The sequence below is a fragment of the Brinjal little leaf phytoplasma genome (assembly GCF_978563805.1).
The window spans coordinates 1-57,671 of record NZ_CEAFKD010000004.1; the positions used below are offsets into that span (position 1 = coordinate 1).

Consider the following 57,671-nt stretch of genomic DNA (forward strand, 5'->3'; position numbering starts at 1 on the left):
CAAAATGTAATTATTTAACACTTATATTTTTAATGGAACTCAACCCTTTGAAGATACAATAAAAAAAGAAGAGCACAAAAAACAATTAGAAGAAGAAAATAAAAACGATCAAGATTTTAATAAGATAATGAACGAAATTAATGAACTTAAATCCATCTTCTCACATTGAAGAGATAAACGGCGTTAAACATCATCATTATATTGTTCCAGATAGTGAATTTGATAATAATGTAGGAAGAATTAAACATTCATCTCAAAAAGTTTTTGAAGGAAATTATCGAAATCATACTTTAATACATTCATTTATTAAAAAATTAAATCCTGATTATGATGGTTGGATTGGTCAGTTTCCTTCATTTAATGAATGCAAAAATAATCCTAAAATAAAAACAAAAATCAAATATCCTCCTTTTGATTTAGTGGGAATTTATTTTGATAAGGGCACTAGATTTGGAGGAAATGATGATAATGATAAAGATTGGAACAAATATACTTTTGATGAAGTAATTGAAGCGACTAACGGAGCAGAAAATGTTTATTACTTTTGGAGAACTCCAAATATGTTCGACACATTTTACACTTGTTTTCAATACACAAATAATAATAAAATAGACCCAAACAATACACAATCAAAAGAGCTCCATTGCCCTCCATTTGCCAAAGTATTAACACAAGAAGATATAGATAATTTATGACAACTCAAACAAACAAAACAATAATAAACATGCCCTAGCTGCTATATGGGTGTGTCTTTATTAAGTTTGTTATTTCATTTAGGTTCCTTAGTAATCCAAATATTAGCGGCTTTACTCAGTATTATATTGCCAATAATAATATTTGGTGGTATTTGGTTGTTTATGCAAGTTTTAAATTTAGCAAAGAAACCCTTTAACGAACCGCAATCTCATAATCCAATAACTACTGAAATAAGAGTTTCTGAAAAAGAAAGTCAACATAATTTAACAAAAAAAAGCAAGCGGTTTATAACAACAATTTTGCTATAGATACAATCGTAATATTACAACAAAAAGCTTTGTTCAAATAAAACAAACAATAACTATATGATTTTACAAAAAAAATAAAAGACCTAACTTTAAAAAGTTAGGTCTTTCGAATATTTTTATTAACAATTGTTAATCTATCTAACAAAAAATTTATTTTTTCTCTAAAATAATTTTATTTAACATTTGAATAAATTCTTCATTGCAAAGGGTCTCTTGTTTAGTGCTTTGATATTTTCTAAAAGTTAAAGTCTCATTATTCATTTCTTTATCACCTATAACTATTTGATAAGGGATTTTATTTTTTTGCGCTTGTCTTATTTTATAACCTAAACTAAAATCTTTATCATTTAATTCTACTCTGAAATTATTTTTAACTAATAAATCTTTTATTTTTGTAGCATATGATAAATGAATTTGATTATGAACAGGAATCAAAATAACTTGTACTGGGACAATCCATAAAGGCAAAACACCTTTATTTTGTTCTATTAAATAAGAAATAAATCTTTCTAAAGTAGAAATAATAGCCCTATGAATAACGATAGGAGTATATTCTTTATTATCTGAACCTATATATTTCAAATTAAATTTTTGTGGCAACAAAAAATCTAATTGAATTGTTGATAAAGTTTCTTCATTTTGCAAAGCAGTTAAAACTTGAATATCTAACTTGGGACCATAAAAAGCGGCATCACCTGGAACTTCTTTATAAGAAATATTATTTTCTTTTAAGATTTCTCGTAAAAAAGTTTCTGATTTATCCCAAATAAGATCATTATCAAAATATTTATCTTTATTTAAGATATCTCTAGTGCTTAAATTAAAATTATATTTTGTGATATCAAAATCTTTATAAACTTCTAAAACAAATTGAATGATTTGAGTAATTTGTTCTTTAATTTGCTCTTCATTAATAAAAATATGAGCATCGTTCAAAGTCATTTCTCTTGTTCTTTGCAAACCAGATACAGCACCTGAATGTTCATAACGATGCATCATACCTAATTCTGCAATTTTAATAGGTAAATCTTTATAACTACGTAATTGTTTTTTAAAAATCATCATATGATGTGGACAATTCATAGGTCTTAAAACTAATTTTTCTTCATTAGGTAAGTCCATTATAGGAAACATATTTTCTTTATAAAGTTCTAAATGTCCTGAGGTTTGATACAATTTAGTATTAGCTAAAATAGGAGTATAAACATGTTGATAATCGTAACTCAATTCTTTGTCAATAATATATCTTTCTATAATACGTCTAATAGTAGCCCCTTTTGGTAACCAAAAAGGTAATCCTAAACCCACTTCTGAAGATAACATAAATAAATTTTGTTCTTTGTTAATATTTTTATGATCTCTTTGTTCTCTATCTTTTAACAAATCTAAATATTGTTTCAAATCTTTCTTATTAAAAAAAGATACTCCATAAATTCTTGTTAAAACAGAATTTTTTATATTTCCTTCAAAATAAGAACCAGATATTTTTAACAACTTAAAATGTTTCATAATATTAGTATTAGTCAAAAGAACGTTATCAAAATGTAAATCTTCGAAATTTCGACAAGAACAAATATTAATAAATTCCTTATCTTTCATTTTTTGAAGCATTTTTAATTTATATTTATTAAAAGCAAATTTTTCATATGCTCTTTTATAAATTATATTTGTCGAAATAATATCTAGTTTTTCTTCAACAATTTGATACATTGCTTTTTCTATATTGGGTAAATCATTATGAGAAAAATTAATATTTTGAAAATCTACTTCATAATAAAAACCCTCTTTATGACATAAACCTATTGCCAAAAGAGCATCAGGATAAATTTTTTGAATAGCTTGAGCCATTAATAAAGCTGTATTATAATTTAAAATCTTCAAACTTTCTGGTCTATCTGATGTAAGAACTTCTAAAAACCCATCTTTTTCTAATTTTGTTTTTAAACCAATTAATTTATTATTAAAATAAGCTGCTATGGGTTTTTGTAAAAATGTCATTTTATTTTGTTGTATAATTTCTAAAACATTAATTCCTTTAGAAAACTTTTGTATAAAATCTTTCTTAAATTGAATATTAATCATTACTTAATGTCTGATTCCTTTGTAACTTATGTTAAAAAAATGAGTTTTTTTATTTTCCTAAACAAAAATTAGAAAATAATTCATTCAGCAAACAATCTGGAATATTTTTACCTAAAATATTATCCAAAGCATTATAAGCTTCCTTTAAATTAATTGTATGTATATCAATGGGCATTTTTTGATCAATATCTGAAACAACATTTTTTAAAGCTTTAAGAGCGATTTCTATTTGTTTAATATGTCTCGCGTTAGAAAAATAATTAAAGTCTTTATCTTGAATATTATCTAATTGAAATTTTTTTAAAATAGTATTTTTTAATTCTTCAATGCCTTCTTGGGTATAATTAGAAACTGGAATAATTTGATCTTTTATGAAAGGTAATTCCATTTGAGCAGGTAAATCAGACTTATTACCAATTATAATCCTAGAATATGTTTTAGTCATCTCAAGTAATATTTCATCATCCTCATTTAAAGGATTGCTTTGATCTAATAATAATATTACTAATTCTGATTCTTTTAAAAGTTTCTTAGCTTTCTGGACTCCTATTTTTTCCAAAGGATCATCAGTTTGGCGAATACCAGCTGTATCAATCAAAAATAAAGAAACACCTTTAATATTAACATATCCCTCTACATAATCTCTTGTAGTTCCCGCGATATCAGAGACAATAGCTCTTTCTTCTTTTAAAAGATTATTTAATAAACTAGATTTACCAACATTAGGACGACCAATAATTAAAGTTTTAATACCATTTTTTAAAAAACGATTTTTAGTATAAGAACTTAAAATTTCTTGCATTTGATAAATCAATTTTGTAATTTGAGGTAGAATAATATCATTAGTCATTTGTTCAATATCTATATATTCAGGGTAATCGATATTAACTTCTATTTGACCTATTATTTTAAGAATTTTATCTGATAATTCTTGAACTAATTTAGAATTTTTTTTTTGCAAACCCAAATGAGATAATTTAACAGCATTTTCATTTTGAGCAAAAATTAAATCCATAATGGATTCTGCTTGAACTAAATCTATTTTGCCATTTAAAAAAGATCTTTTAGTAAATTCGCCTGGTTGAGCCAATCTAATATCTAAAGATAAAATTCTCTCTAATAATAATTGAGTTATTAAAATACCTCCATGCCCTTGGACTTCAACAACATTTTCACCAGTAAAAGAATGAGGCATTTTAAAAATAGAAATTAAAACTTCATCCAAAACATCTTCATTTTTATCCAAAATAAAACCATGATGAATAGTATGAGAAGGTACATTTAATAAATCAATTGTTTTTTTAGAACTCTTAAAAATTTTATTAATATTTTGAATAGCTTCAGGACCGCTAACCCTTATAATACTAATACTTCCGACTCCTAAAGGAGTCGCAATAGCAGCAATGTTATCGTGAAAAAACATATATTTGTTATTGTCCTATCTTCATATGGCTAAAAATCAATATTTTTTTATTTTTTGTTTGAATGAAATTTTTTAATAGATTCTTTTATCAATTGAATAACTTGATCAGCTTTATCTTTTGTGTCTACAACAACACCACAAGCTTTTGGGTGACCGCCACCACCAAATTTATTAACTATAAAATTAATTTCTGGACCTCGTGAACGAAGACTAAATTTCCAATTATTATTTTTAAATTGAACAATGAAAGCCCATACAAGGCATTGTTCAATATCGCTTAAAATATTTATAATTGAGAAAGCTGATTCCACAGTTAAATTAAATTTTTCCAAAATGTCTTCAGAAAATTTAAAATAAAGAAAACCTTCATCCAAAGTAAAATTATTACAAACATAACCTTGAAATTTCAAAAAATCTAAATTTTTCATATTTATTTTTTGAATAACTTCAGTAGGGGTAAAACCATATTTTAATAAATCAGAAGCAAATCTTAAAGTCTCTGAGTTGACTCTGCTGAAACAAAAATTACCCGTATCAGTCACAATACCTGTATAAATTGGTAAAGCGCCTTTTTTAGTTAATTTAAAATTATGAAATTCCTTAAAAAAATAAATCATTTCCGAACAAGAAGCGAAATTACTATCTATCCATTCGTAATCTCCAATTTTTTTTATAAATAAATGATGATCGATTCTAATAACCATTTTTCCTAATTTATATCTAAGATCACTAATAACAGAAGCTTGGCCGCAATCCAAAATAAAAACTAAAGCCTCTTCATAAATATCATCTGTGATTTTATCCATTTGGCCTAAAAAAGATATTTTTGGTTCTTCTTCGCCAACAACATAAACTTTTTTATTAGAAAAATTTGTCAAAATAATATCTTTTAAACCTAATTGAGAACCATAACAATCTCCATCAGGTCTTATATGACCATGAATAATAATTGTATCAAATTTTTCGATTTGTTCTTTAATAAATTTCATTTTATATAAACTTTTTGCCTTTCTTTTATTTATTTCTCAAATCATTGAATAAAAAATTATATCTCGCTTTAATATTAAATAATTTTTTTTAATTTATTTCGTTTAATTTGTTTGTATCCTTTGAATAGTCTGGTTCAATAATTTTTGGATCAATTCTCTTTTATTATTATCATTCGGTGAGATCTGTAAAACATCTATAAACAAATCAGTAATAATATTTCTAAAAAAATCGGAATTCTCAAAAGTAGAAGTAATAAAAAACTCATTTTCTTTTGTGGGATTTTTTAAAATAAAATTTTTAAAAAATTCTATTCTAATTTGTTGAACATCTTTGGAATAATCAGGGTTAGCCATTATTTTGTCTTCTATTTTTTTTTCTATGTTATTCTTTTGATCCAAATAGTTCTTACGAGTGATATTGAAAAATTTATTATTTAATAAGAATTTTTCATTTATTTGCGGCAATGCTAAATATTTAGCAAAAAACCAAGAAGCAAATATTTCTTCTTCTTTAGAAGAAAATAAATTAATATTAGAACCTTGTAAAATATTCTTACTGAGACCAAATGTAGGTATAGAATGAAAATGAGGAGTAAAACCTTCCATGCTAGACAAAGTATTTAAATTTCTAGTTGATGTAATATAAAAAACAAAACTTTTATTATTAATTAATGTTTTAATATTTTCTTCACCAGTTAATTTACTTAAAGTTAAATATTTTTTATCATAAAGTTTCTTAAAATCTCCTAGTATATCTTTAATTTCAGGTTTATTTAAAAAATCATCTATATCATTTTTACTTATTGGATAGTTTATATTTTTTTGTTTAGTAGAGATTATAAATAAATTAGATTCACTATCTACTATTATTGGAATAAAATCTTGAGTTTGTTTTTGTTTTAAAATTTTACATATATCTTTCATATCTGACCATTTAAGTGATTTTGAATCTTTATCAAATGATAAAAAACCTGTTTCTTTAATTAATTCTTTAAATCTTATAAAGTCGGGTGATTCTGGTGATTTCATCAACTCTTCATATGTTTTTTTTAATAAATAACTATCATAAAACATAATTTCAGTAGTTTTTAAAAAGGGCAGATAATAACGATTATCTTTATCTACTGCAATACCTTCTTCATCTTTATTATCTTCTATTTGAATTGGTTCAAAATAACCTTTTAAAAAAGGAAAATCTTCTAATTTTTTAGCAAAATCTGTATCTACTTCTCTAAACTTATTTAGAGGAATAACTTTACCAGACTTAAAATAAAATCTTGTATGATCAGGATAAGAAACAACTAAATTAGGTTGTTTATCAACAGTTAAAGCATTAGTAACATGTTTAAAAATTTGTCCCCAATTACCTTTATTACTAGCTAAAACTTTAATCCCGGGATATTCTTTTTCAAAATCTGATATAATTTCTTTTAAAATTTGATCTTCTTCGGGATATAAATTATGCCAAAAAGTAATTTTCACCTTTTCATTTTCGTTTTTGGATTCTTTAAATTTATTCTCATAATTTTTAAAATTTGCCTCGTTAATAGCTGAAACAAAATTTCCTATATTATTATTTTTAGCTTTAACACGAATTATTTCATTAATTATCAAAAGTATAAGAAACAAAAATAAAAAATATCCTACAAGATATAAATAATTTTGCGTTTTACCCTTTAATACCACTTTTATTTTCTCCTGAAATAATATATTTTCTAAAAAAAATAAAAATCAAAATCAAAGGTATATTAATCAATACAGTAACTGCCATTTGAATATTCATCGTATCTATGCCTACTTCAGTATCAAAAGTTTTTCTTGCTGTATTAGTTAATAACTTAGCTCCCATCAATTCTGGCCAAGCATAAGCATTCCAAACAACTACTATTCTGAAAATCATAATAACAATAATAGTAGGTTTAGCGATCGGAACTAATATTTTCCAAAGAAATTTCCAATCACTAGTTCCATCTATTTTAGCAGTATAATATAATTCTTCAGGAACATTTTTAAAAGTTCTTAACAACAATAAAACATGTACTATATTAATTAGATAAGGGAAAGCACAAGCATAATCAGTTCCAAAAGGAACATCAGAACCTTTACCATAATCTACCCAACCTAAATTAGAAACAATCCTATAATTAATTATTGTCAAGGTTTCACTAGTTGTCATTAGACCCAAATATAATAATAACATTATAACAATTTTCATTTTAAAATGAAAAATATTACTTAGGGCATAAGCAGTTAAAATACAACAGAAAGTTCCTAATAAAGTAGAAAAAAAAGTAACTCTCAAAGTATTCCAAAAATAAGGCATAAAGTGAAATCGATCCTTAAAAGCTGCTTTATAATTTTTTATAAATTCCAAAGTTTTAGGAAAAGATAAACCATTATCTTGGATAATGTCTGACGTACTTTTAACAGATGTAACGAACATTAAATAAAAGGGTAAAATAAATAAAAAAATAATTAAAAATAAAAATAAAGATCTTAAAAAAGATAAAAAATTAATTTTTTTTATTTTGGCAACTACTATATCATATCTAAAATTAAGGAAAAAATTTTTTATTTTATTAATTAAATTCATTAAAATCTTATAACCTTTTATTAATCTATTTTTTTTCTAGAAATAAGATAACTTATTGTTGTAAATAAAATTGAAATAACAAATAATATCATAGCTGCTGCTGTACCTTTAGAATAAGAATTATGAGTAGTACTAGATAATTGGTTATAAATATAACCTACTATCGTTCTTATTTTAAAATTATGATTATCTCCGAATAAACCTACAACAGATTCATATTCTTTGAAAACAGCTAACATTTCTATAATAAATTGATAAAAAATAATAGGAGCGATTAAAGGTAAAGTAATTTTAGTAAAAATACGCCACTTAGAAGTTCCATCAATTTTAGCTGCCTGATAATATGATTTATTAATATCTTGTAAAGCCAAAATAAAAACAAAAATTTTAAATGATGCTCTATTCCAAATATTATATAAAACTAAAACAAACATTTTATTAGCATAAGGAGCGGTTGAATTTACCCATTGACAAGGTTCAAAACCAAAAAAACTTATAAAACTATTAAACAAACCACTAGGTTTATTAGAGGAAATACCAAAATTATAATAAAAAAAAATGCTAAAAATCATTCCCATAATAACATTATTAGAGATTAAAGGTAGGAAAAAAAAGATTTTACAAGTGTTTTTGAAAAAATAATTTTTAACATTATTTAAAGCTAAAGCTATAACTAAAGAGATAATAATTGATAATGGCACCACTATAAAAACTAACAACAAAGTATTTGTTAAAGCCCATCGGAATTCCATATCTCGAAAGACTGTTCCATAATTATTTATCATTTCAAGTTGAAAAACATCTTTAAATTTATCATACTTAGTAAAAGACATAACAAAAACTTTAGTCAAAGGATAAAAAGTAAAAATAGTTAAAAAAAACAAAGCTGGAGTTAAATAATACCAATATTTAGTTTTTTTATGATCTACAATATCAAACATTTTAATAAATCCTATTACCATTTGTTTTATCGAAAATAAAAAATCTATTTTCTACAATATTAAAACGAAATTGTTTTTTATAAACGTTAGATAAATCCAATAATTTTTGTTTATAAGTTGGAATAATAATTTGAAAAGTTTTATAAACAGATTCCGGATGTTTAGCTAGTAAAAATAATTCTCTACCAATGTTTTCTAAAGTAATTCCTTCTATTTGCAAAACACCATTGTTCTCAACAACATAACCTTCCGGTCTTATCCCAATATGAACCTCTTTTTGTTTCATATTTTTAAATCGGACGTTAGTTGAAATAACTGCATCACCTATCATTAATTTATCATCCACAATATGTCCATTAAAAAGAGAAATATGAGGGACGCCTAAAAAAGATGCCACAAACAAATTCACTGGGTTTTCATAAATTTGTTTAGGGACGTCTTTTTGTTGAATAATACCTTTATTCATTACATAAATTTTATCACTAATAGACATTGCTTCTTCTTGATCGTGAGTAACAAAAATAGCTGTAATTTTAGTTTTTTTTTGAATTCTTCTAATTTCTTCTCTCATTTTTAAGCGAAGTCTTGTATCTAAATTAGACAAAGGCTCATCTAATAATAAAATTTTAGGATTTTTAATTAAAGCTCTAGCTAAAGATACTCTTTGTTGTTGACCTCCAGATAATTCAGAAGGTTTTTTATCTAAATAATCTTCGATCGAAGATAAAACAGAAATTCTCTCGACTTCTTGTTGGATTTGTTCATCCGAAAATTTTAAATTTTGTAGAGGAAAAATAATATTTTGACGAACTGTCATATGAGGATACAAAGCATAATTTTGAAAAACTAAACCAATACCTCTTTTTTCTGGTGGTAAATTAGTAACATCTTGGCCATCAAATAAAATCTTTCCTTCAGTTACTCTTGATAAACCTGCAATCATATAAAGAATAGTAGATTTGCCGCATCCTGAAGGGCCTAAAAGACTAACTAATTCTCCAGTAGAAATACTCAAATTAATATTTTGAACTGCATAATATTTATTTTTTTTATTTATAAAAACTTTAGAAACGTTATTTAATATTATTCCCATAAATGAAAAATCCTTTGATTATTTTTTTAATTTCTAAATTTAATTTTTCAAAAAGAAGCTTTTTTAGGGATTCTTGGAAACGCTATAACATCTCTAACATTATCTAAACCAGTTAAATAAACTAATAACCTCTCAAAACCCATACCAAAACCTGAATGTATACATCCGCCAAAACGACGTAAATCCAAATACCAATTTAATTCTTCTTGAGAAATATTAAATTTTATCATCTTTTCTTTTAAAATATTGAAATTTTCCTCTCTTTGAGAGCCTCCTAATAATTCACCTATTTTCGGAACTAATAAATCCATAGCCGCTACAGTTTCATTATCAGGGTTATTTTTCATATAAAAAGCTTTTATATCAACAGGCCAATCAGTAATAAAAATAGGTGCTCCGAAAAAATTAGTTAAAAATCTTTCATGTTCTGTTGATAAATCTGATCCATATACAGGTTTATTTTCAAATGATTTTTCGCTTTCTAATAAAAACTCAATTGCTTCTTTATATTTAATACGTTTAAATTCTTTCAAATAAGCTACTTTTTCTAATCTTTGAATTAAATTAGGTTCTACATTTTGTTCTAAAAATAAAAAATCTTCTTTATTATTTTTCAAACAAAATTTAATAATATATTGAAGCATTTTTTGAGCTATTTTTATATTTTCTGTTAAATCACAAAAAGCTATTTCTGGTTCAATCATCCAAAATTCCGAAATATGCCTAGAAGTATTAGAATTCTCAGCTCTAAAAGTAGGACCAAAAGTATAAATTTTTTTAAAAGCTAAAGCCATAGCTTCGCCTTCTAATTGACCTGTCACAGTTAAAAAAGTAGGTTGTCCGAAAAAATCTTGTTTATAATTTACTTTTTGATTTTTATCTAAAGGTAATTTATTTAAATCTAAAGTAGTGACTTGAAATAATTCACCAGCGCCTTCGCCATCGCTTGTAGTTATAATAGGTGTATGCGCTAACATAAATCCTTCTTTTTGAAAAAAATCATGAATAGCCATACTAGCCATATTTCTAATTCTAAAAACAGAACCGAAAAGTTTTGTTCTTAATCTTAAATGTGCTACTTGACGTAAAAAAACTTTAGAATGTTTTTTAGATTGAATCGGATAAGACTCATGATTTAAACCTAAAATAATTATTTTATCAGCTGATAATTCAATAGGTTGAGAAGCTTTAGGATTAATAACTAAATTACCTTCTAAATACAAAGAAACTCCTACTTGCAAATTCTCTTTTATTTCATTAAAATATTTGTCTTGAACGTTCTTATAAACTACTTGTAAGTTTTCTATAAAAGAACCATCATTTAAATCACAAAAAAATAAATTTTTTTGAAAACGACAATTTCTAACCCAACCATTAATAGAAATTTTTCTATTTATGTATAAATTATAATTCTTATAAAGATCCTTAATAGAATACATGTTTTCCCTCTTTATAATCTATTAATCTATTACTATTAATGTTTTTAAATAATTTTAAACTTTTGTCAGCTTTAAATTATTCATTTTATATCGATAATATTTTAAAATAAAAAATAATAATAAATTCATGTCAAAGTATATTTATAAAATTTTCTCAAATTCTAATTTTGAGTACAAATTAATATTTTTTTATTTATATCAATACTATTATAACAATATTTATTTATAATATCTTAAATAAGTTTTTTCATTTTTAACTATCCAATATTATAAATAAATGTTCATTTTATTTTCTGCCAAAATAAAAAAATAACTTTATTTTTATTCTTAAAAACAAACATATAAAACAATTATCGAATAAAAAATAAAATTAATTTTTGATTATTTTCATTTTATATTTATAAATTTATTTTGTTATAATGTTTAGGAAATAAAAAAATAATATTTAAAATATAAAAGGCATATTTCCGAATTTTTTTTAAAAAAATATTATCACTGTAAATTTAATTTTTTTAGAATATTTTGAAATTATATCGTAATTTATAGTCTTCTGACTAAAATATTAAAGACAAAATCCAAAACTATTTATACTTTTATTAAAAGTACTATTAATAATTTATTTTATGAATAAAAAAACAAATATAAATTATAAAATTTACTAATATAATTTAATATGTTAAATGAGTTATATTATAAATTTTATAATTTAAGAAAGTATGCATGCGAAAAAGATTCAAAAAATGAAACAATCTTCATTAAAAAAAATAATTTTTATTTCTTTCCTTTTGTCTATTTCTTTTATTATAGAATTCGTTTTAACCAAAGTGATTTTCGGCCACAATTGCCAAAACTCTTTAATAAAATTAGAATTATTACCTCTTGTTTTAATAGGTTTTTTTTTTGGTTTTAAATACAGTTTTTATGCTGATTTATTATATATTTGTATACATATTATTTTAGAAAGCAATAATAGTATTCATCAGCATAGTTTATTACAAAAAGGTTGTAAAAACAACGAAACATTATTAATAATAGGAGTTTTATTATTTTTATTTATAATTCCTTATTTAGCTTGTTCTTTAATAGGTATTTTTCGTTCTAAAAATTCTAATAATTTTTTTAAAACAAAAAATATTTGGATAAGTTTATTCTTAATGACAATTATTCAAAATATTTCTTATATTTTATTTGTTTGTTTATTTTATAAAAATAAAAATGTTTCGCATCATATTTTTGATCATATGATTTCTTATAAAGATTCTGCACAAAATTCTTTAAATATAAATCCTGGTTTGTTAATGTTTTTGTATTTCTTTTTCTCAGTTATAATAACTAATATAATTATTGGTATTTGTTTACATTTTATAAAAAGAATTTTTCAAGAGAATATAGTTTCTTTTTTATAAATATTTATCTACTATTTTTAGATAATTTAATCTCGGAACATAAACTAAATCAATATGATGTAAATTTTCTTCAAATATTTTGTAATTAATACTTTTTTTTGAACAATTTTTAATATAATTATTCAAAAATTCTATCGGAAGATAAAAATATTTATTATGAAATTTGAAATGAATAATAAAAAAGGAAATACCATTAAATTGTTTTACATGATTTAAACTATCAATTTGATGTTGAGGTATATTAGATAAAGGAAAACTCGTTTTATTATTAGTTTCTTTCACATCAAAACATAAATATCTACCTCGATAAAGACCTTGATAATCAGGTAAAGAATTTAAACAATAATAAGCTTCAACTATTTTAGCTCTTTTTCTTGAAGAATAATCAACCTTAACAACTTTAATTGGAACTTCATTTTTAAAAATTAAAGCAATTTTATTATCTCGATAAAAATCATTAGTCAAATTAATATCTCTTTCTAAATTGCTGCCTAAATTACTTTTATTATTATTTTTAGTTGTGTTTTTGAAAACAAATTTTTTAAACATATCTTATTTATAACTTTCTTTTTGTTCCAACAATATATTAATATTCGAATTAATATAAAAAAGTTTTAATATGAATATATTATAAAAATTTTTATTCATATTTATCAATATTTATTTTTTCTAAAAATTTTATATGGGGAGTTTTTTCATTACATATGCAAGAAATTGAATTTTCAGTCTTAGGCGGAATAGGCGAAAATGGTAAAAATTTATATTTATTAAAAATAAAATCTTCTTATTTTATTTTAGACATGGGTTTAAAATATCCTAACATGTCTATGCATGGAATAGACTCAATAATTCCTGAGTATACTTCTTTAGAAAATGTAAAAAATAAAATTAAAGGTATTTTTATCACTTCTGCTTTTGAAACTCATTGTGGTTCTTTACCTTACTTAATTAAATATTTTAAAGCGCCTGTTTATGCTTCGGAATTTGTTATAGATATCTTAAAATCTAATTTAGAAAATAATAACGATAAAAATAAAAATAATGTAAACATTTCTCAAGTAGAATTTAAATCAATAGATGAAAATTCTCAAATTGATTTCGGAGATACAAAAACTGTTTTTTTTAGAGTAGCTCATTTTTTGCCTGAAACTTTAGGTGTAGCTTTTGAAACCTCACAAGGTTATTTAGTTTATATTAGTGAAATACATTTTTTACAATCTAAAAATAAAAATTTTCAAACTAATTTTTTAGCTTTATCCAAATTAAATTCAAAAAAAACTCTAGCTTTAATGGTAGCCTCTCAAGGAGCTTTCCACATTACTGAACAAAAAAAAGAAGAAGCTTTAGGATACTCCATCAGTAGCTATTTTGCAAGTATAAAAAACAACATTATTATTTCTTTTTTAATTCCTGATTTATTAAAAATTCAATTAATTATTGATATTGCAGTAGAATTTAATTTAAAAATAGCTTTGTTAGGAAGAAAAAATGAAAAAATTGTAGATATAGCTATTCAAAAAGGTTATTTAAAAATTCCTAATGGATTTTTAGTCAATTTAAAAGGAATGAAAGATTATTTAAAATATAAAAATTTAGTAGTCATAATAGTAGGTAAACGATTTGAACCTTTATATCGCTTACAAAGAATGTGCAAACAAACAGATCGTTTAATGAAATTGCATCCCCAAGATAAAATTTTATTATTATCTATCGAAGTAACAGGTATCGATAAAATTCAAAATAAAACTATAGATTATTTAGCCCGTAATGGTTTTGTTGTTGACTTCTTGATAAAAGATTTGTTAACAGTTTCTTATAATTATGAAGAAAATTTTAAATTAATTTTACATTTATTAAACCCTAAATATCTATTGCCAATCATAGGTGAATATCGTCATCAATATCAAATGAAAAAAATTGCCCAAAATTTTAATTTTCATACAAATAAAATTTTTATGCTAGAAAATGGAGATAGTTGGAATTATGATTTAAAAAATAATCCTTCTATTAATAAAAAATCTTTTAAAAACTTAGGAGAATTTTTAATTGATGGTACTCCAGTTTTAGAGGGAAACGAATATATTATAAAAGATCGTGAATTACTAGCAAATGATGGTGTTTTGATAATAGCTTGCAACCTAAACTTAAAATTAAAAAAAATTATAGGAAATATAGAATTAATAAGTAAAGGTTTCTTGGATAAAACTAAAATTGTATCTTTTTTATCAGAAATAAAAATACTTTTCGCTAATTTAATTCAAGAATTTTTGACAAATAATAAACAAAATCAATGGAGTGATTTTAAAAATTATTTAAGAGAAGAATTATCGAAATTTATTTTTAAAAAAACACAAAAAAAACCAATCATCATACCCGCTTTAATAACTATTGATAATAAATACAATAAATAAAATTTAAATAGGAAAGACAAATATAATGAATTTATTAAATAAAAATCACGAATTAAAAAAATCTGATATATTTTTTTATGCTTTAGGAGGTTTAGGTGAAGTAGGAAAAAATATGTATATTTTTGAAATCGAACAAAAAATATTTATCGTGGATTCAGGTATTTCTTTTTTCGGCGATTCTTTTTTAGGAATCAATTATGTTATTCCAAATTATGAATATCTATTGCAAAACGAAAATAGAATTGAAGGTCTTTTTATTACGCATGGTCATGAAGATCATATTGGAGGAATTCCTTTTTTATTAAAAAAAATCAAAATCAATAAAATATTTGTTTCTGGTATAGCTTTCAATTTAATAGAATCAAAGTTAATTGAACATAAATTAAATAAATACACAAAACTTATAACTAAATATAATAATGATTCAGAATTTCAATTCGGTAATACTAAAATTTCTTTTATAAGAATGAATCATTCTATCCCTGACGCGTTCGGTATAGTCTTTAATAATAAAGATAGAATTATTTTTTATACAGGAGATTTTAAAATTGATAATACACCTATAGGTCCTTTAACAGAATATGACAAACTAACGGAATTAAAGAAAAAAAATATTTTATGTCTTTTATCTGATTCTACTAATGCACAAAATAAAGAAATTATTCAATCAGAAAATGAAATTAGCAAAAATATTAACAAATTATTTTACAAAATAAAAGGAAGAATTATAATAGTTACTTTTGCCTCTAATTTTTATCGTATCAAACAAATTATTGAAGCTAGCCTTTTAACTAATAGAAAAATTGCTATTTTCGGACGTAGTATGGAAAAAGCTATCGATACCGGAATAAAAAACGGTTATTTACATATTCCTAAAGATAAAATAATCAACAATAATAATCTAGATAAAAACCCTAATGTTACTCTAATTTGTACCGGATCACAAGGAGAACCTTTAGCAGCTCTTAGCAGAATGGCAAATGGTATTCATAGACAAATAAAATTATTAAAAACAGATACTGTTATTTTTTCTTCTTCTCCAATTCCTGGTAATCAAGATAGTATAAATAAAGTTTTAGATTTACTTTTTAAAATGAATATTGAAGTTATCATTCACGGAGATGTTGTGAATACTCATGCTTCAGGACATGCTGGCCAAAATGATTTAAAATTATTATTAAACTTAGTAAAACCTAAATTTTTTATTCCTGTCCATGGTACACACATTATGTTAGTAGCTCATAAACAATTAGCTATGGAATGCGGTGTTAAAGAAGAAAATATTTATATTTTAGATAATGGTGATATCGCCAAAATAAATAACGATTATATAGAAAAAACCCCTAACAAAATTCCAGTTAATAATATTTATATTGATGATTCAGGTACAGAAGATCTTAGTAATTGCATTTTAAAAGAAAGAAAAATTTTGAGTGAAGAAGGTTTATTTTCTATAATTGTAAGTATTAATTTAAAAAATAAAACACTTTTAAATAATCCTATGATTTTTTCACGTGGTTTTATTTATATGAAAAGTAATAAAGAATTAATAAAAAAAACCTCTTGGGAAATCAAAAAAATGATTGAAGAATATTTATATAAATTTGAAAAAATCAATAAAAATCATTTAAAAAAAATAATTATCGATTTTATCGCTCCTAAAATTTATGAATTAATTTTAAGAAAACCAATTATTATCCCTATTATTTTAACAACATAATAAAAACTTCTTATTTAAAAAAACATTGAAGTTTTTATTATGAATAACTTATATATTTTTTATATAATATTATTATATTAAATTATTTTTTTAGAAAAATAAAATAGGGAAAGAGCTAATATTTTATCATGAATTTTACAAAAACAACTCATCAAATGAAAGAACCGATTTTATTAAATAATTTTAGTATTGAAGTTCAAAATAGATATATACTGAAACAAAATCAAAAAAAAAGAGAATGGTTTACTAAAGATATTAAATTTATTTTAAATAATGACAATTTTTATTTTCCAGAATTAATAATTAAATTTGATCATATTGATGAAGATAATCCTGAATTTTTTTTACAACCAGGTCAAATAATTAAAATCATCAAGGGTAAAATAGAATTAAAACAATCTTCTCCAAATATTTATATCTTAACAATTTATAAATTTCAACAAGATGTTGAAAAATAAAAAATTAATTTTTTTTATAAGTTTTTTTAATTTAATATAAACTATCTTATTTATAGATGGTTTTTATTTTTTTATTATCATACATACAAACAAAAAAAATAAGGAAAATTTTCCAAAATCATTAAAGGTGAATTAAAAAAAATGCCCGAATTACCAGAAGTAGAAGTTACCATTAATTATTTAAAACAAAAAATAATTAATACAAAATTAGAAAAAATACAAATTTTTCATCCACCTTCATTACAAAGCATTCATAATTTAGACAACATAAAAGGTAAACATTTTTTAGATATCCAAAGGAAAGGTAAATTTTTATTATTTTTTTTAGAACAAAATTGGGTATTAATAGGTCATTTGAGAATGGAAGGAAAAATATATATTCATTCTTTAAAAGAATGTGATGCAATTCATAAATATGAAAATTTTCGTATTTTTTTAAATAATAATAAAGTTTTTCGATATTATGATTTTAGGAAATTTGGTCGTTTTCATTTATACAAAAAAGACAAATATTTAGAAGAAAGCGGATTAAATAAATTAGCTTTAGATCCTTTTTTAATAAAAGATATAGATTTTTTTCAAAAAATTAAAAACAAAAAAATAGCAATTAAAAAAATTTTATTAGATCAAAAAATAATTTCAGGAATCGGAAATATTTATGCTAGTGAAACGTTATTTTTAGCAAAAATTCATCCCGAAATATTAGCTAATTCTTTAAACCTAAAACAAATAAAAATTTTATTGGCTAAAGCTAAAGAAATCTTGAACAAAGCCATTTATTATGGAGGCACTTCTATTAGTAGTTTTGAAGCTTTAGGTATAAAAGGTTCTTATCAAAAAAAACTTTTAGTATACAAAAGAGATAAAGAAAATTGTCATTTTTGTAAAGAAAAAATCGAAAAAAAGAAAATAGGTAACAGAAGTTCTTATTTTTGCGTTCAATGTCAACAGATATAATTAAAAATTTAAAAATTATAAAAAAGTCAAAAGAGGATTATATTTTTTGTGCAATCATTACAAAAATTTAACATTAAAAATAATTCTATTCTAACAAATGAAGAGCAAAAAACTTTACATTTGCTGTATCAACCTTTAATAGGGTTAGGAGCTTTAAGTCTTTATAATACTTTTTATTTTCTAAATCAAAATTTTATTTTAACATTAAATTATAATCATCAATTTTTATTTGATTTATTAAATATAGATGAATCTCTTTTTATCCAATACAAAGAAAAACTTGAAGCAGTAAATATATTACAAACTTTTCGAAATTCCAAACAAGAAAAAATTTATTTTTTGCAGCCCCCTTTAAATTATGTAGATTTTTTTAAAGATCCTATATTTAGTCAATATTTATTTAGTGAAATAGGCGAAAACCTTTATTTTCAATTAAGAAATTTATTTAATAATGATAAAAATAAAATATCACTAGACAATTACGAAAATATAAGTAAAAATTTTTCAGATATTTATCGTTTTCAAGAAATAAACCTGCCCAAAACTATCAATAATAACTTAAAACATTTTAAAAATAATAAATCTTTTGTTTCGTTGCAAAAACATTTTGATTATAAATTATTTATAGACAAATTACCACAACGTTTCAAACAACCTTTTTTGTTAGAATGTAAAAGCATTGAATACATTACTAAATTAAGTTTTGTTTATGATATTAATCCTGAAAAAATGGCTACTTTATATCAAGATATTTTTCGCAATAATTATGATGAAAATATAGATTTAAATAATTTAAAAATTATGTTAAACAGAAAATATTTCAAAAAAAATATAATTTTAAAAAACGTGAAAAATATTAATAACGAAGAAAATGAAATGATACTTTATTTAAAAAATACTAATCCAAATAGAATAATACAAAATTTCACTACAAACCATAATATTTATGCTGATTTATGTGATATAACTTTTAAACTTATGGTGCAAACTGAAACTGATATCGGAGTGATTAATGCTTTACTTATGTATGTCTTAAAAATAAAAAAAAATACAAATAAAAGTTTTGTTCCTAATTTTAATTACTTCAAAACTATTTTAAATTCATGGACCAAAAAAGGTATTATTTCGGCAGAAACAGCTTTTGATTTTTTAATAGAAGAAAAAGAATTCCAAAATGATAAACCTTGCAAAAAAAATCGTCCTAAATGGTTAGATGAAGTAAAAGAAGAATTAGGTTTTAATAATTAAAAAAAGGTATCGGAAATATAATGTGTTTGTCAAAAGAATTAGATTTTAATAAAATTAAACATTATGTTCAGCAACATGAGGAAACTAAAAATTTAAAAATAAAAGACGAAGATATCATTACAGTTTATAATTATCTAAAAAATAAAAATAAAAAAAATTCTTTCGGATATCAAATGGTTTTAAAAACAAAACCTTATGTATCAGTTATATACAAAGAAACTACTGAATCTAAAAAAATTAATTTAGAAAATAATTTATATCAAAAAAATATTTTATTTAATCAAAATTTAAATTTTAATAATATTGAATTAAAAAATTTTCAAACAAACAATTCTATTTCTAAAAAAGAAGTTTTAAAAAAAATTCAAAATATAATTAAAGATTTTTCTCAAATGAACAAAAGCTTATATTTATATGGTAAATTCGGCACAGGAAAAACTTTTATTCTCAAAAGTTTAGCTAAAAGTTTAATTCAAAAAAATATTCCTGTTTTATTTATTTTTATGCCAGATTTAACAAGACAATTCAAAAATACTTGGAATAATAATGATATTTTAGAAAATAAGTTAAATTATTTGAAAAATAGTCCTTGTTTAATTTTAGATGATCTAGGTTCTGAAAATATGAATATTTTTTTTAGAGATGATATTTTCTTACCTCTTTTATATTATCGTTACGAACATAAATTACCTATTTTTTTTAGTAGTAATTTCAATGAAAAACAACTTTTAGAATATTTTGATTCTTATAAAGATTTAAATCATGATATAAAAGCTTTTAAAATAATTAGAATCATTAAACAATTAGCAGATTTCTATAATTTTGATATTTAATAAAATAACTTATAAAATAACAAAAACTTTATTTGAATTATATAATTCAAATAAAGTTTTTGTTATTTTATAAGTATGTTATTTATGTGCAAAAAAAATTTATATTATAATCTATATTGAATAAAATGTAAAAATAAATAAATAATTATTTTATATTATATTAACTTTTTACTTACCTTCAAAACCCCTAATGAAAAACGTCAAATAATTTAGAGTTTTATAAAGGGGTGTTTTTTTCATCTTTGATATAATTAAATATTTTATAAATGAACTTTATAAAAAATAAAAAATAACTTTTTTATGTTATAAACAAAAAAAATTATTTTATTCAATAAAAATTTATAAAATATGATAAAAAAATATATATAATTTTATATTTTGTCGAATAAAACAGGGTTTAAATTAATATGAGGATAATTATTAAATATTCTTGAAACTGGACATTTTTTATGAGTTAAATCCATAATTTTTTTAATTTCAACAAGAGATAAATCTTTAATACTAAAGAACAAATCAATTTGAAAATAAAAACCTTGTTGATCTTTTAAAGTATTGCATAAAATTTTTATTTTAATATTGTGGGACATATCTTTTTGAGTTATATCTAAAAGTTTTTTAGCTGTTTTATAAAAACAACAAACCAAAGATAAACTTAAAAGTTCATAAGGAGAACTATAATTTTCCTCATTATTCATTAATGCAGAAACTAATTTAGTCTTTAAACCATTTTTTATAATCCCTAAATCTTGAAATTTTGTTTCATAGTAAGCAATAAGTTGAAATTCATTCATTTTAATATCTCCCCTACGATCCTTTTCTCATTTTCAATTCTTTTAAATTAAAAAATCATTCTTTTGATAAATAAATTTTTTTTAAATACGAATCATTAAAAATTAATTTCAAAACATCTAAATTTAAACGACAAATAATTTGTTTATTATTATTTTCATTAGTTTTTACTTGAAAGACAATTCTTAAATCTAAAAGTTTTTCAGTAATTTTATGTCCTTTAGTTAGAGCAAAATCTTTCTTTTTATTTTCTGTAAAAACAGATTGTAAAATTTTTTTTTCTAAATCTCCACATTTTAATAAATATTTTTTTAATTTTTTTTTCTCATTCAAATTATAAAAAATATTCATAATATAAAAAATACAAGGAGTTAAAAAAACAAACAAATAAATAATATTCATATTTTATTCACCTATTTTATTTATTTTTAATATTATTCATTATTTGTTTCATTTGTTTTTGACTAGGGCTTCTGCCCATCTGTTTAAATATTTCTTTAATTTGTTTTTCTGTAATAGGAGGATTTTTTTCTAAATATCGTTTAAACCAAAAAAACATTAATACAGCGCCTAATACAAGGCCTAAAACTAATCCTATTAAAGCGCTTACCGTTGAGCTCATAATATAAATAACCTGTCCCTTTATTTTTATAAATAAAATTATTCAAAAAAATAAAAAATAATCTACTAATTATTATATAAAATTTATAATAAATAAAATAATATAATAATATCAAATAATTATTATGAGTTGGATAAAATTTTGCGATAATAATTTATCTTTTTATCGCCATATTTTTTTTCTTTAAATAAAAGAAAATTATCTATTTGTAAAGGCAATAAAGTTTTAGAATGAATTTCTAAAATAATCCAACTTTTATCATTAGTGATTTTATGTAAATTTTGAAATAAAACAAAATAAAAATCTGAAAAATAAGGAGGGTCTAAAATAATTAGATCAAAAATTATTTTTTTTTTGACAAACAACCTCAACATTTTAAAAGCATCATTAAAAAAAACTTTAACTTGTTCTTTATTTAAGTTTAATTTTTTTATATTTTTTTTAATCGTTCGAATAGCTAAAAAAAAATTATCCACTAAATAAACTTGTTTAGCTTTTCTACTTAAAGCTTCAAAACCATAAGCTCCTGAACCAGAAAATAAATCTAAAACAATATTGTCATGAATAACATTTCCGATTACATCAAATAAAGATTTTCTTAACAAATGAGCAGTACTTCTTGTTTTAATAGAAGGAACAGAACTTAATTTCTGACCTTTATATTTTCCTGAAATAATATACAACATATTTTTAATTTAGTTTCTTCTTAAAAAATTCTAAAATTTTTAACTGTTCAGGAAAAATTTTAGAATTTTTACTTTTATAATATAACAAATTAAATTTTAAAAAAAAATAAATAGTCTTATCTAGATCAACTAAAGATAATTGACGTAAATAATCAATATTAGGATAATTTCTATTATGTTCTATTTTATCACTAATAAAAACTATTTTATCTAATTTAGTCATTTGAAGGCTGCCCCAAACATGTTTTTGTATAGCTTGTATAATTTGTTTATTTTTTATATTAAATTCTTTTTGAATAATAATAGATGCACTTAAAGCATGATAAAAAAAAGGAGCTTCTTTATATCTATTAATTTGAGTCTTATTTAACAAAGATAAATGAAACTCTAATGATTCGTTTTTAGTATAATCATGTAACAAAGCAGCAATTTGTATTTTTTCAATATCTACTTTATATAAACGTGCTAATTGAATAGCTTTTCTATGGACACCTAAAATATGATTGAATCTATTGATATCATTATTAAATTTTTCTTTTACTTTTTGTAAAATTTGTTCTATCAACATATTCGTAATATTTCTTTTTGTTATTATTTGATAAAATTTTGAAATTTTTTTTTATATTCTTCTAAATTATTTTTTTTAATTTTTTGAATAAAAGGCTTTTCTACCCAATAACGAGATAATTTAGTTAAAAAAGATTCATTTTTTCTATCTAAAGGCTTAACTAAAACAGAAATAATATTCATTTTATTAGCGCTCGCAATATCAGTTCTCAATTGATCGCCTATCATCATAATTTGATTAGGACTACATTTAACTAATTCCAAAAGTTTTTTAAAACCCCATATAGAAGGTTTTTTATGATACAAATTTAAATATATAAAACTTAAATTATGGCATTGCACAATATTTTGTATTTTTTTTAAAGAAGTGTTCGAAATAATGAATATTTGAAAATCCTCACTCAATTTTTTTAATAAATTTAAAACATTCGGATTTAATTTGTTTTCTTTAGAACTCAACAAAGTATTATCTAAATCAAAACATAATACTTTAATATTTTTCTTTAAAAAAAAATTATAAGAAATATTAAAAACAGAATCATAATAAAAAAAAGGTAAATATTTATTTTTATTTATCATTTATTTTAATTTACTTTTAAAATTTTAACTTTAAAAGTTTTGCCTGTATCTGATTTAATTACAACTTGATCTCCTTCTTTATAACCTTTTAGACTTTGCCCTATGGGAGATTCAATAGAAATTTTATTCATAAAAGGATTTACTTCAAAAATACCTACTAAATAAATAGTTTGTTGTCTCATATCATCTAAAAATTGTAGTGTAACTGTTTTACCAATATTAATTTCTTTATTTTGATCAGAAGTATAAATAATTTGAACATTTTTTAAAATATTTTGAATTTCTAAAATACGAGAGTCTATAAAAGATTTTTCCTCACAAGCCGCTCTATAATCAGCATTTTCGCTTAAATCCCCTTGTTCTCTAGCCTCTCTCAATGCTTCTAAATTTTTATTTCTTTTAACATTTTTAAGATATTCTAATTCCTCTTTTAATTTAACTACTCCTGATTTTGTTAATTCATACTTTTTTGTCTTCATTTTATTTATTCCTTATTTTGATTTTTATAATTTTTTTTGAGAAATACTTAAACCATCCCCAATATTTATAAAAAAAGTTTCAAAACTATCATTATTTTGCAAAAACAATTTAAAATCATTAATTTTTTGAATTAAACGTTTAGTACTGCGCGAAATTTTTTGATCATTAATATCTAAATTATGAAAATTTAAATTATCACATATAATAAATTTATTTTTATTTAAAAACATATTATATTTTTGAAATAATTTATGATATTGAACTTTAGCAGCATCAATAAAAATTAAATCATATTTTTTTTTAGGTTGATAAAAAAATGCTTCTGACCAAATAAATTCAATATCAAAGACAGTTTTATGAAAAAAATTTAAAGCTAATTTATATTTATTAAAATCTCTTTCTATAGTTTGAATATTATTATTTTCATTACTCATAACAAGAGAGCTATAACCAACACCTGAACCTATTTCCAAAATATTAACTAAATTATGCTCTTTGATTAATTTTTGTAAAAAAACACAAGTATCATCATGTATAATAGGTATTTTATGCTCAAGAGCATATTTTTTAATTTTTTTTAAATATTTTTCTTTTTCGCTTAAGAACATATATACTCAAAATCATTTTTCTATTGACTGTTCATTATTTTTATTATTATAATAATTTAAAAAATTTTGCAAAATAACACTTGCAGCTATTTGATCTTTTATTTTTTTCATTTTTTTATTTTTATTTTTTTTTATATTACATAACTGATATGCTTGTTTAGTAGACAAACGTTCATCCCATAAAATAACTTCTACAAAAGGGATTTTACTTTGTAATATCTTCGAAAAATCAATACTAATTTGAGCTTTAACACCTATATCATTATTCATATGTTTAGGATAACCCAAAACTATTGTTGTTACTTGAAAATTATCAATAATTATTTTTAAAGGATGAATTAATTCTTGATATTGATTAGTGTTAAAAAAAATTGTTTTTAAATTATTTACAATAACACCAGATTCAGAAATAGCAATACCTAATGTTTTTTCGCCTAAATCCAAACCTAAAAAAACTTTTTTTGTCATAACAAAGATTTCCAATTATTTTGCAATTCATCAAATTTGTCAATATGATCACTATATAATTGTCCAAAATTGTTACTTCCTCCACCTTTACCATTAAGTATCTTATTAACTTTTTTAATAAAATTACCTACATGAATTAATTTACTTTTGCATAAAATAAGAAGGCTATTTTTATGTTTATAACATAAACATAAAAATTCTGTTTTTAATTTATTAAATAAATAATCTAATAAAATTTTCAACATATTAGAAGTCATTTCATGATTTTCAATTACAATCATTAAATTACTTTCAATTTTTTTAGGAATGAATTTTTCAGAATATTTTATAACCTGTTCATTTGTTTTTTGTAAAATTTGTTTTTTAAATTCATTTAATGTTTGTCTTAAAAACTGTAAATAATTTTTATAATCTTGAATATATTCATAACTATCTTTGTATTTTATTTTAGATAAACTGATTTTTCTTTTAAATAAAAAATCTTGAAAATTAAAATTTGTTGTGTTAAGTTCTTTTATTTTATCATAAATTTGTTTTTCTTCTTGCAAAAAAGGATTAACTTTTTCTTCTAAAACGTCAGAAATATTATAACCAGATACTGCTTCTATTCTATAAATTCCAGAACCAATATTTTTACAATCTAAAATAACAAAGTTTTTTAAATTAATTGTATTGTTAACATGTGTTCCGCCGCATAATTGAATAGAAATATCACCGATTTTAACTACTCTCACTTTATCTTGATAAATTTTGTTTTCTATAAAATGAGCTTTTTTTTCTTTAGCTTCCGACAAAAATATTTGTTCAATAATTACTGGATATTGTCGATTAATCCATTTATTAACTTGATGTTCTATTTTCATTAGATCATTAAAAGATAAATTTTGAAAATGATTAAAATCTAATCTTAAATATTTAGAATTTAAATAAGAACCTCTTTGTTTAACGTGGTCTCCTAAAATTAATTTTAAAGCATCATATAATAAATGAGTCGCTGTATGATTACAAGAAATTTTTTGTCTATTAGAAACATCAATAAAAGCTATTACCTCTTGTCCTTCGTAAAACAAATCTTGTAAAGGAGCAACAAGAGAATTCAATTGATGCAAAATTTGATTATTAGGCAATTTTAAAACTTTCGAAACGTTCCAATTATTAATTTTACCTGTATCAAATATTTGACCGCCCATTTCAGGATAAAAAGGAGTTTTTTCTAAAACAATGCCTTCAGCAAAAACTTTTAAAACTTTAGTTTTAACATTGAATTCATTATAACCAACAAAATAACTTTTTTCTTTGAAATTCAAAAAAAACTCATTTTGTTTATTCATATTATGTTTAATATTTTGAGTGCCACGTGATAATTTTTTTTGTTTTTCTAAATAAGCTTGAAATTCTAACTCATCAACATGAATATTATTTTGATTTGCATACTCTAAAATCATATCTTTAGGTAAGCCATAAGTATCATAAAGTTTAAAAAAATTTTCACCTGAAAGAAAATTATTATCAATAAATTTGAAAAATAATTTTTGACTTTTTATTAAACTAAATAAAAATTTTTCTTCTTCTACTTGAATAATATTTTCAATAATCTGTCTTTTAGTTCCTAAATAAGGATAAAATTCTTTCATAATATCGATAACAACAGAAACTAATTTAAATAAAAAAGGTTTTTTAAAACCTAAAGTTTGACCTTTTATAAAAGATCTTCTTAAAATTTTTTTTAAAATATATCCTCTGCCTTCATTAGCTAAAACTACTCCATCAGCAATTCCAAAAACTAAAGTTCTAATATGATCAGCAATAATTCTAAAAATTTCTTTTTTTTCAAAATATTCTATTTTACTTAAATGACTAATTTTTTGAATAATAGGTAGAAAAAGATCGGTTTCGAAATTAGTTTTTGTATTTTGAAAAATACAAGCTAAACGTTCTAAACCTGAACCAGTATCAATATTTTTATTTGGTAATTCAATATAATTTTCTCTATCTTTATCTAATTCACTATTATATTGAGAAAAAACAACATTCCAAATTTCAATAAAACGATCATTTGAAATATCTTCTTTAATTAATTTTAAACCTCTATCATCATATTCAATACCGCGATCAAAAAAAATTTCTGTACAAGGACCGCAAGGTCCTTCGCCAATTTCCCAAAAATTAGTGTTCAAAGAAATTAAATGTTCAGGGTGAATTCCTTTTTTTAACCAAAAATTATATGTTGCTTGATCTTTATAAAAATAAGTAATATACAAACGATCTTGAGGCAAATTAAACCATTTTTCAGATATCAACAATTCATAAACTAAATCTATAGTTTCTTTTTTAAAGTAATCACCTATTGAAAAATTACCTAACATTTCGAAAAAAGTATGATGAATAGCAGTTTTGCCTACATTATCAATATCATTAGTCCTTAAACATTTTTGAATACTTACTATTTTGGAAAAACACACTTTTTCAGAACCATCAAAATACTTTTTCAAAGGTACTACCCCAGCATTAACCCATAACAAGCTAGAATCAGAAGAATCAGGAATTAAGGAAAATGAATCTTTTAGTTTATGACCTTTAGTAATAAAAAAATCTAACCACATTTTACGAATCTGATTAGCAGTCATTTTTTTCATTGAATAGTTTTTCCTTTTGGATATTTTAAAATATTTTTATCATAATAAAAAATTATAATTTGTTTTAATCTTTTGCTCTTTTTGTTTTATTTTTCTTCATTAAAATTAATTGCCCTTTATAATAAGGACTATTAGAAGTTATACGATGTGATAAAGTGAAATTATTAGTTTCAGGACAAACAACTAAATTAGGTTTATTTAATTTTTGATGAGTACGTCTTTTTCTTTTTGCAGTTTTACTAGTTCGTCTAAAAGGAACAGCCATATTTTATATTTCCTCTTCTTTTTTTGTTATCAAATAAAAATTTAAACCAAACTTTTATTTGATAACAAAATATTTTTTTCTTAAATAAAATAAATATTTATATCAAAATTGAAATAAATGGCGTTTGAGAAGGGATTCGAACCCCTGACCGACGGCTTAGAAGGCCGTTGCTCTATCCTGCTGAGCTACTCAAACTTTTTTCTAAATCAATTTATATTATACTTGAAATATTCTTTTTTTTCAACTCATTATAACATTTTTTATTTTTTGATTCCATTTGACGATATACTTTTAAAAATATATAATGAAATTTATCATAAAAATTATAATAATCTAAAATAACAAAATTATTTTTATTCAACCAATCAATTAAATAATGTATTTTGCCTTGGCACCCTAACAAAAAATGTTTATTAATATAAGCAGTTTTGTCCAAAATATTGATGATAGTATGAGGACCCATGCCACAAATCAAAGCCAAATCAAAATAATCATTTATATTGTCAAAACCATCACTTAAATAAAAATGAACAGGATAATTTTTTAAATTTTGACGAGCTCTTTCTAAAGGTTGACTTTTATTATCACAAGCAATGCCTTTTTTAATATACTTCAAATCTAATGCTTTTTTTAAAACTAAACCATGATCTGCACCAATATCAGCTACTATATCATAACCCTTTAATAAAGAAGCGATAAAACCAATTCTTTTCATTTTTATTTTTTAGTAATATTATTATATAATAACTTTAATTTATTTTGTTTAGAAGGGCTTCTTAAACGTCTCAAAGCTTTAGCTTCTATTTGACGAATTCTTTCACGAGTGACTCCAAATTTAGCACCTAATTCTTCTAAAGTATAAACATGTCCATCTTCTGCAAGACCATAACGCATTTTGATAACTTGTTCTTCTTTATCTGTTAAAGTTTCTTCTAAAGATTCGAATAAAGTTTTTTTTAACATCTCTTGTAACATATAGTCATGAGGAGAAATAACATTAGGATCATTAACAAAATCTCCTAAAGAAGAATCATCTTCTTCTCGAGCTGAAGTCTCTAAAGAAATAGTTTCTTTTTCTATCATTTGAATATCAATAATGTCTTTTTTTTCGATATTCATTTCCATAGCTAATTCTTGATTATCTACTTTACGTAAAAGAACTTGCGTCAATTCTCCTACACAACGAGAAATTTTATTCATTGTTTCGATAATATGAACTGGGATTCTAATTGTTCTAGCTTGATCAGCTACAGCTCTTGTAATAGCTTGTCTAATCCACCAAGTAGCATAAGTAGAAAATTTAAAACCTTTAGTATAATCAAACTTATTAACTGCTCTCATCAAACCCATATTACCTTCTTGAATTAAATCTAAAAATAAAATTTTTCTACCTATATAACGCTTAGCTATCGACACTACCAAACGATAATTAGCTTCTATCAATTTATTCTTTGATTCTTCTGCTTTTTCTATTGTTTCATTTATTTCTTGGATTTCTTCATCAGTTAATTGTATTTCCTTATTATAATGTTTTTCTAATTTTTTTTTGGCTATTAAACTTTCATAAACTGTTTTAGATATAGATTTTTCTTCTTCTAAAGTTAATAAAGGAATTTGACCAATTTCTTTTAAATACATTTTAACAGGATCATTTACTTTAATAGAATTAGAGATTTTTTCTAATTTTAAATTTTTTTCTATATTCGCTTGATTTTTTAAATTATTATTTATTAAATATAAATTATCAAAAGAATTATTTTTTAATGATTTATTTTTTTTAGAATTCGTTTTTAATTTTTTCTCATAAATCATTAAAAATTTAAATATTTTTATATTAAAAAAATTTTCATCTTTATAAAATTGTTCTAACCATTTAACTTTTTGTTTAAAAGGGGTTATTGTAAATTGATTATGTGTTTGTTCCAATCGAACATGATGATTTTTATAAATTTTCTTAAAAATTTTTCTTAAATTCATATATTTTTCCTTTTTAATAAATTACAAAAATTATTTTTTTATATTCGATAAAAAAAATAAAAAAAAGTAATTCTATTTTTTAAAGAATTCTATTTAATTTTTTAAAACTGAATTTTTTCAATATTTATTAATTTTTCTTTACATTTCTTTAATTCATCAAAGAATTGATTAATTTTAACAAGATCTTCTTCTTTAAGAATTTTTTCTTGAAGAATTTGAATTTCTTTTTTTATTTCTTGTTGATTTATAAAATATTCTTCTATTTCAAAAGGATAAAAAAGTATTTTTAAATATTCTGGATTATCTATTTTCTTTTTTTGTTGAAAAACAGGATTATTTTCGACTTGAAACAATAAATTATATATTTTAGTTGAATCCTTTATATTATCTAAAAAAGATTTATAAACATTTTTAAAATTCGAAATATTTATACCGTATTGCAATTTTTCTTCATCCGTTGCATATTTGATATAATATTCTTTGATTTTACGAATTAATTCTATAATAGCATAATTAATAGTGCTATATTTATAACTTTCTTCTAAAACAAAATCAATATATTTTGAATTTAAAAATAATTCAGTTAAAATATTTCTTTCTTTGTCATTATTTTGAATAATGCCTTTTAAAGAAATTTTATCTTGTTTTTGTTTCAATAATTGATGGTTTGTTTCTTTTATAGAAATAAAAGATAATAAATTCATTTGAATTTGATACTTTTCATTTATTTTATTTTGAAAATATTGAATAGTATCTTTATTATGATATTTTAATAATGATTCAATATTTAATTTAATTTGATCTTTAGTCCAACCTTCTTGCATTAAACGATCTATTTGAATAAAAATATAATTTTTCATTCTTTCTTCTAATTTTTGTGTCAAAAAATCAATGTTATCTTGTTTCGATGTAGTAATATATTGATCTGGATCAAAACCTGAAGGTAAATTTAAAATATTAATCATAAATTTATTCTTATTTAATTCTAAAGCCATTTTGTCAGTGGCTATTTTACCTGCATAATCTTCATCTAAAGCAATGATAATTTTTGAAGCTATCGATTTTAATGATATCGTTTGGTTTCGATTCAAATGAGTGCCTAAAACAGCAATAGCATTTTTCATACCTATTTTATAAAAAGAAATAACATCAAAAAAACCTTCACATAAAATAACTTCTTTTTTCTCATGAATATCTTGTTTATGTTCGAAAAAACGATATAATAAATTTTCTTTTTTACATCGATCACTACTATTAAATAAATATTTTGGTTCTTTTTTTTCTTGAGAATCTTCAGGAAAAGAACGTCCACAAAAACCAACTATTTTACCTTCTATATTAGTCAAAGGAAACATTAAACGATTACGAAAAAAATCCAAATATTTATTTTGATCATTCATTTGTAGTTGTTTTTGTTGATTATAAGAAATTAAACCTAATTTAAGTAAATCTTCATATTTATAATTCATTTTGTCAACTAAATATTTTATCAAAGCATTATTGCTTTTATGTGAATAACCTAAACCAAATTCTTTAATTAATTCTTTATTTAGTTTTCTTTCTTTTAATAAATAATTTATTAAAGGGTGATCTTCATATTCTTTTTTTTCTAATAAAAATAATAAAGAATCTTGATAAAATTTATAAACTGATTTTAAAATCGAATCTAAAGGATTTTCAAAGGAAATTTTTTTTTCAGGTAAAACTAAATTAAATAACTCAGCTAACTGTTTAATCGCCTCTAATTCAGAAATATTTTTAAACTGGCTATAAAACTTAATGGGAGAACCACCTTTATGACAAGCCATACATAAAGCGATATTTTTTTCAACAGAAACAGAAAAAGAAGGAGTTTTTTCCTTATGAAAAGGACATAAGCCAAAAAAATTTTTCCCACTTTTTTTTAAAACAACACCAGCTTTATTTACTAATCCATAAATAGAAATTTCTTTATTTAATCTTTTAATTAAATCTTTATTTATATCAATCATAAAATTCAATTTCTATATTGAAAAAACAACCCTCTTTTTTTATTTTATAAATAATTAAAAAAATATTTTTTTTTGAACATATTCTGTAATTTCTTCGATTTTAAATCTTTTTTGTGATAAACTATCTCTTTCTCTTATAGTTACTGTATCATTTATTAAACTTTGTCCATCTATAGTACAACAAAAAGGAGTCCCTATCATATCTTGTCTTCTATATCTTTTGCCTATACTTTGATTTTCATCATAACAGACTTCAAAAAAAGAAGATAATTTTTTATATAATTCTTTAGCTTTCGAACTATGTTTACTTTTAATTAAAGGTAAAACAGCTAATTTATAAGGAGATAAAAAAGGATGTAGTTTTAAAATCAATCTTGTAGTACTATTTTCTAATTTTTCATTCGACAAACAATTAATTATAAGAGCCAAAAAAATTCTTTCAACACCTAAAGAAGGTTCAATAACAAAAGGCCAATATTTTTCTTTAGTCGCGGCATCAAAATATTGTAAATCTTTTTTAGAATATTGTTGATGTTGTTTCAAATCAAAATCAGTTCTTGAAGAAATACCCCATAGTTCATCAAATCCCCAAGGGAAATGAAATAAAATATCTGTAGTAGCATTAGAATAATGACTTAAATCATCAATTTCATAATCTTTCATTTTTAAATAATGAGAAAAAAAACCTAATTGTAAAAGAAAATTATAAGCATAATTTTTCCAAAAAACAAACCATTCATAATAGTCTTTAGGATGGCAAAAAAATTCTAATTCCATTTGTTCAAATTCACAAGTACGAAAAATAAAATTACCAGGAGTAATTTCATTACGAAAAGATTTACCAATTTGACCGACTCCAAAAGGAATTTTTTTTCTAGTAGAATGTAAAATATTTTTAAAATTAACGAAAATACCTTGACAAGTCTCTGGTCTTAAATATAAAGGGAAAGAATTTTCAATAACAACTCCTTGATGAGTCTGAAACAATAAATTAAATTTTTTAACAGATGCCCAATTTTTAGTACCTAAAATTTCATTTTGAATTAAATATTCAGTCATCTCATCAAAAGTTAATTTATTCACATTAATTTGAGGATTATGTTCTTTAATTAATTTATCAGCTCTATAACGTTTATTATTATCTTTATTTTCGGCCAAAGGATCTATAAAAGAAGATAAATGTCCTGAAGCTTCCCAAACTTGTGGATTCATTATAATAGAACTATCTATTAAAACATTATTCTCGGTTTCTTGTACGAATTTCTTGATCCAAGCTTTTTTAATATTTTGTTTTAATAAACTACCTAAAACACCATAATCAAAACTATTAGCTAAACCATTATAAATTTCACTACCTGAGTAAACAAAACCAGTTTGTTTCATAAAATTTATAATGTCTTTAAAAGAAATATTATTTATTTTATTTTCTGACATAATCTTATATAACCAATTTTAATTTTTTTATCATTTGTTTTCAGATATTACATCAAACAAAACTTTTCCTTTATTTTTCATTTTAGGATCCACTTTAACCCATAAATTTAAATAAATTTTCTTTTTTAAAAAACGACGAATATCTTTTTGAGTGGCAAGTCTAATTTTTTTTAATTTAGATCCATTAAAACCAATCAAAATTTTTCTTTGACTAATTTTTGGTACTGAAATCAAAATATCTATTTGAATAGAAAAATCTTCATTATTTATAATATTATCTAAAGAAACTGAACAAACATGAGGTAACTCTTTATCTAAATAATAAAAAATTTTTTCTCTTACAAATTCTAATATTAAGTCTTCTTTAGACAAATTAGTAGTAAAATTTTTAGAAAAATAAGGAGGTCCTTCGTCCAATAAAGATAAAATATTTTCTTTTAAAATATTTAAATTTTGTTTTTTTATACTGGATAAAGGGATAACGGCATCAAAAGTAAAATTTTTTAAATAACTTAAAATAATTTTATCAATAGAAGTTTTTTTTTTAAAAAGATCAATTTTTGTAACAATCAAAATAATTTTTTTATTATATTTTTGAAAAAAAGTTAAAATCTCTTTATCTTCTGCTCGATATTCATCATTAACAAGAAATAAAATAACTTTAACATCTTCAATATTTTTTAAAGTAACAAAGTTAACTTTAGAAATTAAAATTTTTTTTCTTTGATATATCAAACCTGGGTTATCTATAAAAATTATTTGTGAATTTTGATCATTATAAATACCTAGAATTTTGTGTTTCGTAGTGTTGGGTTTATCGCTTGCAATAGAAACTTTTTGATTTAATAAAGAATTTAATAAGGTAGATTTACCTACATTAGCTTTTCCTATTATAGAAACAAAACCTGATTTAAACACTATAAAAAAACCCCTTTATCCAAAAAAAATAAATTTAAAAAAATAAATAAAAAACATTAAATATTATGTTGTTTTAAAATGTTTTCTTGTATATCAATCATTTCTTGTAAAGATTCTTCAGTATCATCATTATAACCTTTTAAATGAAGATAACCATGAAGAGCCAAAAAAGAAACTTCTCTATCTAAACTATGTTTATTTTTTTGAGCTTGTTCAGAAGCCTTTGTTAAAGAAATAAAAATATCGCCTAAATAATTATCATAATTATCATTCGGAAAAGTTAAAACATCAGTAGGATAGTTTTTTTGACGATAATAAAAATTCATTTTTTGCATTTCACTATTACTAATAAAAACAATATTAATTTTGTTTTGAATTTTATTTTGATCCTCAATAAAAGAAAAAATTTTTATCAAAAGTTTGTTCAACTTTGTAGTCTTTTGTTTTGTTTCATTATATATTTCAACAATCATTATTATAAATATAATCTTTTCTTTAAAAATATTTTTAATTTTTTTTAATTATTTTATTTATACCTAAATTTATTTAAATCTAAAATATTATTTCTTTTAAAAAATAAAAAACACCTTATAAAAATTAGGTGAATCTTTTATTTAAACTTAATATTTTTTATTTTTAGCAAATCTTCTGCGATTTTTTCTTTCTGTACTAGGTTTTACGTAATATTCTTTTTTACGAGCTCTAGCTAAATTTCCTGATTTAGAAACATCACGTTTAAAACGGCGTAAAGTTTCATCAAAAGTTTCTTCTTTTTGTACAACAGTTTTTATCATTCAATCAACTCCTTTTTTGCAATAATTAATAAATTTAATCATCAAAAAACAACAAAAAAACATTTTAACAATTATCTCTGCATTATTAATACATTATATTCATTATTATAACATAATAATAAACATAATGTATTTTTTTAAAAAAATTTTATATTTTTTTTTGAATTATTTCGGACCAAATGTTTGTTTTAAATAAAAATAAGAAAAAACAAAATAAATAAAAACTAAACATAATATTAAACGATTTAAAAAAACTTGAGAACTATCAGGTCTATGATTACCATATTGTTCTGAAAAAATATCTATCATACTTTTTTCTATAGTAAATAAAACACCTATAATTATAAAAATACAATTAATATATATATATAAAGAATAATTAGATAGTGTTATGGGTAATTCCATTATTATAATTCTCTCCTTTTATCTAATTAATTAAAACTTTGTCAAAAACATCGTTTGCATTTTCAATAGCAATAATTTCAATTTTTTGTTTTACTTCTTCAGGAACTTCATCTAAATCTTTTAAATTATCTTTAGGAATAAAAATAGTATTCAAACCACTTCTATCAGCTGCAATAGCTTTTTCTTTTAAACCTCCTATTTGTAAAATAGAACCGGTTAAAGTGATTTCTCCTGTCATACCAACATCTTGTCTCACACATTTCTTTTTGATAGCTGATAAAACAGAAGTAGCTATAGTAACGCCGGCTGAAGGACCATCTTTAGGAATAGCTCCTTCTACAAAATGAATATGAAAATCATTATTATCAAAAATACTATAGTCAATGCCTAACTTTTCAGCATGAGATTTTAAAAAACTAAAAGAAGTTATTGCGCTTTCTTCTAAAACTTTACCTAAATGACCAGTTAAAACTAATTTGCCAGTTCCTTTATAATAAGTCACTTCAATAGGTAAAATATCACCACCAAAAGAAGTATAAACTAAACCATTCACTACTCCAATTTGGTTTTTATTATTAGCTAATAAATGTTGAAAAACGATTTTACCTAAAAAATGTTCAATATTATTAATATCTATTTTAACTTGTTTAATTTTATTAATTAAAATTTCTTTAACTGTTTTTCTAACTAAAGTGGCAATTTTTTTATTTAAATTTCTTACTCCAGCTTCTTTAGTATAATGTCTAATCAAATAAAGAATTGCTTCTCTATCTATTGAAAACTGTTCTTTATTTAATCCATGTTCTTCTAATAATTTAGGTAATAAATGTTCTTTTGCGATAATCACTTTATCTTGTTCTGTATAAGAACTTAATTCTATAATTTCTAAACGATCTCTTAAAGGTTCAGAAATATTGCTTAAATCATTGGCTGTTGTTATAAATAATACTTCAGATAAATCAAAAGGTTCTGATAAATAAAGATCTACAAAAGTTTTGTTTTGTTTAGGATCTAAAACTTCTAATAAAGAAGCACCTGGATCATGTTGAAGATTATTAACTAATTTATCAATTTCATCTAATAAAAACACTGGATTCATAACACCAACATCTTTTAAACCATTTAAAATACGTCCTGGCATGGCTCCAACATAAGTTTTTCTATGACCTTTTATTTCGCTTTCCTCTTGTAAACCGCCTAAAGATTGTTTAACAAATTTACGGCCTAAAGCTTCAGCAATCGAAATAGCTAAAGTAGTTTTTCCGACACCAGGAGGACCTACCAAACAAATAATAGTTTGAGGGTTTTTACGAGTCATTATTTTAACAGCTGAATATTCTATAATTCTGTCTTTGACTTTTTTTAAACCATAATGATTTTTTTCTAAAACCAATTCGATTTTTTTCAAATCATTAATATCTTTACTTATTCTACCCCAAGGCAAAGCAATAATAAAATCTAAATAATTACGAATAACAAAAGAATCAGCTAAAGCAGAAGAAATAGATTGATAACGAGAAAGTTCTTGTAAAGCTTTTGTCTTTATATTTTTAGGCATTTTAGAAGTATTAATTTTTCGTCTTATTTCTTCTATTTCTTCCTCTTTTTTAACTTTATCCCCTAATTCATTTTGAATAGCACGCATTTTTTCTCTTAAATAAAATTCTTTTTGGTTTTCATCAATACTACGTTTAACTTCGGAATTAATTTTATTTTCTAAATCTATGAAATCTAATTTCATTTCGATATCTTGTAAAATATAAATAAGTCTTTTATTTAAATGAGTTTCTTTTAAATATTTATATTTATATTTTTCTTCGATTTTTAAAACAAAAATAATTAAATCTGCAGCTTTTTCAGTTGTAATGCCATCTTTTATTTGTTCTAAAAAAGTGTTTTCTGACATTAATAAAAGTTGATTTATATTTAGGGCTATTCTCTCCATTATTAGTTTAATAAGAGTTTTTTCTTCTTTTAAATCGCCGAAAACAATTGGTACTTCTTTATATTTAGCAAAATATAAATCTTTATTTTTAGATATTTCTTGTATCTTAGCTCTTTTAATAATTCGAAATTTCACTTTATAAAGATCATCACTAATTTTAATAGAAACTAAAATTTTAGCTACAACTCCATATTTTTCTATATCAGATATTTTAGGACATTCTTGTAATAGATTTTTTTGTAATAAAATAACAACATAAGGACATTTATTAGTTTCAGTTAATTTCACAGCATTAATAGAAAAAGTTCTACCTATTTCAAGTCTTATATCATTAAAAGGGATTGGCACAATATCTCTAACAATAATAGCGGGTAAATCAGTAGGAATTATTTCGTTGTCCAATTCTTTTTCTTTGTTATTTTTATTAGTCATATATTTTTACATCCTTTTATGCAAAATTTTAAAAATTCCATTTCATTAAATAATTTTTTCTCAAAAATTATTGAATATTATTTTGTATATTTTGTTTTAATAAAAAAATAATAGTTTTTTGTCTTATTAAATTATCTTTCACATGTTTTATAAAAGTTTCGTTTTCTTTTATTTTTGCTATATCTACTTTATATTGATTACTAATTGTTTTATAATTTGCTTCTAATTCATCTTGAGATACTTGAATTTGTTCTTTATTACCTATTTCGTCTAATAAAAATTCTGTTTTCAACATTTTTAAAGCTTGTTCATTAAGTTCTTCTAAAAATTTTTTTTCTGTTTGATTAATTTGAACCAAATATTTCTCTAAAGTTATATTTTGAGTTTTTAATTGTTCTTCAAAATCTTTTTTTAAATTTTGAGCTTCCTCATTAACTAAAAATTGAGAAATTTTTAAAACAGAATTTTTAATTAAAAAATCTAAAATCTCTTCTTTTTGTTTATTTTCTATTTCGTTTTTTTTCTGATTAATCAATTCTTCTTTTAATTTTATTTTAAAATCTTTAACATTATTAATATTAGGTAATTTCATATTTTGAACTAATTCATCATTTAAAACAACGCTTTTTTTTCTTTTAATTTCATGTAACAAAACTTTAAAAACAACTTCTTTATCGGCAAAGTCAGCTTTTGCATAATCATGAGGAAATTTAACAATAATGTCTTTTTCTTCATTTTTTTTTAATCCTATCATACCTTCTTCGAATCCAGGAATAAATTTATTAGAACCAATTTCTAAAGTATAATTGGTCGCTGAACCTCCTTCAAATAATTGATTATTTAAATAACCTGCAAAATCAAAAACAGCAATATCACCTAATTCTATAGATGAATCGCTCTCTTTGACTTCTAAAATAGGATTATTTTCTAATAAAACATTTATTTTTTGTTGAACTTCTTCTTCTGTTACTTCTAAATTATGTTTTTTTAAAATAATATCTTTATAATTACACATTTGGATTTGAGGTTTTAAAACAAATTCTAACCCAAAATTAAAAAAATCTTTTTTTTTCATTAAATCTTCTGATTTAAAGTCAATAACTTTTGGACGCCCTATAAAATTACATTCTTTAGTATTTTGAAATATTTCTTTTAATTTTTCTTGAATTAAAACTTCAAAAGCGTCTTTATATAAAGATTGAGGATCAAAATGTTTTTCAAATATATTTCTTGTAACAAAACCTTTTCTAAAACCTTTAATTTCCACTTTATGTTTTATTTTATCAAAAACTTTATCTACTAAAATCTCAAAATCATCTTTATTTATTTGAAAATGATATTGAATAAAATCATTATTTATTTTTTTAATTTCCATGCTAATTACCTAGTTTTTTCTGAATATTTTTTATAAAAATCTTTTATTTATAATTTTTTTTACAAAAATCCAAAAATAATTATTAAAATTTAACAATATATTAATAAATTGAAATAATAAATTATATATAATATAGAAAATATTATAATACAAAAAAGTACTTACCTTTATAATTATATACATATAATTAGTTATTTCTATTCATATAATTATAAATCACACTGTTATAAAAAATCTTAAATATTTTTTTATACTAAAAAGAATTGCTTTTAACTTTATTTTTATTATAATCTAAAATGTAAAAATAATGTTTTTTTAAAATACAAAAAATAATATAGTTTTATTTTTTAAAAAAATGTTATTCGTCCATCGCACCGAACCCATATTTTGTTACAACTTTTTAACTTATAAATAATCACCAAAACCACTTTTTCAGTTGTATAACCTCATCTTTTCTCGTAAAAAAAACTTTTTTTAACTGCGGAAGTTGTTTAATTTAATTTCCTAATTTTAAAGTTTTTTTCAAGACAAAAGACGAAACCATTTTAACTCTTCACTTATTAGTTAACCAAAAAAAATAAAAAACTCGTCTCTAAAATAAATTATTTTTCTATTTTAGCTAATTTATTTTCCATAAGGATGATAAAATGGTGCTATATTAAATAAAGGAAAAGGTTGTGAATGTTAATTAAAAAACAAATTGAGTTGTTACAAACGGCAATTTTTTATCAACGTCCTGATTTATCGAAAATTATGTTACCTTTAGTCAAGATTTATCAAAAAAATTTAAACATTACGCGGATTTTAACACTTTTAAAAATTAAAGGTCATCTCTTTATTATTATTAGCGAAAAAGTCAAAAACCAAAAAGAAAACGCCAACATAATTATCAATTAATTACTAAAAGAGTAGGTTTATTATGTCAAAAATATCATTACGCTTGTGGTTATCGTAAAATTACCATTTTATATCGTCATACTTTTTCAGAAAACGTTAATCATAAAGTGATTTTAAAAATAATGCGCCAAAATAATTGGTGAATGAAATAGCGCCCCCCACACTAAAAATAAAATTTTTCAAAAAAATATCGCTTATCAACCTAATTTAATTAAAAATCATTTTCACACCGATCAACCTTTAACCAAACTTTATACCGATTTAACTTGTTTTAATACTAAACAGGGATTCTTATGGGTATCGGTGATTTTAGATGGTTATCATCAACAAATTTGGAGTGTCCAAACCAGCTTACGTCCTAATTTAAAATTAATCCAAGCCACTTTTAAGGATCTACCTAAATTAAAAAGCCCTTGTATTATTCATTCTGATCGTGGTTGGGGGTTATACTAGTCGGATTTGGCAACAAACTTTACAAAAAAAAGATTTTTAATTAGTATGTCGCGGCCTGGTTGTCCCCATGATAATAATACCCCTATTGAATCTTGGTTTAGTAATTTGAAAGGTTGGTTTAAAAGTCTTAAGAGGTTTTTTTGATATCGATAAATAATAATGATATGAAAAATGATAATGCGATAATATCCAAATATCGAGTATCATTATCATTATCGATATAAAATATCAAAATATCACTCCCTAAATGAGTTAATCTTTATATAGAGATTATTTTAAAAGACAAACTGTTATAAAAGAGTCAGTGAAGTGTTATAAAAGAGTTTCATTCTTGTTGTTTTAGGTATATATTTATATTCGGGATGTAGTTTTTTCGCCCAATAAACTTGTTTATTTTTCGTTAAAAAGGATTAAAGATCTTTTAAATTTGATTTACAACGATAAATAATATTTATCCCTTTTTTATAGTTATTTTGTATGGATTTATGGCATTGATCTAGCTTTTGAGAATCTAATTGATATAATTGTAAAGTTTCTAATTTATTGACATTAATTTTACCAATTAATTTTTTAAGCTGATTTTTGGTTGCATTTTGATAATTGATTTGAAAAAGAGGATAGAGGGTTTTTTAAGGTAGTTGTTTTGGCTTTTAATAGGAGTTAAATCAGAAAATAATAGTTTAAAACTATTGCTAGAAGAAAAATCATCATTAATTAAGGTTATTTTTGATTGTTTAATTTCTTCTAAGATTTGAGGATCGAAGAAGAGATTTTGGTTTTTATGGCGGTAATTAGCTTCTGGGTAGGTATTTTTTTTTAGAATGAGCAATAATAGTGAGGTTAATTAAGTCTTCATTTAGTGTTTTTAAAAAAATTTTTAATTCGAGTTAAATCGTTAGGGGTGATTTTCTTGTTCCACCATCCGATTCTAATTTCTGGACTGGTATCGTTTTTCATTTTTTGTCTCCTTTTTAGGTTGTTTGTTAGATAAAAAATAAAAACCCTAAATGGTTATTAAAATCCTTTTTTATTTCAAAAATCCTCTAACAAAATTGAAAAAATTAATCAATCAATTTCCTCAATTTTGGAATACTAATTGGATTTTAAGCAAATTAAACAATTCAACTCCATCTCAATATACTCAAAATCTGAGTTAAATTTTTAGTTGAATTAAAATAAAATAATATAACCTTGAAAAAGGTTACTTTAGTACGCTTTTTTTAAAGAAAAATGTTAAATTTATATCAAAAATCATTGTATTTTCTTTTCATTTTGTTTACTAGTTTTTCACTTTTTTTAACTAGCTATATAGTGTAAGAATAAAATATTAAAAAAATCTTTTAACGCCAAAGAATTATCAAAAAAAGTTTAGACACTTTTTTGAATGAAAACAATATTTCTTTAATTTGAAAAGATATGAAATTATCTACTTAATTGGAAGTCTTAAGGAACAATTTTAAAATAAAAAGTTGTATAAAAAAACGAAACAGAGGATGTTCTTGATCTTCTTGAATATTTAATACAAAAAATATAAAATACAATAATATAAATTATCATTTTAAATTTTTTGAAAAAGAAAAAAAACATGACTGAAAAATCTAAAGAAGATTTTATTTTTATTTTTGAAATTATTCTTTTGAGTATTTATACTTATTACAAACAATAAAAAAACTATTTATGATTAAAAAATAAAATCATAAATAATTTTTTTATTGTTTGTAATGATAATTGTTATTTTTGTATAAAACAAATAACTATTTTCATTTATAAAAACAAATTTATTATGAAAAAAAATAGAATAACCAATTTAATTTGATTATTCTATATAAATCATTTACAAATATTTTCTTTTATTCTAAAATATTATTATTTTTTTTATAAAAATAATAACCTACTAAAGCTAATATTGCTAAAATTAAACTTAAAATAAGAGAAAACCACCATATATTAAAAGAACTACCTATTTTTTTAAGACTATAAGTAACTTCTACATCATTAATATATTCATTGGAACTAATTTTAGCTTTTGTATTGCCAATTGATCCAACAATATCAAGATGTTTATTATTTAAATCAGGATTTTGTTGTTTTACTGCATCTATAATTTCGCTTTTAGTTGGTTCATTACCTTTTATTAATATTTCACCTAATTGAGGTTTTGTTAAAACATTTCTTAATTCATCGTTTGGATCACCTTGAATAACTTCTAATTGAATTAAATAAAAAAAATTTACAAATGAAAATATAAAAATAAAAATTAAAGATATAAAACTTTGAATATTATTCTTTTTATTTAATGTTTTTGCTACCATTTTATTTTTACATAACCTCTTCTCTCATTAAATATTTTTAAAAAGATATTATAAATATTGTGAAAATAATTTTGGATAAAAATTATTCTCCCATACTAATTTTACATCAAAAAAATTTAAAAATTAATAAATTTATCAAATATTTAACGCAAAAAATAAAATATTTTCCTAAAAAATTATTTTTTTATTAATTTTTTTATTTATTTCATCTTCGAAATATAAAATTTTAAAAAATTAATCAACTTGTTTTAAAAAATCTTAATCCAAAATTAATTAAACTAATATTCATATAATCTTTAAATTCTTATTTATAAAAATTTAATCTCTTTTCTAATAAATTAATATTTTTTTATTTTATTCAAAAAAAAATAAAATATTAAATTATTATTACTATTAAATAAAAATTTAAATTAGATTATTTTATTAAATGAAAAAAATAAATTCCACAAAAATAAATAAAACATTTATTTCAAAAAGGAGATAATATATTATGTTTTCTACTTTTAAAATTATTATTCTAGTTACTGAAATTCTTGCCTTATTAGTGTTAGAGGACCTTATTTAATCATTTGTCATAACAAAAAATTAAATCAAAATCAAATCTCAAAAACAAGTCCTAAAAGGAAACTTATTTCTTATTTGATTATTAGTATTATGATTATATCATTTCAAGTTTTCACCATGTATATAGATAATATAACGGAAGTAAAAAAAGAAAGTAAACCTATTCCTGAACCTAAAATTGAAACTAAAGCCGAATATTATTATAAAAAAGGTGATTATAATACTAAATACGCTTTAAATCCAGAAGATAAAAACCAACCTTCTTTTGTAAAGGATAAAGGAAAATGGATATTAAATCAAGTAGGTGAAATATCAGAACCCATCATTGAAAGAAAATATACTTTCTTCGGTTTCAACGGTTTAGATAATTGTCAACATTTAGATAAAGTTCCTAAAGATTTAGCCCCTTTTATTAGAGAACCTTTTTATAATTGGTATTATACTAAAAAAATGCCTCCTTAGAAAGGTCATGGAGGAAGTGATTTCGATTATTTCAACAGTTGTGAGTTTTGATATAGATAACGCAAGTAATAAAGATTCTAAATTCAGACCAACAAATAGTGGTTTTAATAATTCTTTTGTTAAACAAGGTCATACTCTATCCAAATGGACTATAAAGGTCCTAAATACTTACTAGAAACAGATGAAGATTTATATTTTAACGAAGTAAAATGCTCTTTGCAAAAAAAGGAAAGATATGAAGATAATAAAACAGCCAAATACTACCTTCACTTCAATCCAAAACAAGAATATATTACCTTATATACAGAAAAAATGAATACGAAAGAAAATTAAAAAAACAACCTTTACCACAAAAAGCGAGATAAAAAAAACAACTTTTAGATTAAAAATTACTTTATAATAGAAAAGGATTTTTGATACAGAAGAGAATTGGAGCTTTTTGTGGCTATACCACTAAAAAAAAGAAATATTATGATTTTAAAACTAAAATGGCAGTTATTTTAGCTAAAGAACAAGGAATGTCCAATAAAGAAATTCAAAACAAATTTCAAATTGTTAATGCTCGACAAATTCGATATTGGATAAAATATTTTAAAAACAACGAATTACATCGTTTACAACAAAAAATTGGTCATAGTTATAAAGAGAAAACAAGTATTAATTTAAATCCTGATATCACGGAAATAAAAAAAATCAAACAAAAATTTAAAGCTAATTTAAAAATAAATAAACAAACTTTGAAAGATGCTTGTTTAACTATTATTAATCAATATCGTAATCAATTTTCTTTGAATCAAATTATTAAATGGTTAGGAATTTCAAAAAATTCTTATTATCGTTGGTTTCGCCAAAAAAAACAACCAGCTTTTTTAACTAATTTAGAAATCCAGATTCAAAATATTTGTTATCAACATCGCTATTACAATAATATGGGCGAAAGTTTTTTTGTTTGGGGGGGTATCGCCGCGTTTATCAAGAACTGGTAAATCAAAATGTTAAAGTAAACCCTAAAACAGTGTATTTTAAAATGAAAAAATTTAATTTATTATGTCAAACTCGTAAAAACCGTTATCTTAAACGTCACCATAATAGAAATTACGTACCTCTTTCTCAACTAAACCTTTTAAAAAATAATTTTCAAGCTACTCGTCCTTTTCAAAAACTGTGCGCGGATGTTACTTATTTACCTTATAATCAAAATAAATTTCTTTATTTATCAGTAATTATGGATTTATATAATCGGGAAATTATAAATTATTATTTATCTACTAAAAGAGATATTAATTTAGTTTTGACACCTTTGAATCAATTATCTGTTTTAAATAAAACTGGTTTATTTCATTCCGATCAAGGAGCGGAATATACTGGCAAAATAATTCAAACTACTTTACAAACCAAAAACCTTATTCCGAGTTTTTCAGAAAAAGGGAGTCCTGCTCAAAACGCTTGTGTAGAAGCTTTTTTCGCTAATTTTAAATGTGAAACTGTCTATTTAGAAAAAAGACAATATTTAACCAAAGAAAGATTAACTCAAATCGTTCATACTTTTATTGAAAATTATAACACTCAAAGAAGAATGAAATATTTAAATTATTTATCTCCTTATCAATTCAAAATTCAAAAAGAAAACCAACAATCTACTCTCAGATCATAATGAGAGTTTGACTTGTTGGTTTTCTTTTTGAAATAATTTACGGCCTGAAATAATTTATGATTATTAATTATAATTCAAAATATAATTCAAATAATTTTCCAAAAATTTAGAAACCATAAAGAATAGGGTCCCCGAAGTGAACCCTTAAAAATTTACTCTATGAGGACTCAAAATAGCTAAAATAAGACATATTTATCAATTTAAACTATATAAAAAAATTATTATTACTCACTATTTTTTCATAAATAATAAATACCTTATACGTTTTTGTTTTTTATAAGATTATTAAATTAATATGTCTATTAGCCCCTTTTTAATTATTTTTTTAATTTATCTAATTTTTATTAATAAAAACAATTTATAAAATTAATTAAATAAATATTTTTAAAATCTTATATCTTGTTTTGTTAAAATATAAAACTTTTTTAATTATTTTTTTAATTTATCTCATTTTATTAATATATTATTAAAATTAATTAAATAAATATTTTTAAAATATTACATCTTATATCTTATATCTTATTTTTTTTTTTTTTTTTTTTTTGATAAAAGACTTGACAAAATATAATTTTTAGATTATAACAACAAGGAACTTGTTAAGGAGTTAGTAAAATAAGATTTAAAAATAAGATTATAAGATTTAAAATAAGATTATAAGGTGTAAGATTTATAAAATGTATAATATATCTTTTCTTTTTCTTTTGGTTCTTTTCTTTTTCTTTTTTCTTTGTTTAAAAAATTTTTGAAAATTTTAAAAAAGAAATTTTTATTTTTTTCAAAATATTTTTATTTTGTTGTTGACAATTCAATTTTTTGAGTTAGAATAAAAGTAATTAATAAATAGTTTTTTTTACAAAACGGATTTTAAAAACGGTTCCATTTTGATAAATCGCACCCATATCAAAATTTGGATTTTGTTGATATAAAAGTTCAGGGTTCCAAAAAAATATTATTAAAAATCAAATTTAAATTAAATAAAAAAATATACTTAAAATACATCCAAACTAGACTAAAAAAACCAACCTTCTTTTTTTCATTTTATTTATATGATGCCTTTCTATACATAATATAAATATTAAAAAAGAATTTATTGACAAATTATATCTCCAAAAAGGAATAATTTTTGAAACATTTAATTAAAATATTAATTTTTTTTATTCAAAAAATTAATTTATAAAAAACAATATTTTTTTACAAAAACTTTCCTCCCTTATTCTTATGAAGGATAAATTTCATATTTTAAATTCATTTGTTGAATAAAAATATCTATAAAATTCATAAGTTGTTGTTTTTTATTTTTTTGAATTATTCTAAAAAATTCTAATATCTTATATTTTTGATTTTTAAGCAAAAGAATATTCATTTTCAAATTCTGAATGACTTTTATTATTGATTCCTTTTTTTGCTTAAATTCTGATATTTTTTGAATAATTTCTGATTTTTGAGTTTGAAAATTTGCTACATTTTCTTTCAATGAATTTATTTCTTCGCTTTTAAAAGTAAAAAAACGTTTAAACAAAAAATGTTTTGTTTTTATGTCGATTTCATCTTGTTTTTTTTTCATTGCGTTTTCAAAAAATTTTTTTTCATTATATAAATACAACAATATTCTGTTTAAATTTTTTTGTTGCGAATATTTATCTTCTAATTTATTCCTAAAAAATTTTATTTTTTTGTTACATTTATATAAATTTTTTTTCAAAGAATTCATTAATTTAATATTTTGGATATCTTGATAATAAGATTTCAAAATTTGTTCTTCAGGTTGGTCCAAATTATCATGATTATCTATAATATTAATAAATTTTTGTCGTATTTCTTTTATACTTTTTTTCTGTTTAACAGAAGAAATACTTTTATTTTTATAACTCGAAGAAAAAGAAGGCATACTTAAAACTTTGTTATCAATAAACATAAATTTTTTATTCAATAATGTCTTTGTATCCGATACTATTAGAAAATAAAAAAATATAATAAAAAAAATGATTAAAATTAAAATAAATATAAATTTAAATTTTTTTATAAAATTATTAATTAATATATTCATTTATTAACTTTTTTTCTAAATTGTCAAATTATTATCAAATATTAACAACATTAATTATAACATTAACGTTAATATCCCGAATTAAAATTTTTTTGAAATAAACAAATTATTAATCTATTAATAAATTTAAATTCAAAAAAATAAACCAAAATATTAGTGAATAAATATTTTGGTTTAGATTAAGAAATTTTAAAATTATTTATATTTTAATATATAAGTTAAACTGGATATTTTAATTGATAATCCGACATCTTTTTTTGAATTTGATCATCTGTTAAAATTTGTTGATTATCGATATCTAAAAAAACAATATTTTGCCAATCAGGTATTTCTTTTTCTATTAAATAAATAATAGAATGAAAAAAACAATACCCATCGCCTTTAGTATCTTCGAAAGAATTTATAAAAAAATGATTTCTCTCGTTTTTTATTTTTAAATTTAAAAAATCATTGTTTAAAGAACTTTCAATAATATTAACTACTGCCAATTTATCATTAATAAATAATTTTATATTTTTTTTTAATTTAAAAGATAAAAAATCAATAATACCTTGTATTAAAGGAGTTGAAGATGTATTTAATTTACCATCCGAAACTTCTGACATAAACAATTGAGGATCCCCTAAAAAAATTTGTTTATATTCTGGAATTTTCTCATCTGTTAATCCTATAATAAATTGATTCAATCCTAAATAAGCTAATATTTTAACCAAATTATTATCAAATTTTAATAATAATGATTTTGATTGAGGTGATCGAAAATAATCTGTAATTGTCTTATTTGGATTTAACAATGGTTTTTTATATTCAACACCATACTTTATAAAGGCCATAATAGAAAAAAATAAAATAGAAAACAAAAAAAATAAAATAATCATAATATTTTGTTTAAATTTTTTTAGTAATTTACTAAAAAAATTATTTCTATTTTTCATAAAATTGACTCCTTTTTTTAATTATTAATTAAAAGCGAAAAAAATTTTAGATAAAGAAATAAAAAATTTTTTATCAAAAAAGTATTCATTCAACTTCAATAAATAAAATTTCTTTCATTATTTCATTTGAAAATAAAATATTTTATTAATATAAATTATGTTATAATTATTATAAATAGATATTTAATACGAATTAATTTTGAACTTAAAAAATTTACTCTAAAATATTATTAATATAACCTAAATATTTCCTTTTTTCAAAAAATTTTTTTATATAATCGTAATTATTGAATAAATAAATTTTTTTAATTCATTCTTAAATAAAAAAATAAAAATCATTAACATAAAAAATAATATTCTAATAATTTTAGTACTCAGTTTTTATTATTATAGTTTATTTTATTCACTTTAAAATAATAAAATTTTATAAAAAAATATACTAAAGGATAAAATATTATAATGTCGAAAATATTTCGAAAAAATTTTTATAATTTTTTAAGTATTATTTCCGTTACTTCTTTTATTTTAATCATTCCTATCTATAGCTTATTCGTATTACATAAAGAAAAAAATAATAAAGAAAAAAAAATAATTCTTACAACGACTACAATGCTAAATGATGCAGTTAAACATTTAATCGGAGAAGTAGATAAAGAAGAAAATCCTGAATATCAAAAAATAGACAATATTTCTATTAATGATCCTCTAATGGGTATTGGCGTAGATCCTCACAATTATAAAACTAAGTTATCAGATCGTAATAAAATCAAAAAAGCTGATTTATTAATTGTAAATGGTCTACATTTAGAAGCTAAAATGTTGGATGCTTTTGATCAACTTTTATCTCAAAATACTACTAAATTATGGAAAGCCGGAGAAGAAAGTTTAAAAACAGAAGATAAATTAAAAGAAGAAAATTCAGAAGATTGTGATCCTCATATCTGGTTTAATATTGATTTATGGATAAAAATAGTTGATAAATTAAAAAAACAAATAGAAAAAATAATTCCAGAAGAAGATAAAAGTAAATTAAATAAGAATTTGGAAATTTTTAAGAAAGAATTAGAAGAAACTAAAAATCATATTATAAAAAAAATGAATAAATTAAAAAATGCAATAGAAAACAAACAAAATAAATTTATTATAGTAACAGTTCATGATGCTTTTTCTTATTGGCAAAAATTTTCTGAATCTCATTGTTGTTCTTTTGAATTAAAATCAATTCAGGGAATTTCTACTCAAACAGAAGCAAGTACAAAAAAAATAATAGAATTAGCCAAAGAATTAGCTAATAACAATGTAAAAGCTATATTTACAGAAAGCTCAATGCCAAAAAATTCTTTACAAAGTTTAAAAGAAGAAGTGGATAACTTAAAAAAACAAAAAGGCTTAGATCCTATTCAAATAACTAATGTAGAATTATATTCTGATTCTTTAGGAGCAAATTATAAAACAGAAGAATTCAAAGGTCATAAATATAAACATTCTACTTATATAGGCGCTTTTTTAAATAATTTAAAAGTTATAGAGGAACATTTATTATGAAAAAAGAAATATCAATTAAAATAAGAGATTTAACTGTAGCTTATCATCTAAAACCTGTTTTATGGGATATAGATATTGATATTTATCAAAGTTCTTTAACAGCTATTTTAGGTCCTAATGGAGCAGGCAAATCTACTTTGATAAAAACTTTAATAGAACTTATTCCTAAAGTTTCAGGAGAAGTTTTATTTCATGATAAAAAATATAAACAAGTAAGAAAAAAAATATCTTATGTACCACAAAGAAATTCTATAGATTGGGATTTTCCTGCTACTGTTTTTGATGTTGTTTTAATGGGTAGGTATGGACATTTAGGATGGTTTAAAAGACCTACTACTAAAGATAAACAAATAGTTTTAGAATCTTTAGAAAAAGTAGAGATGATTGAACTTAAAGATCGTCAAATTTCAGAACTTTCTGGTGGACAACAACAAAGAATGTTTTTAGCAAGAGCTTTAGCTCAAGAAGGAGATATTTATTTAATGGATGAACCTTTTCAAGGAGTAGATATTCAAACAGAAAAAAAAATTATAACTGTTTTAAAAGAATTACAAAAAAAACAAAAAACTATTATTGTAGTTCATCATGATTTAGACACTGTTCATCAATATTTTGATCATGTTATTTTGTTAAATATTCAAAAAATAGCTAGCGGAGAAACTCAACAAATATTTAATGCCGCAAATATAAAAAAAACCTATAAAAATTATCAATTAAATAAAAAAATATAAAAAATAAGATCATAAGAAAGGTCAAATTATATAAATATGATTGACTTCGAATCCTTTTTTAATTTATTAAATACTTACACTGTTATCAAAATTTTTATAGGTTCTGTTTTGTTAGGAATAATATCTGGTATTTTAGGTATTTTCATTAATTTAAAAAAAAAATCTTTAATAGGTGATATGTTATCACATACCGTTCTACCCGGAATCGCTTTTTCTTATATTTATTTTCGTTCCACTAGTGAATGGGTTATTTGGTTAGGTGCATTTGGATCCTCAATAATATCCTTATTTTTAATAGAAATTATTAAAAAATATTCTAAAATAAAATCAGATACTATATTATCTTTAATTTTAGCTTCTTTTTTTGGTTTAGGAAATATTTTAATAGCTTATGCTCAAAAAGACACTGAAGATTGTTCTATTGCTGTTTTAGAAAAATTTATTTTAGGTCAAATTGCTTTAATTTCTGCAGAAAATGTGATAACTATCGCAATAATTACTTTTATTTCTCTCTTCGTAATAATATTATTATGGAAAGAATTCAAAATTTTTACTTTTGATGAAGTTTTTGCACAAAGTATAGGTTTCAATAATGCTATTATTAAAGTTATTTTAAATACTTTATTAATCGGATTAATTATAATTAGTTTAAAAATAACAGGAATTATTTTAACTAGTGCTTTCTTAATTATGCCAGGAGTTATCGCACGTCATATAAGTGATAAATTATTAACAAATATTATAATTGTTTCTATAATTGCTTTTTTATCTAATTTTATTGGTATAATAATTAATCTTCATGTAGAAAATATGCCTACAGGACCTATTATTATAGTAATAAATGCTATTTTTATTTTTTTCACTTGTTTATTAGCGCCTAAACATGGAATATTAAGAAAATATTTCAAACAAAAAACATATCAAAATAAAATTAAAAAATTCAAAAAATTAATTCATTTTTATAATAATATAAAATATGATGAAGCGACTGAAATAGATTCTTTTCTATTTCAAAAAAAATATTTATATAAAAAAGAAAATAAAATAATAATTACTCCCAAAGGAATCCAATTAGTAGAAAATTTAATAAATGGTAAAATTTAATTATGGATATAATAAGTAAAATTTCAGAATCTTTTGAAATAGATGTTTTTTGTATTTTAATTTTATGTTCTTTATCTTTAGCTAATTTAGGTATTTTTTTAATTTTAAAAAAAGTATCTATGATTATAGATGCTATTAGTCATAGTGTTTTATTAGGGATTGTAATAGCTTATTTAATAACAGGCAATTTAAATTCTCCTTTTTTAATTATTGGAGCAACTTTAATGGGAATTTTAACTGTTTATTTAATAGAATTAATAAAAAATAATAATAAAATTTCAAAAGATGCAGCTATCGGGATTGTTTTTACTTTTTTCTTTTCTTTAGCCATAATTATTATTAGTATTTATATTAGAAATATCCACATAGATAATGATGCTGTTTTTTTAGGTAATATAGAATTAATTTATATCGAACAACTTTATAAAATAGTTCCTGTTTTAATCTTAAATTTATGTTTTGTTATTATTTTTTATAAAGAATTAAAAATTTTTATTTTTGATCCTTTTCTGGCAAATATTTTAGGTTTTTCTTCAGTTATAATAAATTATGCTTTAATGACTCTAGCTTCTCTAACAGCTGTTATTTCTTTTGATATAGTTGGTTCAATAATGACTATCGTTTGTATGATAGGTCCTGCTGCAACATCTATATTATTAACTAAAAAATTATTTCATTGTTGGTTATTATCTTTATGGTTATCTTTTGTAAGTACTAGTTTAGGTTATTACTTAGGTATTTATTTCGATTTACCTGTATCTGGGCTAATTTCTTTAGTAATTTTAATTATTTTTCTACTTGTTCTTTATTTAGAACCTAAACAAGGGATTTTAAGTAAAATAATAAAAAATTATTTTCAAAAAAAATCTTTTATGGTAATAATTTTATTAAAACACTTAGACAATCATTTTATCCAAAATAAAACAAATTATATAAAAGATGTCCAAAATGATTTAAAATGGTCTTCAGATCGTTACCAAACATGTTTACGAAAAGCAATTAAATTAAAATATATAATACAAAAAAATCAAGAATTAATTTTAACCGACCATGGTAGAAATTATTTATATCAAACAAATAAAAATTTTGGTTGGATTTAAAATAAATATTAAATATAATAATTAAAAAAATGAAAAATAAATCCAAAGAAATTGAATATTAATAGAGTTATTACATTTTATTAATTTTTTATTTAAAATTATAATTTTTAAATATTCATAATTTTAAATAAAAAAATAAAAAAACTGAAAAAAGTATTATTGCTTTTTTCAGTTTTGAATTTTGTTATACTTAAATTTTATAGTATTTTATAAAATTTCAAATATTTATTTTATATTTTTTTATAAAAATTATTGTCTAAAAAAAATATATATTAAAACAAATAAAAATAAAATAATGAAAATTAAAATAATAAGATTTTTATCTTTAGGGTCAGGATAAGAATAAACTTGATTCCAAGCTTCACTAATTTGTTTTTTATATGTTTCGTTATATTTATATATTTTATCTTCTTCTTTTAAATTTATTTTTAATCGAGATTCATCATCTTCTTGTTTTTTATCATCATCATATGGAGAATCATATCCAATAAATTCATTATTTTTTTTTCTATTATCTTTTCGTAAAATAAATTCAATAAAATTATAAGCACCTTTTTTATTACTATTTTTAGGCAAAACTATTCCATCAAACCAAATATTAGTTCCTTTATTTTTTGGCTCATCATGATCATCATTAAATGAATAATATCCTAAATTAGGATTTTTTTTCATTAAAAATCTTGCATCCCCAGAATAAGCTACAGCGATATCATAATATTCTTTATCTTTTATTCTCATTCGATCTAATAATTGATCAGTAATAAAAGATAAATTAATATTTTGTTTTTTTAAATCTATTAACCAATCTTGAGCTTTTTGTATTTCTTCTTCTGAATTAACACCGATATTTCCATTAGTAGCTTTCAAGCCTATAAAAATACCTTCAAAAGCATTATTATATAAAGCAACTCTAAATTTAAGATTTTTTATTAAATTAACCCATTTATTATTAATTAATTGATTTAAATTAATTCGATTTTTATTATATAAAAATCCTAAATTTCCCCAAAAATAAGGAATATTATATTTTGATATTTTTGTATTTTCATCTATTTTCTTGTCTATAAATTCTTTGAATACTTTATTATATGATGGTTGTTGTATTTGGTTCCGATCTATTTCTTCTAAATTATGATCTTTTAATTGTTCGATGGCGTACTCACTTAAAATAGCAATATCATATTGATTACCAGATTTAATTTTATTAATAGCTAATTCATTAGAAGAGAAAAAACTTTGTTTTACAATAAATTCATTAGATTGCCGATTATATTCATTAATAATCGATGGATCAATATATTCTCCCCAATTAAATAAAACAATAACTTTTTTATTATTTTTTTTGTTTTGATTCAGTTTATCAAAACTAAAACAAAACAAAAATAAAACAGAAATGATAAAAATAAGCCAAATAAATTTTTTTTTCATTTATAAATAGAAATCTTTTCTTAATTTTCTTAAATCGAATATTATTTTAGATAAAATGAATAAAATCAAAACAGAAGATACAGCGTTAATAGTAGGATTAATTGTGCCTTTTAAACTATAAATATAAGCTGATATATTTTGATAATCCGATCCTCCTACAAAATAAGAAATAATAAAATCATCAAAAGATAATGCGAAAGCAATCCCAGCACTAGCTATCATAACATCCTTTAACTGAGGTAAAATAATTTTAGTAAGAGTTTGAAAAGGAGTGGCTCCTAAATCATAAGCTGCTTCTATTAAATATGTATCTAAAGTAGAACATTTAGCATATACAGAAATCAAAACATAAGGAATGCTAAAAGAAATATGAGCTAATAACATCCTCAAAAAACTATTATTTAAACCAATGTAACTAAAAAATATAAACAAAGCTAAAGCGTTAATGATTTCCGGTATAATGATAGAAAATTGATTTGTATTGATTATAACATTACGCCATTTTTTTTTATAATTAATTAAAGAAATAGCTGCTAAAGTGCCTATAAAAGTAGAAATGATTGTAGACAAAAAAGCTATTTTAAAAGTAATAAATATTGAAGATTTAATAGATGAATCCTCTAAAATTCTACGATACCATTTAAAACCAAATTTATTAAAATGTACCAAAGAAGAAATTCTGCCGTTGCCCTCGTTAAAAGAAAAAATAATCAAAGATATAATAGGTAAATAAATAAAAAGAAGAATCGAAATTAAATAAATAAAAGCTATTTTGTTTTTATTTATTTGGAACATTAGGTTTATATGTTTTATTAAATTGATTCTTCTTATAAAAAATTAAAATATAAAGAATTAAAAAAGTTAAATTAATAGCAATAGCGCAAGCGCCTTTTGTATCACCGTTTAAAAAAGTTTTATTTTCAATTAATTCGCTAATAACAGTAATAGTAGTTGGTCCTAAATATTTAGGAACTACTAAATTAGTTAAAATTTGCAAAGAAACTAAAATGATGCCGGTATTTAAACCTGGAATAGATAAAGGAAAAATTATTTTTTTAAAAATTTGTTTATCATTAGCTCCTAAATCTTTAGCAGATTCAATTAAATTAGGATCTATTTTAGAAATGCTCAGAAAAATAGATAAAAACATATAAGGAAGAAATAAATAAACAAAACCAATAAACATCGCTATATTAGTTTCTAATAAATTTATGGAAAAAATTTTATCTATTAAAGATAAAACATTCACTAAAGAATGAGTTTTTAAAATTATATTAACCCACATTGTACCATTAATCAACAAAATTAAAATAGATTGTATGGACAATTTATATTTAGAAACGATATATGCAAGAGGATAAGAAATCAAAACAAGAAAAAAAGTTGATATAAATGTTATTATCATCGAACGAAATAATACATAAATAAAACTTGTATTAACGAAAAAATTATAATAATGTTTAAAAGTAAAAGAAACATGGAAAAAATTATTTGAATTAATTTCTTGAATAGAATCTAAAAAAATAATATATATAGGAATCAAAACAAGCAACACAAGAATAATAAAATAAGGAATTGCTAAATATTTATAAAATTTATTTCCTTTTTTAGTTGAGATATTATAAGAAAACATTTTAGTTACCATACCTCCATAATATGTAAATCTTCTGGATTAAAAAAAATATCTACTTGAGTATTAACCTCGACATAATCAGTTGTATGAACAATATAGTTACGATATTTAGTTTTAACATTAACTTCCCAATAAACTCCTTTAAATGAAACATAATTAACAACTCCTTCGCATAATCCTTTTTTAGGAGCTACAATATCAATATCTTCAGGGCGAATAACAATATCTACTTCTTGATTTTTCATAAAACCAGAGTCTACACATTGGAATGTTTTATCATCAAAAAAAACTAAAAAATCTTGTTTCATAATACCTGAAATTAAATTAGATTCACCTATAAATTTAGCTATAAATTTATTAGCAGGTTCATTATAAATATCTTGAGGTGTGCCTATTTGTTGGATTTCTCCTTGATTAATAACTACTATTTTATCACTCATAGTTAAAGCTTCTTCTTGATTATGAGTAACAAAAATAAAAGTAATACCTGAATTTTTTTGAATTTCTTTTAATTCATATTGCATTTCTTGTCTTAATTTTAAATCTAACGCTGCTAAAGGTTCATCTAATAATAAAACTTTAGGTTTATTAATCAAAGCTCGAGCTATCGCTACTCTTTGTTGTTGTCCTCCTGATAATTGTCTAATATCCCTATATTCTAATCCCTTTAAACCTACTAATTTTAAATAATATAAAACTTTTTCTTCAATAAATAATTCTCTTTGTTTTGGAGATAAAATTTTAGCTTGTAATTTAGATATTTCTTGAGAATATTTTTGTGCTAAAGCTGCTTTTTTACTTTTAAATTCTATTTTTAATTGATTTATTTCAGGATTTCTTTTCTGAAAAAAAAATCTCGTCAAAAAAGAAAAAAAAGATTTATTTTTTTGTAATATATTTGAATTAATTTTATCAATCTTCGATTGATATTCTTTTTTTATTTGTTTTATTTTTTCTGTTTTTTGAATTTTTAAATTTAAGATTTTATCTTTATATTTTTTGTTAAAATTTTTAAGTCTTAAACCAAAAGCAATATTTTCAAAAACATTTAAATGAGGAAATAAAGCATATTTTTGAAAAACTGTATTAATTAATCTTTTATGAGGTGGTAAATCTATAATACTTTGATTGTTAAACAAAATATCGCCACTACTCATATTTTCTAAACCACCAATAATTTTTAAAAGAGTGGTTTTTCCACAACCAGAAGGACCTAATAAAGTTACAAATTCATTTTC

Annotated in this window: 56 protein-coding genes and 1 tRNA gene (1 of these 57 running past the window's edge); 19 read left to right on the forward strand and 38 right to left on the reverse strand. The window is 21.9% G+C overall.

The window, feature by feature from the left end:
* Positions 1-140 precede the first annotated feature (140 nt).
* Both ACTCUI_RS01350 and ACTCUI_RS01355 read left to right on the forward strand, forming a co-directional pair.
* A complete protein-coding gene (locus ACTCUI_RS01350) occupies positions 141-695 on the forward strand; it encodes a hypothetical protein (protein WP_463431046.1) in 555 nt (184 codons plus the stop codon).
* A 45-nt stretch (positions 696-740) separates the two neighbouring features.
* Positions 741-1,004, forward strand: a complete 264-nt coding sequence (locus ACTCUI_RS01355; protein WP_463431048.1) for a hypothetical protein — start codon at positions 741-743, stop codon at positions 1,002-1,004.
* 150 nt (positions 1,005-1,154) lie between these two features.
* On the opposite strand, the gene thrS is transcribed toward ACTCUI_RS01355, so the two are convergent.
* The 8 genes from thrS to asnS form a co-directional block, all read right to left on the reverse strand.
* A complete protein-coding gene (thrS, locus tag ACTCUI_RS01360) occupies positions 1,155-3,086 on the reverse strand; it encodes a threonine--tRNA ligase (protein ID WP_463431050.1) in 1,932 nt (643 codons plus the stop codon).
* Positions 3,087-3,135: 49 nt separating this feature from the next.
* Positions 3,136-4,509 (reverse strand): tRNA uridine-5-carboxymethylaminomethyl(34) synthesis GTPase MnmE, encoded by a 1,374-nt coding sequence (gene mnmE, locus ACTCUI_RS01365; RefSeq protein WP_463431051.1) that lies wholly within the window; start codon positions 4,507-4,509, stop codon positions 3,136-3,138.
* A 47-nt stretch (positions 4,510-4,556) separates the two neighbouring features.
* Complete coding sequence (locus tag ACTCUI_RS01370) at positions 4,557-5,498, reverse strand: DHH family phosphoesterase (protein ID WP_463431053.1); 942 nt, start codon at positions 5,496-5,498, stop codon at positions 4,557-4,559.
* 102 nt (positions 5,499-5,600) lie between these two features.
* Positions 5,601-7,184, reverse strand: a complete 1,584-nt coding sequence (locus ACTCUI_RS01375; protein WP_463431055.1) for an ABC transporter substrate-binding protein — start codon at positions 7,182-7,184, stop codon at positions 5,601-5,603.
* Positions 7,168-8,091 (reverse strand): carbohydrate ABC transporter permease, encoded by a 924-nt coding sequence (locus tag ACTCUI_RS01380; RefSeq protein ID WP_463431057.1) that lies wholly within the window; start codon positions 8,089-8,091, stop codon positions 7,168-7,170. The genes ACTCUI_RS01375 and ACTCUI_RS01380 overlap by 17 nt, the downstream gene beginning before the upstream one ends.
* A gap of 20 nt (positions 8,092-8,111) precedes the next feature.
* Positions 8,112-9,032: a carbohydrate ABC transporter permease gene (locus tag ACTCUI_RS01385; protein ID WP_463431059.1), complete on the reverse strand. Its 921-nt coding sequence runs from the start codon at positions 9,030-9,032 to the stop codon at positions 8,112-8,114.
* A gap of 1 nt (position 9,033) precedes the next feature.
* Complete coding sequence (locus ACTCUI_RS01390; RefSeq protein ID WP_463431061.1) at positions 9,034-10,125, reverse strand: ABC transporter ATP-binding protein; 1,092 nt, start codon at positions 10,123-10,125, stop codon at positions 9,034-9,036.
* 47 nt (positions 10,126-10,172) lie between these two features.
* Positions 10,173-11,564: an asparagine--tRNA ligase gene (asnS, locus tag ACTCUI_RS01395; RefSeq protein ID WP_463431063.1), complete on the reverse strand. Its 1,392-nt coding sequence runs from the start codon at positions 11,562-11,564 to the stop codon at positions 10,173-10,175.
* Positions 11,565-12,280: 716 nt separating this feature from the next.
* Here asnS and ACTCUI_RS01400 point away from each other — a divergent pair.
* Positions 12,281-12,970: an ECF transporter S component gene (locus tag ACTCUI_RS01400; protein ID WP_463431065.1), complete on the forward strand. Its 690-nt coding sequence runs from the start codon at positions 12,281-12,283 to the stop codon at positions 12,968-12,970.
* On the opposite strand, the gene recU is transcribed toward ACTCUI_RS01400, so the two are convergent.
* On the reverse strand, positions 12,965-13,519 hold the full coding sequence (recU, locus tag ACTCUI_RS01405) for a Holliday junction resolvase RecU (protein WP_463431067.1): 555 nt from the start codon (positions 13,517-13,519) through the stop codon (positions 12,965-12,967). The two genes, ACTCUI_RS01400 and recU, sit on opposite strands and share 6 nt — an antisense overlap.
* A 155-nt stretch (positions 13,520-13,674) precedes the next feature.
* Here recU and ACTCUI_RS01410 point away from each other — a divergent pair, with 155 nt between their 5' ends.
* The 6 genes from ACTCUI_RS01410 to ACTCUI_RS01435 all read left to right on the forward strand — a co-directional run bounded on the left by ACTCUI_RS01410 (position 13,675) and on the right by ACTCUI_RS01435 (position 20,597).
* The gene (locus ACTCUI_RS01410; RefSeq protein ID WP_463431069.1) at positions 13,675-15,381 is read left to right on the forward strand and encodes a ribonuclease J; all 1,707 of its coding nucleotides are present in this window, start codon (positions 13,675-13,677) and stop codon (positions 15,379-15,381) included.
* A gap of 25 nt (positions 15,382-15,406) precedes the next feature.
* A complete protein-coding gene (locus ACTCUI_RS01415; RefSeq protein WP_463431071.1) occupies positions 15,407-17,101 on the forward strand; it encodes a ribonuclease J in 1,695 nt (564 codons plus the stop codon).
* A 128-nt stretch (positions 17,102-17,229) separates the two neighbouring features.
* Complete coding sequence (locus tag ACTCUI_RS01420; protein WP_463431073.1) at positions 17,230-17,559, forward strand: hypothetical protein; 330 nt, start codon at positions 17,230-17,232, stop codon at positions 17,557-17,559.
* A gap of 141 nt (positions 17,560-17,700) precedes the next feature.
* Positions 17,701-18,516, forward strand: coding sequence for a DNA-formamidopyrimidine glycosylase (mutM, locus tag ACTCUI_RS01425; protein WP_463431075.1), 816 nt, complete (start codon positions 17,701-17,703; stop codon positions 18,514-18,516).
* A 48-nt stretch (positions 18,517-18,564) separates the two neighbouring features.
* Entirely contained in the window at positions 18,565-19,764 is a 1,200-nt protein-coding gene (locus ACTCUI_RS01430; RefSeq protein WP_463431077.1) for a DnaD domain protein, read from the forward strand.
* Positions 19,765-19,784: 20 nt separating this feature from the next.
* Positions 19,785-20,597, forward strand: coding sequence for an ATP-binding protein (locus tag ACTCUI_RS01435; protein ID WP_463431079.1), 813 nt, complete (start codon positions 19,785-19,787; stop codon positions 20,595-20,597).
* Positions 20,598-20,968: 371 nt separating this feature from the next.
* On the opposite strand, the gene ACTCUI_RS01440 is transcribed toward ACTCUI_RS01435, so the two are convergent.
* The 22 genes from ACTCUI_RS01440 to tig form a co-directional block, all read right to left on the reverse strand.
* Positions 20,969-21,388: an OsmC family protein gene (locus ACTCUI_RS01440; protein WP_463431081.1), complete on the reverse strand. Its 420-nt coding sequence runs from the start codon at positions 21,386-21,388 to the stop codon at positions 20,969-20,971.
* Between the two features lie 55 nt (positions 21,389-21,443).
* A complete protein-coding gene (locus tag ACTCUI_RS01445; protein WP_463431083.1) occupies positions 21,444-21,788 on the reverse strand; it encodes a hypothetical protein in 345 nt (114 codons plus the stop codon).
* Positions 21,789-21,804: 16 nt separating this feature from the next.
* Entirely contained in the window at positions 21,805-22,008 is a 204-nt protein-coding gene (locus ACTCUI_RS01450) for a YneF family protein (protein WP_463431085.1), read from the reverse strand.
* A gap of 122 nt (positions 22,009-22,130) precedes the next feature.
* Positions 22,131-22,694 (reverse strand): 16S rRNA (guanine(966)-N(2))-methyltransferase RsmD, encoded by a 564-nt coding sequence (rsmD, locus tag ACTCUI_RS01455; protein ID WP_463431087.1) that lies wholly within the window; start codon positions 22,692-22,694, stop codon positions 22,131-22,133.
* A 4-nt stretch (positions 22,695-22,698) separates the two neighbouring features.
* Positions 22,699-23,262, reverse strand: a complete 564-nt coding sequence (yqeK, locus tag ACTCUI_RS01460; protein WP_463431089.1) for a bis(5'-nucleosyl)-tetraphosphatase (symmetrical) YqeK — start codon at positions 23,260-23,262, stop codon at positions 22,699-22,701.
* 23 nt (positions 23,263-23,285) lie between these two features.
* A complete protein-coding gene (locus ACTCUI_RS01465) occupies positions 23,286-23,840 on the reverse strand; it encodes a YqeG family HAD IIIA-type phosphatase (protein ID WP_463431091.1) in 555 nt (184 codons plus the stop codon).
* Between the two features lie 5 nt (positions 23,841-23,845).
* A complete protein-coding gene (greA, locus tag ACTCUI_RS01470; protein WP_463431093.1) occupies positions 23,846-24,319 on the reverse strand; it encodes a transcription elongation factor GreA in 474 nt (157 codons plus the stop codon).
* Positions 24,320-24,343: 24 nt separating this feature from the next.
* The gene (locus ACTCUI_RS01475; protein WP_463431095.1) at positions 24,344-24,928 is read right to left on the reverse strand and encodes an O-methyltransferase; all 585 of its coding nucleotides are present in this window, start codon (positions 24,926-24,928) and stop codon (positions 24,344-24,346) included.
* Between the two features lie 12 nt (positions 24,929-24,940).
* Positions 24,941-25,396, reverse strand: coding sequence for a Holliday junction resolvase RuvX (gene ruvX / locus ACTCUI_RS01480; protein WP_463431097.1), 456 nt, complete (start codon positions 25,394-25,396; stop codon positions 24,941-24,943).
* Positions 25,393-28,032 (reverse strand): alanine--tRNA ligase, encoded by a 2,640-nt coding sequence (alaS, locus tag ACTCUI_RS01485; protein WP_463431099.1) that lies wholly within the window; start codon positions 28,030-28,032, stop codon positions 25,393-25,395. Before alaS ends, ruvX begins: the two co-directional genes overlap by 4 nt.
* Before the next feature lie 64 nt (positions 28,033-28,096).
* Positions 28,097-28,297 carry a 50S ribosomal protein L32 gene (rpmF, locus tag ACTCUI_RS01490; RefSeq protein WP_273585105.1) on the reverse strand — a complete coding sequence of 67 codons (201 nt, stop codon included), beginning with the start codon at positions 28,295-28,297 and terminating at the stop codon, positions 28,097-28,099.
* Between the two features lie 118 nt (positions 28,298-28,415).
* Positions 28,416-28,492: transfer RNA gene (locus ACTCUI_RS01495), tRNA-Arg, on the reverse strand.
* A gap of 16 nt (positions 28,493-28,508) precedes the next feature.
* Positions 28,509-29,012, reverse strand: coding sequence for a tRNA (adenine(22)-N(1))-methyltransferase TrmK (locus tag ACTCUI_RS01500; protein WP_463431101.1), 504 nt, complete (start codon positions 29,010-29,012; stop codon positions 28,509-28,511).
* A 2-nt stretch (positions 29,013-29,014) separates the two neighbouring features.
* On the reverse strand, positions 29,015-30,274 hold the full coding sequence (locus ACTCUI_RS01505; protein ID WP_463431103.1) for a sigma-70 family RNA polymerase sigma factor: 1,260 nt from the start codon (positions 30,272-30,274) through the stop codon (positions 29,015-29,017).
* Between the two features lie 101 nt (positions 30,275-30,375).
* A complete protein-coding gene (gene dnaG / locus ACTCUI_RS01510) occupies positions 30,376-32,265 on the reverse strand; it encodes a DNA primase (RefSeq protein ID WP_463431105.1) in 1,890 nt (629 codons plus the stop codon).
* Positions 32,266-32,319: 54 nt separating this feature from the next.
* Complete coding sequence (locus tag ACTCUI_RS01515; RefSeq protein ID WP_463431107.1) at positions 32,320-33,699, reverse strand: glycine--tRNA ligase; 1,380 nt, start codon at positions 33,697-33,699, stop codon at positions 32,320-32,322.
* A 30-nt stretch (positions 33,700-33,729) separates the two neighbouring features.
* Positions 33,730-34,617: a GTPase Era gene (gene era, locus ACTCUI_RS01520; protein WP_463431109.1), complete on the reverse strand. Its 888-nt coding sequence runs from the start codon at positions 34,615-34,617 to the stop codon at positions 33,730-33,732.
* Between the two features lie 56 nt (positions 34,618-34,673).
* Entirely contained in the window at positions 34,674-35,090 is a 417-nt protein-coding gene (gene ybeY / locus ACTCUI_RS01525; protein WP_463431111.1) for an rRNA maturation RNase YbeY, read from the reverse strand.
* A gap of 147 nt (positions 35,091-35,237) precedes the next feature.
* Complete coding sequence (gene rpsU / locus ACTCUI_RS01530; RefSeq protein WP_463431113.1) at positions 35,238-35,411, reverse strand: 30S ribosomal protein S21; 174 nt, start codon at positions 35,409-35,411, stop codon at positions 35,238-35,240.
* A gap of 165 nt (positions 35,412-35,576) precedes the next feature.
* Positions 35,577-35,816, reverse strand: a complete 240-nt coding sequence (locus ACTCUI_RS01535) for a hypothetical protein (protein WP_463431115.1) — start codon at positions 35,814-35,816, stop codon at positions 35,577-35,579.
* A gap of 22 nt (positions 35,817-35,838) precedes the next feature.
* On the reverse strand, positions 35,839-38,193 hold the full coding sequence (lon, locus tag ACTCUI_RS01540; RefSeq protein ID WP_463431117.1) for an endopeptidase La: 2,355 nt from the start codon (positions 38,191-38,193) through the stop codon (positions 35,839-35,841).
* A 67-nt stretch (positions 38,194-38,260) separates the two neighbouring features.
* Positions 38,261-39,568: a trigger factor gene (gene tig, locus ACTCUI_RS01545; protein ID WP_463431119.1), complete on the reverse strand. Its 1,308-nt coding sequence runs from the start codon at positions 39,566-39,568 to the stop codon at positions 38,261-38,263.
* Positions 39,569-40,249: 681 nt separating this feature from the next.
* Here tig and ACTCUI_RS01550 point away from each other — a divergent pair.
* Positions 40,250-40,465, forward strand: a complete 216-nt coding sequence (locus ACTCUI_RS01550; protein WP_463431121.1) for a hypothetical protein — start codon at positions 40,250-40,252, stop codon at positions 40,463-40,465.
* Entirely contained in the window at positions 40,465-40,608 is a 144-nt protein-coding gene (locus tag ACTCUI_RS01555; RefSeq protein ID WP_463431161.1) for an IS3 family transposase, read from the forward strand. The genes ACTCUI_RS01550 and ACTCUI_RS01555 overlap by 1 nt, the downstream gene beginning before the upstream one ends.
* A gap of 2,160 nt (positions 40,609-42,768) precedes the next feature.
* Here ACTCUI_RS01555 and ACTCUI_RS01560 read toward each other — a convergent pair.
* Complete coding sequence (locus tag ACTCUI_RS01560) at positions 42,769-43,230, reverse strand: hypothetical protein (RefSeq protein ID WP_463431123.1); 462 nt, start codon at positions 43,228-43,230, stop codon at positions 42,769-42,771.
* A gap of 639 nt (positions 43,231-43,869) precedes the next feature.
* Between ACTCUI_RS01560 and ACTCUI_RS01565 the strand changes: the two genes are divergently transcribed.
* The 4 genes from ACTCUI_RS01565 (at position 43,870) to ACTCUI_RS01580 (ending at position 45,910) form a co-directional block, all read left to right on the forward strand.
* Positions 43,870-44,256: a hypothetical protein gene (locus ACTCUI_RS01565; protein ID WP_463431125.1), complete on the forward strand. Its 387-nt coding sequence runs from the start codon at positions 43,870-43,872 to the stop codon at positions 44,254-44,256.
* 144 nt (positions 44,257-44,400) lie between these two features.
* Positions 44,401-44,589 (forward strand): hypothetical protein, encoded by a 189-nt coding sequence (locus tag ACTCUI_RS01570; RefSeq protein WP_463431127.1) that lies wholly within the window; start codon positions 44,401-44,403, stop codon positions 44,587-44,589.
* Between the two features lie 80 nt (positions 44,590-44,669).
* The gene (locus tag ACTCUI_RS01575; protein WP_463431129.1) at positions 44,670-45,242 is read left to right on the forward strand and encodes a helix-turn-helix domain-containing protein; all 573 of its coding nucleotides are present in this window, start codon (positions 44,670-44,672) and stop codon (positions 45,240-45,242) included.
* Entirely contained in the window at positions 45,206-45,910 is a 705-nt protein-coding gene (locus tag ACTCUI_RS01580) for an IS3 family transposase (protein WP_463431130.1), read from the forward strand. The genes ACTCUI_RS01575 and ACTCUI_RS01580 overlap by 37 nt, the downstream gene beginning before the upstream one ends.
* A gap of 1,216 nt (positions 45,911-47,126) precedes the next feature.
* Here the strand turns inward: ACTCUI_RS01580 and ACTCUI_RS01585 are convergent.
* A complete protein-coding gene (locus tag ACTCUI_RS01585) occupies positions 47,127-47,840 on the reverse strand; it encodes a hypothetical protein (protein WP_463431132.1) in 714 nt (237 codons plus the stop codon).
* 335 nt (positions 47,841-48,175) lie between these two features.
* Entirely contained in the window at positions 48,176-48,892 is a 717-nt protein-coding gene (locus tag ACTCUI_RS01590) for a hypothetical protein (protein WP_463431134.1), read from the reverse strand.
* A gap of 459 nt (positions 48,893-49,351) precedes the next feature.
* On the opposite strand from ACTCUI_RS01590, the gene ACTCUI_RS01595 reads away from it, so the two are divergent.
* From ACTCUI_RS01595 to ACTCUI_RS01610, 4 genes are read left to right on the forward strand one after another with little or no spacing between them, the layout of a single operon-like run.
* Complete coding sequence (locus tag ACTCUI_RS01595; protein WP_463431136.1) at positions 49,352-50,437, forward strand: metal ABC transporter solute-binding protein, Zn/Mn family; 1,086 nt, start codon at positions 49,352-49,354, stop codon at positions 50,435-50,437.
* Positions 50,434-51,168: a metal ABC transporter ATP-binding protein gene (locus ACTCUI_RS01600; protein ID WP_463431138.1), complete on the forward strand. Its 735-nt coding sequence runs from the start codon at positions 50,434-50,436 to the stop codon at positions 51,166-51,168. Before ACTCUI_RS01595 ends, ACTCUI_RS01600 begins: the two co-directional genes overlap by 4 nt.
* Before the next feature lie 36 nt (positions 51,169-51,204).
* On the forward strand, positions 51,205-52,272 hold the full coding sequence (locus ACTCUI_RS01605; RefSeq protein WP_463431140.1) for a metal ABC transporter permease: 1,068 nt from the start codon (positions 51,205-51,207) through the stop codon (positions 52,270-52,272).
* Between the two features lie 2 nt (positions 52,273-52,274).
* A complete protein-coding gene (locus ACTCUI_RS01610) occupies positions 52,275-53,372 on the forward strand; it encodes a metal ABC transporter permease (RefSeq protein WP_463431142.1) in 1,098 nt (365 codons plus the stop codon).
* Between the two features lie 249 nt (positions 53,373-53,621).
* On the opposite strand, the gene ACTCUI_RS01615 is transcribed toward ACTCUI_RS01610, so the two are convergent.
* The 4 genes in view from ACTCUI_RS01615 to ACTCUI_RS01630 are tightly spaced (at most 5 nt apart) and all read right to left on the reverse strand, a layout consistent with a single transcriptional unit that may run on beyond the window.
* Positions 53,622-54,800, reverse strand: coding sequence for an extracellular solute-binding protein (locus tag ACTCUI_RS01615; RefSeq protein WP_463431144.1), 1,179 nt, complete (start codon positions 54,798-54,800; stop codon positions 53,622-53,624).
* On the reverse strand, positions 54,801-55,595 hold the full coding sequence (locus ACTCUI_RS01620; protein WP_463431146.1) for an ABC transporter permease: 795 nt from the start codon (positions 55,593-55,595) through the stop codon (positions 54,801-54,803).
* A complete protein-coding gene (locus tag ACTCUI_RS01625; RefSeq protein ID WP_463431148.1) occupies positions 55,579-56,433 on the reverse strand; it encodes an ABC transporter permease in 855 nt (284 codons plus the stop codon). Before ACTCUI_RS01625 ends, ACTCUI_RS01620 begins: the two co-directional genes overlap by 17 nt.
* A 5-nt stretch (positions 56,434-56,438) precedes the next feature.
* A protein-coding gene (locus ACTCUI_RS01630) for an ABC transporter ATP-binding protein (RefSeq protein ID WP_463431150.1) crosses the window boundary here: on the reverse strand, positions 56,439-57,671 show its 3' portion. The gene runs 84 nt beyond the window's last position; only the last 1,233 of its 1,317 coding nucleotides appear in the window; its start codon lies off the right edge, out of view; it ends in the stop codon at positions 56,439-56,441.

Excerpts from the sequence above, each read along its gene's own strand:
- ACTCUI_RS01350 (WP_463431046.1), top strand. The coding sequence starts at position 141 with ATGAACTTAAATCCATCTTCTCACATTGAAGAGATAAACGGCGTTAAA.
- ACTCUI_RS01355 (WP_463431048.1), top strand. The coding sequence starts at position 741 with ATGGGTGTGTCTTTATTAAGTTTGTTATTTCATTTAGGTTCCTTAGTA.
- thrS (WP_463431050.1), bottom strand. The coding sequence starts at position 3,086 with ATGATTAATATTCAATTTAAGAAAGATTTTATACAAAAGTTTTCTAAA.
- mnmE (WP_463431051.1), bottom strand. The coding sequence starts at position 4,509 with ATGTTTTTTCACGATAACATTGCTGCTATTGCGACTCCTTTAGGAGTC.
- ACTCUI_RS01370 (WP_463431053.1), bottom strand. The coding sequence starts at position 5,498 with ATGAAATTTATTAAAGAACAAATCGAAAAATTTGATACAATTATTATT.
- ACTCUI_RS01380 (WP_463431057.1), bottom strand. The coding sequence starts at position 8,091 with ATGAATTTAATTAATAAAATAAAAAATTTTTTCCTTAATTTTAGATAT.
- ACTCUI_RS01385 (WP_463431059.1), bottom strand. The coding sequence starts at position 9,032 with ATGTTTGATATTGTAGATCATAAAAAAACTAAATATTGGTATTATTTA.
- ACTCUI_RS01390 (WP_463431061.1), bottom strand. The coding sequence starts at position 10,125 with ATGGGAATAATATTAAATAACGTTTCTAAAGTTTTTATAAATAAAAAA.
- asnS (WP_463431063.1), bottom strand. The coding sequence starts at position 11,564 with ATGTATTCTATTAAGGATCTTTATAAGAATTATAATTTATACATAAAT.
- ACTCUI_RS01400 (WP_463431065.1), top strand. The coding sequence starts at position 12,281 with ATGCATGCGAAAAAGATTCAAAAAATGAAACAATCTTCATTAAAAAAA.
- recU (WP_463431067.1), bottom strand. The coding sequence starts at position 13,519 with ATGTTTAAAAAATTTGTTTTCAAAAACACAACTAAAAATAATAATAAA.
- ACTCUI_RS01410 (WP_463431069.1), top strand. The coding sequence starts at position 13,675 with ATGCAAGAAATTGAATTTTCAGTCTTAGGCGGAATAGGCGAAAATGGT.
- ACTCUI_RS01415 (WP_463431071.1), top strand. The coding sequence starts at position 15,407 with ATGAATTTATTAAATAAAAATCACGAATTAAAAAAATCTGATATATTT.
- ACTCUI_RS01420 (WP_463431073.1), top strand. The coding sequence starts at position 17,230 with ATGAATTTTACAAAAACAACTCATCAAATGAAAGAACCGATTTTATTA.
- mutM (WP_463431075.1), top strand. The coding sequence starts at position 17,701 with ATGCCCGAATTACCAGAAGTAGAAGTTACCATTAATTATTTAAAACAA.
- ACTCUI_RS01435 (WP_463431079.1), top strand. The coding sequence starts at position 19,785 with ATGTGTTTGTCAAAAGAATTAGATTTTAATAAAATTAAACATTATGTT.
- ACTCUI_RS01440 (WP_463431081.1), bottom strand. The coding sequence starts at position 21,388 with ATGAATGAATTTCAACTTATTGCTTACTATGAAACAAAATTTCAAGAT.
- ACTCUI_RS01445 (WP_463431083.1), bottom strand. The coding sequence starts at position 21,788 with ATGAATATTATTTATTTGTTTGTTTTTTTAACTCCTTGTATTTTTTAT.
- ACTCUI_RS01450 (WP_463431085.1), bottom strand. The coding sequence starts at position 22,008 with ATGAGCTCAACGGTAAGCGCTTTAATAGGATTAGTTTTAGGCCTTGTA.
- rsmD (WP_463431087.1), bottom strand. The coding sequence starts at position 22,694 with ATGTTGTATATTATTTCAGGAAAATATAAAGGTCAGAAATTAAGTTCT.
- yqeK (WP_463431089.1), bottom strand. The coding sequence starts at position 23,262 with ATGTTGATAGAACAAATTTTACAAAAAGTAAAAGAAAAATTTAATAAT.
- ACTCUI_RS01465 (WP_463431091.1), bottom strand. The coding sequence starts at position 23,840 with ATGATAAATAAAAATAAATATTTACCTTTTTTTTATTATGATTCTGTT.
- greA (WP_463431093.1), bottom strand. The coding sequence starts at position 24,319 with ATGAAGACAAAAAAGTATGAATTAACAAAATCAGGAGTAGTTAAATTA.
- ACTCUI_RS01475 (WP_463431095.1), bottom strand. The coding sequence starts at position 24,928 with ATGTTCTTAAGCGAAAAAGAAAAATATTTAAAAAAAATTAAAAAATAT.
- ruvX (WP_463431097.1), bottom strand. The coding sequence starts at position 25,396 with ATGACAAAAAAAGTTTTTTTAGGTTTGGATTTAGGCGAAAAAACATTA.
- alaS (WP_463431099.1), bottom strand. The coding sequence starts at position 28,032 with ATGAAAAAAATGACTGCTAATCAGATTCGTAAAATGTGGTTAGATTTT.
- rpmF (WP_273585105.1), bottom strand. The coding sequence starts at position 28,297 with ATGGCTGTTCCTTTTAGACGAACTAGTAAAACTGCAAAAAGAAAAAGA.
- ACTCUI_RS01500 (WP_463431101.1), bottom strand. The coding sequence starts at position 29,012 with ATGAAAAGAATTGGTTTTATCGCTTCTTTATTAAAGGGTTATGATATA.
- ACTCUI_RS01505 (WP_463431103.1), bottom strand. The coding sequence starts at position 30,274 with ATGAATTTAAGAAAAATTTTTAAGAAAATTTATAAAAATCATCATGTT.
- dnaG (WP_463431105.1), bottom strand. The coding sequence starts at position 32,265 with ATGATTGATATAAATAAAGATTTAATTAAAAGATTAAATAAAGAAATT.
- ACTCUI_RS01515 (WP_463431107.1), bottom strand. The coding sequence starts at position 33,699 with ATGTCAGAAAATAAAATAAATAATATTTCTTTTAAAGACATTATAAAT.
- ybeY (WP_463431111.1), bottom strand. The coding sequence starts at position 35,090 with ATGATTGTTGAAATATATAATGAAACAAAACAAAAGACTACAAAGTTG.
- rpsU (WP_463431113.1), bottom strand. The coding sequence starts at position 35,411 with ATGATAAAAACTGTTGTACAAAAAGAAGAAACTTTTGATGAAACTTTA.
- ACTCUI_RS01535 (WP_463431115.1), bottom strand. The coding sequence starts at position 35,816 with ATGGAATTACCCATAACACTATCTAATTATTCTTTATATATATATATT.
- lon (WP_463431117.1), bottom strand. The coding sequence starts at position 38,193 with ATGACTAATAAAAATAACAAAGAAAAAGAATTGGACAACGAAATAATT.
- tig (WP_463431119.1), bottom strand. The coding sequence starts at position 39,568 with ATGGAAATTAAAAAAATAAATAATGATTTTATTCAATATCATTTTCAA.
- ACTCUI_RS01550 (WP_463431121.1), top strand. The coding sequence starts at position 40,250 with ATGTTAATTAAAAAACAAATTGAGTTGTTACAAACGGCAATTTTTTAT.
- ACTCUI_RS01560 (WP_463431123.1), bottom strand. The coding sequence starts at position 43,230 with ATGGTAGCAAAAACATTAAATAAAAAGAATAATATTCAAAGTTTTATA.
- ACTCUI_RS01570 (WP_463431127.1), top strand. The coding sequence starts at position 44,401 with ATGGACTATAAAGGTCCTAAATACTTACTAGAAACAGATGAAGATTTA.
- ACTCUI_RS01590 (WP_463431134.1), bottom strand. The coding sequence starts at position 48,892 with ATGAAAAATAGAAATAATTTTTTTAGTAAATTACTAAAAAAATTTAAA.
- ACTCUI_RS01595 (WP_463431136.1), top strand. The coding sequence starts at position 49,352 with ATGTCGAAAATATTTCGAAAAAATTTTTATAATTTTTTAAGTATTATT.
- ACTCUI_RS01600 (WP_463431138.1), top strand. The coding sequence starts at position 50,434 with ATGAAAAAAGAAATATCAATTAAAATAAGAGATTTAACTGTAGCTTAT.
- ACTCUI_RS01605 (WP_463431140.1), top strand. The coding sequence starts at position 51,205 with ATGATTGACTTCGAATCCTTTTTTAATTTATTAAATACTTACACTGTT.
- ACTCUI_RS01610 (WP_463431142.1), top strand. The coding sequence starts at position 52,275 with ATGGATATAATAAGTAAAATTTCAGAATCTTTTGAAATAGATGTTTTT.
- ACTCUI_RS01615 (WP_463431144.1), bottom strand. The coding sequence starts at position 54,800 with ATGAAAAAAAAATTTATTTGGCTTATTTTTATCATTTCTGTTTTATTT.
- ACTCUI_RS01620 (WP_463431146.1), bottom strand. The coding sequence starts at position 55,595 with ATGTTCCAAATAAATAAAAACAAAATAGCTTTTATTTATTTAATTTCG.
- ACTCUI_RS01625 (WP_463431148.1), bottom strand. The coding sequence starts at position 56,433 with ATGTTTTCTTATAATATCTCAACTAAAAAAGGAAATAAATTTTATAAA.